This window comes from Rothia sp. HMSC072B03, from assembly GCF_001809565.1.
GTDB lineage: Bacteria > Actinomycetota > Actinomycetes > Actinomycetales > Micrococcaceae > Rothia > Rothia mucilaginosa_A.
The window spans coordinates 101,254-158,243 of the sequence record NZ_KV797969.1; the positions used below are offsets into that span (position 1 = coordinate 101,254).

Here is a 56,990-nt window from a genome sequence, read left to right on the forward strand (position 1 = left end):
GGCCCGTGAACCTCAGTTCACGGGCCGCCACGCTATCTTTGAAGGCTCTAGCGCACGGTCCAGTCCACCGGCTCGGCCCCCTGCTGCACGAGCAGGGAATTCACTGTGGAGAAGGGGCGGGAACCGAAGAAGCCCCGTCGCGCCGAAAGGGGCGAGGGATGCGCCGACTCCACGCTCGGGTACGGCTTCAGCATGGGCGCGCACTTGCGTGCATCCGCACCCCAGAGCAGACCCACGAGCGGCTGATTGCGCGCCACCAGGGCACGGATAGCGCACTCGGTAATCTCTTCCCAGCCCTTGCCGCGGTGCGAACCGGCATCGGACTCGCGCACGGAAAGCACCCTGTTCAGGAGCATGACGCCCTCGTCGGCCCAGCAGGACAGGTCGCCGTGCTCGGCGGGAGCGATGCCCAGGTCGTCCTGCAGCTCCTTGTAGATATTGGTGAGCGAGCGGGGCACGGGCATGCCGCGATGCACCGAGAAGGACAGACCCATGGCGTTGCCGGGGGTGGGGTAGGGGTCCTGCCCGATGATAAGAACCTTAACCTCGCTCATTGGGCGGCGGAAAGCGTTGAAGATATCACCGGACGGCGGGAAGGTTCGGTAGCCGGCGGCGTGCTCGGCGCGCAGGAAATCCCCCATGGCGTGAATCTGCTCTTCGACCGGGGCGAGGGCCGCGGCCCAGTCCTCGCTCATGATGGTGTTCAGGGGCTGGTTCAAGCGTACTCCTCGGGCTGGGGCGGCCCGGCTGGTTTCTCGGTGCCGGGCGCGCGACGTTTGCTTCTCCTCTAGACTGAGGCTCTCCTCTAGACTAAGGGAAGACGAATACTCGCGGTGGCAATGTCGGCCGCGATGGTACGCCGCAGACAGAATGAGGAGGGAATATGTCGGAGCAGGAACACACCGAAGCCGTGCAGTCCGAAACCCCGGAGAACAAAACTCCGGGAAAGACCGAAAGTCCGGCTGAAACCTCGGCCGAGACCCCCGTCCGTGCTGAGACTCAATCGGATGAGCTGAACGACGGGCTGAACCCGCTCGAGCGGCGCATCCTGGCCCTGGAACGCCGAGGATTCAAGCATCAGGGTTCCAAAGAGAAGGCCATTAAAGCCCTCGGATTCACCCCGATTGCCTACTACCAGATGCTGAACGTCATGCTGGACGACGAGCGCGTGCGCGAGGCGGCTCCGCGACTCGTGGATGCACTGCGCGCCCGTCGTGACGCCGACTAGTCAATCCTGGCGTGACGCTTTGCAGTGCGTGCCCGCGTTGGTTCCGCTTGCCCGAGACGGTACTCTAGGTACAGGGAGCGCCGAGTCATCCGCCGCGCTACCTCGAAGAAGCACCGCGCGGACCACCGCGATGAAGTACCCGTGAATTGAGGAGACCATGAGCTATCCCCGCGACGAGTTTGATGAGGTGGACGAGAAGACCGCGCGCCGCGGAACCTACCGCGCGGTCAACGCCGATCCCGCAAAGAGCCCGAAGGGTGCTATTCCGCTGGTTGCCGCCGGCGTGGTCGGCCTGCTGGTGGGTGCCGCCATGTACATTTATGCCCCGCGCACGGCTTCGCCCGAGTACTCGGCGCAGAAGTCCGCGTCGAGCTCTGCTTCGGCCCGTTCCTCGGCATCCGCTACCTCCGCTTCTGCCTCTGCGTCCGCGACGGCCTCGGCCACCCCCTCGAAGACGGGCCTGGTGGACAGCATTTCGGTGGGCGTGTTTAACGCGTCTGCCCCGGCCGGTAGCGCCTCGAGCGCGGCGGCTCTGCTGAGCAACTACACCGTCAATGAGACCGCCAACTACACCGGCGCGGCTCCGGCGACCAGTGTGGTCTACTACGCGGAGGGCTACCAGGCGCAGGCGCAGAGCATCGCCGCGGCCCTGGACATTTCCCAGGTGCGCCAGGCGACCTCCGCCGTGCCGATGGGCAACCACGAGGTGATTGTGGTTCTGGCCTCCGATTACACCGGCTAGGCTCCCGCCTCTGCCGCTTTGTCATGACAAACTTTCACCGACCCCACTCGTGCAATTCCAATCAGGTACCGGGTGGGGTTGATGCTTTAACGTCCCCCGTCGAGAGGGCGTTGAGGCCCCCGACGGCGGGTTGGGTGAGCGCAGATTAAGCACTGGGCGATTAACCCTTCAACCTTGGGCTTAAACGTTTGCCCCCTGCCGGTGCGGGTGCCACAATTGATGTAGCATTTGGGCGCCCTGCATGGCGCGCGTGAGTTACACGCGCCAGGGTCCGGGCCCCAATTTTAGACGTACCGCATCCCAGCGGGATGCAGGAGAAAATCCTATCGTTCAGGAGGACACTTATGGCAAAGCTCATTGCTTTTGACGAAGAGGCACGCCGCGGCCTTGAGCGCGGTTTGAACACCCTCGCCGATGCAGTGAAGGTGACCCTCGGCCCCCGCGGCCGCAACGTTGTGCTGGAGAAGGCGTGGGGCGCCCCCACCATCACCAACGACGGTGTCTCGATCGCGAAGGAAATCGAGCTGGAGGATCCGTACGAGAAGATTGGTGCGGAGCTCGTCAAGGAAGTTGCCAAGAAGACTGACGACATTGCCGGTGACGGTACCACCACCGCTACCGTTCTGGCTCAGGCGCTGGTCCGCGAGGGCCTGCGCAACGTGGCTGCTGGCGCTGACCCGCTGAGCCTCAAGCGCGGCATTGAGAAGGCTGTTGAGGCTGTGACCGAGGCTCTGCTCTCCTCCGCGAAGGAAGTTGAGACCGAGGAAGAGATCGCCGCAACCGCTTCGATTTCCGCTGGCGACGCAGAGATTGGCAAGCTCATTGCTGAGGCTATGGAGAAGGTCGGCAAGGAAGGCGTCATCACCGTTGAGGACTCCAACACTTTCGGCCTGCACCTGGAGCTGACCGAGGGTATGCGCTTCGACAAGGGCTTCCTGTCCGGTTACTTTGTGACCGACCCGGAGCGTCAGGAAGCCGTCCTGGAGGACCCCTACATCCTGGTTGTGAACCAGAAGATTTCGAACGTTAAGGACCTCGTCCCCGTCCTGGAGAAGGTCATGCAGTCCGGCAAGCCGCTGCTGATTATCGCTGAGGACGTTGAGGGTGAGGCTCTGGCTCTGCTGGTGCTGAACAAGATGCGCGGCTCCATCAAGTCCGTGGCCGTGAAGGCTCCGGGCTTCGGTGACCGCCGTAAGGCTCAGATGGCCGATATCGCCATCCTGACCGGTGGCCAGGTCATTACCGAAGAGGTTGGCCTGTCCCTGGACGCAGCAACCCTGGACATGCTCGGTACCGCCCGCAAGGTCGTTGTGACCAAGGACGAGACCACCATCATCGAGGGTGCAGGCGACGCAGCAGCTATCGAGGGTCGCGTGGCTCAGATTCGCGCAGAGATCGCTAACTCTGACTCCGACTACGACCGTGAGAAGCTGCAGGAGCGCCTGGCTAAGCTCGCCGGTGGTGTTGCTGTGCTGAAGGCTGGTGCCGCAACCGAGGTTGAGCTGAAGGAGCGCAAGCACCGCATCGAGGATGCTGTGCGTAACGCTAAGGCTGCTGTTGAGGAGGGTATCGTCCCCGGTGGTGGCGTTGCTCTGATTCAGGCCGGTGTGAAGGTCTTCGACAAGCTGGAGCTGACCGGCGATGAGGCAACCGGCGCGAACATTGTGCGCGTGGCTATTGACGCACCGCTGAAGCAGATCGCTGCTAACGCTGGCCTGGAGCCGGGCGTTGTGGTTGACCGCGTTCGTTCCCTGCCTGCTGGTACCGGTCTGAACGCTGCGACCGGCGAGTACGAGGACCTGATGGCTGCTGGTATTGCTGACCCGGTGAAGGTGACCCGTTCGGCTCTGCAGAACGCTGCGTCTATTGCTGGTCTGTTCCTGACCACTGAGGCTGTTGTTGCGAACAAGCCGGAGCCCGCCGGCGCGGCTGCTCCCGGTGCGGACGCCATGGGAGGAATGATGTAATAACTTTTTGTCCCCGATGGGGCAAAAAGTTATGGAATCCGTGGCACGCGAAGCGTGACACGGTGGCGACCTAGCGCTGGTACTCAAACCGGCGCAGGTACACGCATCCGTATGAGGCGGGGGCGGCTACCCATGATGGGTGGCCACCCCCGCTTTTTCTGTTCCAATTTGGCGGTATCTCAGATAGGCGTTTGCGAGGCGAGGAGGGGGCAAGCGATATGCTGAGAACATGAGCTCTCACACCACGTCTTCCTCTCATCTTTCACAGGCCCCGGACTGCACCAACCGGAGCGTGAAGAGCATCGGCTCGCGGGGATCGATTCTGAGCATCGGGTCGGTGAACTCGTTCTGCAGTATTGGCTCCGTGAACTCGGTGTTTTCGATTGGCTCGGTATTCTCGGTTGGATCCATCGGCTCTGTCTTTTCTGCCGGAGCCGTTGCCTCGTGCCTGGGCTTTCTTGGCGTGCTGTCGGTTTTTTCAGGGCTCTCCGTGCTTTCGGTGGGGTCGTATCGGTCGGTATTGAAAGTAAATCGTCGCCCCGGGACCCCCGGGACTCGGCCATCGGGTCCTTCGCGCTCCTAAGCGCTCGTGTGTGACAGGCCGGCGGCGTGCCGGCTCGTGGAGGCGGTAAAATGGTGCCCCTATGGAATGTGCCTATTTTCGTGAAGACCTCTGCTCCTCCTGCCCCAGCATTGAGACCGCCTACACCGCGCAGGTGCAGGCGAAGCAGGAGCACGCCCGCGCCCTGCTTGCCGCGTACCCGCAGCTGCAGTGGCTGGACCCGGTGACCAGTGCGGAGGCGGGCTTCCGCAACAAGGCGAAGCTCGTGGTGGGTGGTTCGGCGAAGAACCCGACCCTCGGCATTGTGGATTACCGTACGGGCGCATCCACGGATCTTGGCGAATGCCCGCTCTATATGGAGCCGATTCAGGCGGCTATTCCGGTGCTGCGCGAGCTGATTCGGCGCGCAGACCTGACCCCTTATGACATTCCGAATCGTCGCGGTGAGCTGAAGAATATTCTGGTGACGGCTTCGGCGGCGGGTGAGCTGATGGTGCGTTTTGTGTTGCGTTCGAAGAAGCTTCTGGTGCCGATTCGCCGCCAGATGGACTGGCTGCAGGAGCGGCTGCCGAACCTGGCGGTGCTGTCGGTGAACCTGCTGCGTGAGCCGGTGGCGCGCGTTGAGGGGGATGAGGAGATTATCCTTTCGGAGCGTCAGACCCTGCCGATGCAGGTGAACGACCTGACCCTGCATCTGCGCCCGCAGAGCTTCTTCCAGACGAATACGAAGGTCGCTGAGGCGATGTACGCGCAGGGCCGCGAGTGGGTGCGTGAGGTGGCTCCGCGCTCGCTGTGGGACCTGTACTGCGGTGTGGGTGGTTTTGCCCTGCATGCCGCTTCGGTGATGGATGGCGGCTCGGTGACGGGCATTGAGATTAGTGCGGAGGCGGTCGCCTCGGCGCAGCGTACGGTGGCCGAGTATGGGCTGGAGGGCGTGGACTTTTCGGCTCAGGATGCACCGGAGTTTGCGGTGTCTTCGGGCACGGTGCCGCAGATGCTGGTGGTGAACCCGCCGCGTCGCGGTATTGGTGAGAGCTTGTGTGCGTGGATTGAGGGTCCGGGTATTGACCGTGTGGTGTATTCGAGCTGTAACGCGGTGACTTTGGCGAAGGACCTGGCGCGTATGCCCTCGTATGCGCCGGTGCAGGGTCGTGTGCTGGACATGTTCCCTCATACAGACCACTATGAGGTGATGGTGCTACTGCAGAGGCAGTAGTTAGTGGCTTTTAGACGTATGAGCGGTGGCACCTCGGATGGTTGTATCCGAAGCGCCACCGCCTTTTTGTGCCTTCTATCGGGCGTGAAATTCTAGCCCTGCACTACGAATTCTGTGCTGCGAGGATACCCGCCGCATACGCCGCCTGACCCACGTGCTGCGCCGCGTCGTCAATCATGCTGACCAGGCGCACACCGCGAGTCACCGCGGGAGTCCACGAACGGTCAATAATCTCACTCAAATCAGCCTCGCTCAGCGTCGCCGCGTAGTCCGCGAGCGCCTCGCCGGTCGCCACAAGGTACTGCACCAGAAGCGCAGAATCCTCCACCACGATGGAGCGTGCCTGCTCGGCGGTGTGGCCGTAACCCATGGTGTCGCCGAGCTCGCCCAGGTTGAAGCGTTCCCTGAAGCCCTGCGCCTCCCAGACCTGCGGCTGACCGTTCAGGGCGGAAAGCTGCATGTCCATCTGTCGTCCGGCGTGCCAGAGTAGCCACGCAATCGAGTTCGGGTGACCACCAGGATGCGCGTTCAACGCCTCGGGTGAGAGTCCCTTGACGGCTACGGCGGCTTCGATGCCGGGGCGGCTGGCGGCGTCACGCAGAATGTCGTGGGTTTTCATGGAATCCTCCTGAAGATGATGGCTTCTCGCAGGGAGCCGGGTAGTTTCAGTCTACGCCCGCGCGGGCTGAGGGGCGGCTGTGGAAGGAGGGAAGGGCCTTTGTGTTTATGGCGCACGTCGTAGATATAAAACTTGACGGTGTAAGTTTTTGCTGTCATAGTTGTACTTGTACCCGATACGGATACAACTAAGGTACGCGGCACACGACCCAGGAGGGGACATGGACACCAAATTCTCGGTAGCACTACACGTCCTAACGATGATCAGCGAAAGCGAAAAAACGCTCAGCTCCGAAGACCTCGCGCGTAGCGTCGGCACCAACGCCAGCTACATCCGCAAAATCATCACCCTTCTCAAAAAGGCAGACATCCTCAGCTCCCAGCGCGGCAAACCCGGCTACCAGCTCACCCGCCCGGTAGAGAACATTAGCCTCCTCGACATCTACCTCGCCGTCCAGGAAAGCCGCAGCATTAACCTCTTCCACACGCACCACAACGCGAACGAAGAATGCCCGGTCGGCGCCCACATCCTCCAGGCGGTCAACCCCATCTTCGAAGAAACCCAGCGGCACCTGGCTCAAGACCTCGCACAGCAAAGCCTGCGCAACGTCATCACGAACCTCTACACCGCGGCAGGAAAAACCCCTCCCGCATAACCGGCTCAAATACGACACCAGAACTTACCGAATAACACCACACCCGAAAGGACCCCCATGAAGGCAGCACAGATCGTTTCTTATAACAAGAACAACATCGCCCTCACCGTCACCGACGTACCCGCACCCCGCCCCGGCGCACAGCAGGTACTCGTCAAGGTCAGCACCGCAGGCGTCAACCCCCTCGACAACATGATTTCTCGCGGTGAAGTCAAGCTCATCACCCCCTACGCCCTGCCCCAGATCGCAGGCAACGAAATCGTCGGCCGCGTAGAAGCCCTCGGTGAAGGCGTCACCTCCTTCAAGGTCGGCGAGCGCGTCTTCGCCCGTCTGCCGCTGAACAGCATCGGTGCTTTCGCAGAATACGTAGCCGTGGATGCGGCCGCCCTGGCTCGCGTACCCGAATACCTCAGCGACGAAGAAGCGGCGGGCGTTCCCCTGACCGCCCTGACCGTCATGCAGGCATTCGACCTGATGGGAGCCCAGCCCGGCAAGACCATCTTCATCTCCGGTGGTACCGGCGGCGTGGGTGCCATGGCAATTCCCCTGGCAAAGGCAAAGGGCCTGACCGTCATCACTAACGGTAGCGCCTCCGGTAAGGAGCGCGTGTTGGGTCTTGGTGCTGACCGCTTCATCGACTACAAGACCGAAAACTACGCTGAAACCCTCAGCGGTATCGACTATGTGCTCGACACCCTCGGTGGTGACGAGACTGAAAAGCAGATGAGCATCATGGTGCCCGGCGGTCAGCTCGTCTCTCTGCGCGGCATGCCCAACAAGGCATTCGCACAGCGCATGGGCATGCCCTTCTGGAAGCAGCTGCTCTTCGGCGCGGCAGGTCGCACCATGGACCGCAAGGCGCAGAAGTACGGCGTGACTTACCACTTCATCTTCGTCGAATCTAACGGCGCGCAGTTGCAGCAGGTTGCTGACATCTTCGCTGAGCGTCAGATTAAGCCCTCCATCGATGCTGTCTTCCCCTTCGAAGACGTCAACGCCGCCCTGGACAAGGTCGCTAACGGCCGCTCCAACGGCAAGACCGTCATCTCCTTCGCCGCATAAGCGCCTCACTCAACGAAAAGAAGAATCATGTCTTACCTCGAAACTCCCACCCGCTACATCACCGTCAACAACCAGAAGATTGCCTACCGAGAACTCGGCGAAGGTAACTCGGACATCCCCCTGGTCATGCTCGTGCACCTCGCCGCCACCATGGATGACTGGGACCCCAAGCTGCTTGATCTGCTCGCTGAGCGCCAGCACCTGATCGTGATGGACCTGCCCGGCGTGGGTTCCAGCGAAGGCTCTGTTGCGACCACCATCCCCGGTATGGCTCACCAGGCAACAGAAATTATTCAGGCCCTCGGCTACCAGAAGGTCAACCTGCTGGGCCTGTCCATGGGCGGCATGATTGCCCAGGAAGTTGTGCGCGCCTACCCAGCCCTCATCAACCGCCTGGTGCTGGTCGGTACCGGCCCGCGCGGCAGCGCTGGAATCGACGCCGTCACCGGAACCACCTTCGGCTACATGGCGCGTGCAGCCCGCGAGAAGATTAGCCCCAAGCGCTACATCTTCTACACCCACGACGCACAGGGCGGCATTGAGGCGCAGCGCGTGCTGGACCGCATGGATGCCCGCACCGAGGCGCACCGCGGTGCCCCGATGAAGGTTGTCGGCTTCCTGCGTCAGCTGGTGGCTATTCGCCGCTGGGGCAAGCCGCCGCAGGACGATATGGCGTACATTGCCCAGCCCACCTTCATTGCTAATGGTGAAACCGACATGATGGTGCCCAGCGTCAACTCCTACGATATGCACCGCAAGGTTCCCCAGAGCGAGCTGAAGATGTACCACCGTTCCGGTCATGGTGCTCTCTTCCAGTACGCAGATGAGTTCGCTGAGGACCTGCTAAAGTTCCTGGAAAGCTAGAGTCCCGGCCACTGACATGGGCGAATACGGCAAGTAATCCGCCAAAATATCACCCATAAAACCTACTTTGAGGCCCCTGCCGCGCCCCCTGCGGCGGGGGCCTCACCTTATACCCCATCGCCTGAGCCTGCCCCAAAGAAAACCGGCACCCGGAAATAATACGCCCGCACCCTCGTTGAACCCTGCGAAGACATCATCAAAATTCCATAGGAGAATACTATGACCACCCCCGCTTAGCTGCACTTTGATATGGTTGTCATCGGCTTCGGCAAGGGCGCCAAGGCCAACCGGTGCAATGACGCTCACCGTCGCCGCCGTTCTTCCACAACTAACTCAGCGCAACGACCTCCTGGTAGTGCTCGCCCCACGCCCACAGCGCATCGAACAGGGTGCGCATGCTCTGCCCCAGCTCGGTCAGCTTATACTCCACACGTAGCGGCACCTGCTCGTAGACGGTGCGGGTGAGGATTCCGCGAGCCTCAAGCTGGCGTAGATTTTCGGTGAGCACCTTCTGCGAAATATCGCCAAGCGAGCGCTGAAGCTCCTTATACCGCAGGGGCCCGTTGAGCAGATCACGCACAATCAGAGCGCCCCAGCGCGTTGAAATAACCTCCAGAGTGGTTTCGACGGGGCACTGCGGCAGCTTAGCGTTTTGGTAAAGGTACTGGTCCGTCACAATGGTTTCCTTGGGGTAACTGGGGCACGTTAAAGTGCCGTATTGACGGGTGTTTATCGCGTCGGTAGCGTTGAATACGTCCTAAGAATACAACGTTTATCGTGGAGGAAACATGAAAATCGCAGTCATCGGTGCAAACGGTAAAGCCGGTACTCTCGTCGTGCGTGAAGCCACCGAACGCGGGCATGAAGTTACCGCTATCATGCGGTCCGAACAGCCCACCCAGGCGCAGCACACCCTCATTAAGGACGTTTTCGCGCTCACTCGCAACGACCTGTCGGGGTTCGATGCAGTGGTAGACGCCTTCGGCGCGTGGACTCCCGAGAGTCTGCACCTGCACAAGGACCACCTGGTCCATCTTGCAGAGGCACTCAGCGGCACCCAAACTCGTCTGCTCGTTATCGGCAGCGCCGGTAGCCTCTACCCCGACTCGACCACGGATCAGCGGCTTGTAGACTCGCCCGCTATGCCCGAAGAATTCAAACCGCTGGCTACCGCGATGGCGCAGGCGTATGATGCGCTGCGCATCCGTGAGGATGTTGCCTGGACCTACATGAGCCCGGCCCTGGTGTTTAACCCTGATGGTGAGCGCACGGGTGAATACCAGTTGGCAGGCGATGTGCTGACGATGAATGCCGCCGGGCAGAGTGAAATTAGCTATGCGGATTTTGCGGTCGCCGTGCTTGACCTTATTGAGTCGGGGGAGCATCAGCGCGAGCGCGTAAGCGTGGTGTCGCGCTAGCTTACACCCCTGCTGCTGGGTGTAAAAAGAGCCTTTATGTGAATATAGCGTTGGAAATCCCGCTTTATTCACATAAAGGCTCTTTTTTTAGGCTGCCTGGAAAAGGTAGGCACCCCCAGCGCAGCGTCAAGAAAAAATGTGGCGCGCGGGAATAATACTCATTTCTTTCCGTTGAACTCTGTGAAGACATCATCATCTAAAATTCACAGGAGAATATTATGACCACCCCCGCTCAGTTGCACTTTGACATGGTCGTCATTGGCTTCGGCAAGGGCGGCAAGACCCTCGCCGGAGCATACGCCGAGACCGGCAAGAACGTTGCCCTCATCGAGCAGTCCTCAAACATGTACGGCGGCACCTGCATCAACATCGGTTGTGTACCCACCAAGGCGCTCGTACACCGCGCCGACGAGTTCCGCGCCAGCGGCGAGCGCACCATCGAGGAGGCAAACGCCGCCTACGAATCCGCCGTGGTTTTCCGTGACAAGCTGACCGGCATGATGCGCGCCAAGAACCGCGAGATCCTGCTGTCCAACGAGACCGCTAAGCTCATTGACGGTCACGCACGTTTCGTCTCCGACACCGAGGTTGAGGTCACCGCGGGCGAGGACACCCTGCGCGTTACCGCCGACTACTTCATCGTCAACACCGGTGCCGTGTCGGTTATCCCGCCGATTGAGGGTATCCGCGAATCTGAGCGTGTGCTCACCTCCACTGAGTTGCAGAAGCTCACCCCGCGCCCCAAGCGTCTGGGCATTATCGGTGGCGGCCCCATCGGCATTGAGTTTGCCGGTATTTTCTCCTCCTACGGTACCGAGGTGACCATTCTGGACGGTGCACCCGCCCTCTTCGGCCGCTACGACGAGGATGTTGCCCAGGTTGCCCGCGAGATTATCGCAGACCAGGGCATTACCGCTCACACCGGCGTGCGCGTGCAGTCCTTCAAGGACGGCGCTGACTCGGTGACCGTGACCTACCTCGACTCCGAGGGCGCTGCCCAGCAGCTGGAGGTGGACTACGTGATGGTTGCGACCGGCCGCAAGCCCGCCACCGAGGGGCTGGGTCTGGAGAACACCAGCATCGAAACCAACGACCGCGGTGCAATTGTCGTGGATGAGCACCTGCGTAGCACCGTGCCGAACATCTTCGCGCTCGGTGACGTGAACGGCGGCCCGCAGTTCACCTACATCTCCCTGGATGACTACCGCGTGGTGCTCTCCCAGCTGGTGGGTGACGGTTCCCGCTCCACCAAGGACCGCAAGGCAGTGGCTTCGACCATTTACATGAACCCGCCGCTGTCTTCCGTGGGCCTGACCGAGCGTGAGGCAATCGAGGCGGGCCACAAGGTGAAGGTCGCTTCGAAGCCGGTTGCCGCGGTTGCCGCGATGCCGCGTGCGAAGACCCAGGAGAACCCGCGCGGCATCATGAAGTTCGTGATTGACGCGCAGACCGACCAGATTCTGGGTGCCCAGCTGCTGGTAATCGAGTCCATGGAGGTTATTAACCTGGTGGCTCTGGCGATGCGCCACGGCATTACTGCTTCGCAGCTGCGCGATGAGATTTACACTCACCCCTCGATCACTGAGGGTCTGAATGAGGTTCTTGCCGTCGCGGCGCCCGTGAACTAGTTGAACTAGAATCGCGGCTGAATTCGCGGGTTGTATAGCGTTTCTGCTTGTCCGAGTGCTTCCCTGCCCGTTCCGCCCGTTGTGCTGTCAACGGGGGTGCGGGTGGGGAAGCATTTTTGTTAAGGCTCATATATACCTTGTACCTAAGCATGCCCTAAGATGGTTATGAGATAAGCGCAAGCTCACCGGTTGGGTGGTCAGCGCGAAGGGGCTCGGAGGCGAGCCTCACTCGCGGCTACACCCACCGCAGTGCGCCACCTGCGCCACACATACAACCGAAAACCATAGGCACGAACCGGGAGAATCATGGCACTGCCCAAAATCAAGCCCTACACCTACGTCGACCGTGAACACAGCAACCGCGTGAGCTGGCCTGTGGACCCCTCCCGCGCTGTACTGCTCGTGCACGACATGCAGGTACACTTCGTCCAGGCTTTCGAAGGCGCCAACCTGGGGGAGGGCGACGCCAACCCGGACGCCCAGATTAACATCGCCATTAGGAACCTGCGCCGCCTCATTGACGCCGCCCACGCCGCCGGAATCCCGGTCTACTACACCGCGCAGCCGCCGCGCCAGAACCCCGAAGACCGCCGCCTGCTCATCGACTTCTGGGGCGACGGCCTGCAGAACGACGAGTCCGCCCGCGTGCTCGACGAACTGGCACCCACCGACCGCGACACCGTGCTGACCAAGTGGCGCTACTCCGCGTTCGTGCGCAGCCCCTTCGAGGACCTGCTCAAGGAGTCTGGCCGCGACCAGCTCATTATCGGCGGCGTGTACGCGCACATTGGCTGCCTGACCACCGCCCTAGAGGCGTTCATGCGTGATATTCAGCCGTTTATGGTTGCGGATGCGCTCGCCGACTTCTCGGAGGAGGAGCACCGCATAGCGTGCGAGTACGCTTCGGGTCGTTGTGCCCGCGTGCTGAACACCGCCGATGTGCTCGCCGACCTGCAGGCCGCAGAAGGTGCTGAGAAGGCTGAGGGCGCTGAGGAGGCGCGCGCGTGAGCTGGGTAATTGTTACCGGCGCGAACGGCGGTATTGGTGAGGCAACCGTCCACCAGCTCATCAAGAACGGTTATTCGGTGTTTGCGGCTGACCTTGCAGAGCAGCCCATTGCCTCCTTCGGCACCTACGGGGACGCAATCTTCCGCTACCGCGCCGTAGACGTGACCAGCGAAGAGTCCGTCACCGCCCTCGCCAACGCTGTAGCGGCACTCGACGAACCCATCACCGGTGCGGTGCTCGCCGCGGGCATCGCCCACAGTCAGCCGCTACTGGAAACCAGCTTCGACACCTGGAAGCGCCTGCACGCGGTCAACTCCGACGGCGTGTTCCTGTGCCTGCGCGAATTCGCGCGCATCATGATTGACCAGCAGGAGTCCGACCCGACTAACAGCCGCTCCCTGGTGACGGTCGCCTCCAACGCGGCGCGTGTGCCCCGCGCGGAGTTTGGTGCCTACGGTGCATCGAAGGCGTCGGCGGCACGCGTGAGTTCCAGCTTCGGTCTGCAGCTTGCCGCGCACGGTATTCGCGTGAACTCGGTCTGCCCCGGTACCACTCGAACCCCCATGGTGACCGACGCCTGGGAGGGTGAGGACCGCTCCGCCCTGCCGGTTGCCGGTAACCCGGAAACGTTCCGCCTGGGCATTCCGCTGCGCCGTATTGCCGACCCGGCGGATATTGCGGCGGTCAACGCTTTCCTCATTTCTGAGGCGGCACGCCACATCACCATGCAGGAGATTGTTGCCGACGGCGGTGCGACCCTCTAACGGCACCCCGCGTCCGGCGTTTAGATGCCCGGCGCGAACCCACACACCACTGATAGAAGTACGATGACGAACCTTCCCGACTTTATCTTTGCCACCGGCACCCGCGTTCTGCGCGCATCCGGTGCGATGACCCCTGTAACCTTCGATAATGCCCTGGACGAGGCGAAACGTGCCGGTAGCGCCGTCGTGGGTCTGATTCCTTTTGACCCCGATATGCCCGCCTACCTCTTCGTGCCTGAACGCCTGGAGGAGCAGCAGGTGCCGGTCCCCGAGCAGACCGTGGCGCTTGCCGAACCGGTATCGGTCACCGGCCGGCAGAACGACCGATTCCGTGCCGCCGTTGCGACCGCCGTGGAGCGCATGAAGGCGGGCGAGCTGAGCAAGATTGTGCTTTCGCGTGTGCTCACCGCCCGCTACGCACCCGGCGCCCTCAACCTGGAGGCGCTGTACAACAACCTGCGCGCCCAGCAGCGTTCCGCGTTTAACTTTGCGGTGCGCCTGCCCGACGGTGAGCGCGGCATGAACGGAAGCTACCTGATGGGTGCCTCCCCGGAGCTGGTGTTCCGCACCGAGGGCCGCGCCTTCAAGACTCACCCGCTTGCCGGTAGCGCCCCGCGCATTGCCGAGCCCGGTAGCGCCGAGGACGAGGCGATTCGTGACCGCCTGTTCGCCTCGCCGAAGGACCGCCACGAGCACGCCTACGTCATCAACGATATTGCCGAGCGCCTGGCCCCCATCGCCGAGGAGCTGAACGTACCGCAGGTGCCCTCGCTGCTGCAGACCCCGCAGCTTTGGCACCTGGCGACCCCCATCGACGGTGTGCTGAAGGAGGGTTTGACCTGCCTGGACGGTGCCCGCGCGATCCACCCGACTCCCGCGATTTGCGGTGCCCCCACTGAGAAGGCGCTGGAGCTGATTCGCCAGCTGGAGTCTTTCGAGCGCCGCTACTTTGGTGGCCTGGTCGGCTACATGGACGCCGAGGGTAACGGCGAGTGGGCGCTGGTGCTGCGCTGCGCCCAGGTCAGCCCGGACGAGGCGGTGCTGTACGCGGGTGCGGGTATTGTGGCTGAGTCCGACCCGGAGCTGGAGCACACGGAGACCGGCACGAAGCTCGGTAGCTTTGGCCGCGCCCTGGGCGTGGATACCCTGGGCGAAGATACCCCTTAGGCTCTGCCACGAACTCCTTGACGAGGCAGAATACAAAGACAGAATAGTACGACTGAATAAAACGACGGAACGCGCTCGTTGGCATGGCGGGCGCGTTCCGTCGTTTTATCAGGTGTTAGGGGATTGAGCGCGACTAATCGGTGAGCAGGCGCTTGAGCTCCAGGGGAGTAGCCACCGCCAGAAGCTGAGCCTCAACCTGCGCGGGCTCACCTTGGGCTGGCTCACTATGGGCAGGGTTCTCCACGGCCAGGGCGATGAGCATCTTCTGGGCGTGCTCGGGGTTCTCCGCGTCGGGCAGTGCCACGGGTACCCACTGCAGGCTAAAGCTTCGCTCGGCAACCTCGCCGTCCTGATCGTCACCCTGATTACCGACATGGGGCGCGCTAAAGGTCGCTTGGGCGGTCAAGCTGTCCTGAGTCAGTACGCGCAGGGCGGTCGGCTCGGGAGCGTTGCTGCCCAGAAGGTCCCCCGGGACCTCCTCGTTCATGGCAAGTTCGAGCGCGTCCAACAGCTCCTCGGTGAGCTGCACCCGAACCAGGGAGGGCACCACGCTCAGGCCGTGGCCGGTCGCCTTGAGCACCGCCTCCTTAGCGGTCCACAGCGCCACCGAGAGCAGGTGCAGTACGGGTGCGGGGCGTTCCTGCGCCACCCGCTCGTAGAACGTGCGTTCTTCATCGGAGAGCGCCAGACGCGCAAAACCGGAGAACAGGCGCGCATCCAGGGTCTCAACATCCACGCCGAGCACCGCCGAGGAGTTACGGCTAAAAGCACCCACGACCAACGGGTTTACCTGCGACATATTGAAGTTCACGCCCGCAATACGCGGCTTGCCGTGCTTCTTGCCGCTGGTGCACAGGGTGCAGGAACGATCCACCTCAATCTCAGAAGCGGCGCTCGACGGCACATCCAGACGAGCCGCCGCCATGGCGCGCATGAGTGCCTGAGTGCTCAGGTAGCTGACCGCCGCCGTGGAGGTCGGCAACTGCGCCGCATGCTGCTGCTCAGCAAGCCCCAGGTAGCTCAACCAGCTAAAACGCAGGGAACCGTACATCGTGCGGGTGGGAAGAGCGAAAATCTGCACGCGCTCGCTCGGGCGGGCGGTAGGGCGTTCCGGGCGCTGTGCGCTGGGTGTTTCGGGGGCAGAATAGCTCATAGGTTTAGTGTACCCGCCCGGCATTACGGCAATGGGCGCGTCCGAGGCTGCTTGAGGTTGTCCACAGCGGCGACCGTGCGCTACGCACCCTCGCCGCCGGTGCGGTAAAGTCATCACAGATATCATTACGGACTGCCGCCTGCACGCTAGAGGGGTGGCAGCTTAGAAAGAAGGTACCGTGAACAGCACGCAAGAGATCATTGCCGCCGCAGACGGCTCGGCGCTGGGCAACCCCGGACCGGCGGGCTGGGCATGGTATATCGACGACGACCACTGGGCGAGCGGCGGCTGGGCGCACGGCACCAACAACATGGGTGAGCTCAAGGCTGTCCTGGACCTGTTCGAGGCGACCGCATCCCGCCCGGAGGCGAAGCTGCGCGTGTACTGCGATAGCCAGTACGTCATTAACTCGTTGACCAAGTGGATGCCCGGCTGGAAGAAGAAGGGCTGGAAGAAATCTGACGGCAAGCCCGTGCTCAACCGCGACCTTCTGGAGGCGCTGGATCGGGCGCTGACCGGCCGCGACTACGAGTTTATTTGGGTGAAGGGCCATGCGGGTCACGAGCTCAACGAGAAGGCGGACTCCCTGGCGAATGGTGCTGCGCGCGCCTATCAGGAGGGCCGCGAACCCGCGTACGGCCCCGGCTTCGGCGCATCTGCCGCTGCTCGTGAAGGCGCCCCTGCCCAGGGCGAGGCGGCCTCTGAGGCCCCCGCAACCCCGGCTCCTGAGGGCGAGCCCGCTTCCTCCGCTGATGCCCACCTGCCCGTGGAGGATTTCACCGCCGCCGAGATTGAGAATGCCCAGCGCGGTGTGGAGAGTCTGCGCCTGTCCGGTCTGCTGCGCCCCGCCTCGGCCGTGGATGCGCCCGACCCGGAGACGGTCCGCACCCGCAAGGAGCAGCTGGCCCTCGCCGCAGAGCGTGCCGCCGAGCGTGATGCGCAGGCCCTGGCTCGCCAGCAGGAGACCGCCGGCCAGGTTGCTGCCGCGCAGGCTGCGGAGGAGGACGACCTGGCCGGTCTGGAAGAGTTTGCCGGCCTCGACCCGAACGATGTGGATCCCGCCGAGCTGCTGGGTGAGGGCGCAGAGCTCCCGGAGCCCGCAGAAGCCCCTGCACCTGCGGAAACCCTCGCCGCCGCGCGGGTCGCATCGCAGGCCGCAGCGCCCACTGTTACCAAGCTGACTGTTACCAAGCCCGCTATTCCCGCACCTGCTGAGCCCTCCGTGTCTTCTGTGCCTTCCGTGCGGCAGGCTTCCGCGGCACCGCGTCCCGAGGATGCCGCCGCCGCCGAACAGCTGCTGGAAAGCCGCGGCGCCGTTATGGACCCGGCTCAGTTGGACGCCCTGCTCCACGAGCGTCTGGTGTGGGTGACCGCTACCGGCAAGTCGGTTTCGCGTTCCTCGGTGTTGCAGTATCGAGAGCGCGCCTTCACTCAGCAGGGTGCGCCGGCCAAGCAGGGGGTTCAGCAGATTGACGACTCGAGCGTTCTGGTCATGGCGGCGGTTGCCACCGCGCGCGGCCGCGTGAGCCGTTCGAGTATCTGGCATTACGACGCCGAGCGCGGCCTGTGGCGTCTGCGTTTCCGTCAGGAGACCCCCGCTTCGTAGCGCCCATGCGCTCCCGGTAGCTCCCGGTGGGTTCGCCGCCCGCGGCCCGGGAAGAACCGCTGAGAAGAACCGGGAAAGAGAACGTGAGAAACCCGCCGCCCCTCGAATAGTGAGGTGCGGCGGGTTTTCCGTTGGTACGTCACGCGCATGGGGCCCATCCAGTGGTGGCGGGGCGTACCGGGTGCGGGCTGTCTAGCCCACGTTTAGCCCACGAACATCGAGGCGTTGGCCTGCTCAGTGTCGGCATAGTTGACGCCCGCACGGGAGAGCGCCTCGTTGATCTGGGTGATGGATTCTTCGACCTGGCGCTGGGTAGCGTGCCAGTGATCCAGCACGCCCTGGAAGTTGGCCGATGCCGAACCCGTCCAAGAGCTCTGCAGGTCATGCAGGGAAGCGGTCATGCCGTTGACATCCGCGGTGATGGATGCGACGTAGGACTTGGCCTGGGCGCTCTTGGCCGCGATGACCTCAGAATCGACGTTGAACTGTGCCATGGGTTTCTCCTTTGAGAGTGGTGGGCGGCGGGTTGCCGCCGGGAGGGTTTGCCCCGGGCTATGAACTATCCCGAGTGCATGGCACCACTATATTCTTTCAAAATGCATTAAACTACCTAAAAATGCCTCAATGAGAGAATCTGTGGATAAACCCTCCCGATTGCTTCCAACGCACCGAAAATTTCGAACGGGGCCTTCAGAATTCGGCTGAATATTGCGTTGCGCCCTTTGCGCAGCGTCCATCCGGCGGTGCGTCCACACCCGGTCGTGCCTGCCGGAGCGATTGAACCCTCCGGACACGAAGAAGCCCCCGAGCGTAAGGCTCGGGGGCTTCTTTGGGGCTTCTTCTGGGTTTCGGTACGCCGCTGGCTGCCGGAGACACGTAACCCGCTAGTTCAGCAGCTGCTCATCCGAGATGGGCGGCGGGTAGTAGGGTAGCGAGATGACGAAGGTCGCGCCGCCACCGGGGGTCTCTTCAATGTGGATTCGGCCGTCGTGCTGTTCGATGATGGCGGCCACGATGGACAGGCCCAGACCGGTGCCGCCGGTCTCGCGGGAACGCGAGGTGTCGGTGCGGTAGAAACGCTCAAAGACGCGCTCGCGATCCTCGCCGTGAATACCGGGGCCGTGGTCGCGCACCTCAAGGGTGGCCAGCGGGAATCCCGCAACCTCCTCGCGCACGCCCACCGCAATCTCCAGGGGCGTGCCGTCGGGGGTGTAACGCATCGCGTTGGTCAGCAGGTTCGCCACGACCTGACGCATGCGCGATTCATCGCCGAGCACCGGCGCGGAGGTGGGGGCAACATCGTCGCTGAGGCCCACGAGTGAAACCTCGCGGTCGGGGGCCGTAGCGTAGGCGTCGTTGCTGGCGTCCACCGCCAGGTTGAACAGGTCGAAGGGTGCCAGCTTGGACTCTCTGCGCTCGTCGATGCGGGCCAGCGTCAGCAGGTCCTCGACGAGCTGGCCCATGCGCTTGGACTCCGACTCGATGCGGCTCATGGCGGTGCCGATCGCCTCCTCGGTGGGAAGCGCGCCCTGGCGGTAGAGCTCTGAATAACCGCGGATACTCACCAGCGGGGTGCGTAGCTCGTGGGAGGCGTCGCCCACGAAGCGCCGCATCTTCGCCTCGCTCTTCTCTCGGGCCTTAAAGAGCGCCTCAATCTGGGCGAGCATGGTGTTCAGCGAGATGGCGAGGTTACCGATCTCGTTGTTCGGGTTGTAGTCCTCGATACGCTGGGAGAGGTCGCCGGCGGCAATCTTGGCGGCGGTCTGCTCAACGCGCGCGAGCGGCTCGAAGGTGCGCGTCACAATCACCCACGTCATGGCGATGGCGGAAGCCAGGGTGGCGAGTCCAAACGCGAAGGTGAGCACGCCGACCAGGGCGACCACCTGGTTGGTCTGCTTGAGCGGCATCGCGATGATGAGGGAACTCGCCTCGGTCAATCCCGAGGAGTCGTTCGCCTCAATTGGCACGGCAAGTAGGCGCCAGTCGGCGGAACCGCTGGAGGAGCCAACGGTCACGCCCTCCTCGTTCTGCTTGCGCACCTTCTCAGCGGTCCAACCGTTCAGGGTGGGTTCGCCGGCCTGCTCGTCGTGCTCGGAGCTGAGCGAGTACAGCACCTTGCCGTCCTTATCGAGCAGGTAGACACGGTAGGTGCTGAGCGACCCCTCCTGCTTGCCGGAAGGTCGCACGGTAGCCAGCTGCACCAGGGCCGGTGCGCTGGTTTTCATCTCTTCATCCAGCTGGTGCACCATTTGGGCGCGCAGGGCTGAGATGGCCACGAGGCTGGTGACGGCAATCGCCAGGGCGATGAGCATGGAGGTCACCAGCACCAGCTGCGTGCGTAGGGAAAGCGAGAGGGGGATGCGATCGAGGGGTTTGAGCGCCACGTTAGCCTCGAGAACCGCGAATCATGTAGCCCACACCGCGCTTGGTGTGGATGAGCGGCTCGTGGTTTTCGCGGTTGTTGTCAATCTTGCGGCGCAGGTACGAGATGTAGGACTCGACGATGGAGGAGTCGCCGTTGAAGTCGTACTCCCACACGTGGTCGAGAATCTGCGCCTTGGACAGCACACGGTTGGCGTTGAGCATCAGGTAGTGCAGCAGGTTGAACTCGGTGGGGGAGAGGTCAATCTCTTCCTCGCCGAGGAATACTTCGTGGGTATCCACATTCAGGCTCAGGTCGTCGACGCGCAGAACGGCATCGTCCTCGTCCTGGACGGCGCGGCTGCGGCGCAGGATGGCGCGGATGCGGGCGATCACCTCGTCCAGTGAGAAGGGCTTCGTCACGTAGTCGTCGCCGCCGGCACCCAGGCCGGTGACCTTGTCCTCGGTGGCGTCCTTCGCGGTGAGGAAGAGGACGGGGACGGTGCTTCCGAGCTCGCGCAGGCGGCGGGTCACCTCGAAGCCGTCCATGCCGGGCATCATGACGTCGAGGACAATCAGATCGGGAGATTCGGTGTTGGCCTTCTCGAGGGCGTCGCGGCCGTTGCCGGCGGTGACGACCTCAAAACCGGCGAAGCGCAGGGAAGTGGCGAGTAATTCAAGGATATTGAATTCGTCATCAACGACGAGGAGCTTGGCTTCAGCAGACATACTCTTTATCTTTCGTTCTGAAGGGCAGGAAGGTGATTTGTCGGTGAGTAGAGAAATGCAGTGTGTGCAACGGTGTGTGGTTAGGCTTTAGAGCGCCGCAGAACTGCCAGGCCGAGCGCAACCATCAGCGCGATGAATGCGACGGGCAGAAGCACGAGCGGAATCTGGCTCATGACGGCGGGCGGGGTGGCCCCGGCCCACTTCATAAGGAGCATGACGATTCCGCTGAGCAGGCAGAGGAGGGCGAGAATACCGCCTCCCGCGCCCAGCCAACGAATGGCACGGGCGTAGGGCAGAGGCGCGGACGCCCGGTCTGAACTGCTGTGCTGGGTCTCTACGGAGGTGTTACTCATAAAATTAACCGTATCAGCTTGTGCCCAGCTCTCTGCTAGCAAAGCCCCAGAATCGGGGGTTTGGGCCCCAAATTCACAGCGTTTGTGAAGCTTAGAGGGCCTCCCGAGGTGTTCGTGTACGCGAGATGCTTTAATAGGGGTATGTCTGAACAGGTGAATGAACTGCTCCCCGAAACCGTGCCCGCCCCCGATACTCCCGCAGATGGCGCTCTGCCCGCTGCCGCCCCGGAGGAGGCCGAGACCTCGGTGGATGGTGCTGTACCTGAGAAAGTAGAGACCGCGCAGAAGATTGCGGATGAGGCCGCCGAGGAGAAGACCGAAAAGGTCGTCGAGGCCACCGTGGAGGCAGCCCTCACCGAGGCCGCCGAGGAAGCCGAATCTTCCCGGACCCCCACTGATACTTCTAACGACCCTTTCTCCGCGCCGGCTGAGGACCCGGGCGAACCCTCCCTGGGCGTTCCGCACAAGGCCCGTCGCACCTCCAAGGTGGATGAGATCCTAGCGGCGGCTAAGGATGTAGCGCTGCAGGGCGTCCGCGAGATTACCCCCGACCACAATATTGGTCTGGTGCACCATGTGCGCCCCGAGGAGGAGCGCCTGAGCACCCACCTCTTCGAGTGCACGATGCCCGGGTACCGCGGCTGGTTCTGGTTTGCGACCCTCTCCCGCGCCCCGCGCTCGAAGGTCGCTACGATTTGTGAGGTGGGCCTGCTGCCCGGTGACGATGCGCTCATCGCCCCGGATTGGGTGCCGTGGGCTGACCGCGTGCGTCCCGAGGACCTGGAGCAGGATTCTTCGTCCGATTCTTCGGAGGCACCCGCCGAGAAGAAAGCTGAGGAAAAGGCCGAGGGCTCTGAGGCCGCCACCGCAGCCTCCGAGGAGAGCGCGGAGAGTGCAGAAGAGGGTACCGAGACTGCACCTGCCGAGGCCGCTGAGGTTTCTCTGGATTCCGACCGGGACTCCGAGGGGTCTGAGGGCAGCGTCTCCGAGTAGAGCCACCGCCATAGAGATTTAAGGAGCCCCGCGGGGTGCCCGGCTGTTCGCGCTGGGCAACTCGCGGGGCTCTCTCGTGGCAAAAACCGCCCAAAGGGTACATAATGGTTTATTGAGTAAACTAACGACTTAGGCAGGGCTACCTACGCACTGTCGCGCTGATGGCTGGAGAGATAATGACTGACCTTATCGACACCACAGAGATGTACTTGCGCACTATTCTCGAACTGGAGGAAGAGGGCATCGTCCCCATGCGCGCGCGCATCGCCGAGCGTCTGGAGCACTCCGGCCCGACCGTTTCCCAGACTGTGGCCCGCATGGAGAAGCACGGACTGCTCACCGTTGAGCCTGACCGCCACCTGGAGCTGACCGACGAGGGCCGCCAGAAGGCCGTCGAGGTGATGCGCAAGCACCGCCTGGCTGAGCGTCTGCTTTCCGATATTATTGGCCTGGACCTCGAGTATGTGCACGAAGAGGCCTGCCGCTGGGAGCACGTCATGAGCGATAAGGTCGAGAAGCGCATCCTGCAGATGCTGAACGAGCCGAAGTTCTCCCCCTACGGCAACGCCATTCCCGGTCTGGAAGAGCTGGGCATTGAGAGCGAGAAGAACGACGAGCGCACCGTGCCGATGTCTCTGGCCGCTCGCGATTCGGGCCCCGAGGACCGTTTCACGATTTCCCGTTTCCCCGAGTCCATTCAGACTGACGTTGAACTGCTGAAGCTTCTGGCGGATGCGGGCATCGTCTACGGCGCCTCGGTATCGGTTGTGGCCGGCCAGAATGATGACGTGATTGTTCACGCCGACGGCGAGGACGATACCCTGTCCCTGGATATGGACGTGGCAAACGCAATCGTCGTGAAGCGCGCCAGCGCCCTGTAGACGTAGTTAAACAACTGTGGAGGCGGCGCCTTCCCCGAGCGGGGGAGGCGCCGCCTCCTCTGTTTACGGTTTCCGTAGCGCTCTGTACCGCCCGCGGGCTCGCGTGCGCGTGCTTATACTCCTCTATCCGTGGCTTTGGCAACTGCAGAAGAGTGCATTTTTCGTGTTTTTCGGTCGTGTGGGAGGCCTCGGAGGAGGCGGAATGCTGTTTTCTGGGAGATCAGTTTAAGAGACGAGGTTTATTTTTAAGAGTTTTGAATCCTGTTCTTAAGGGGCAGTGGCGCCCTTAAAAAGAATGTGCATCCTTATGAAATACCTGGTCAAAGCCATTAAACGGTTGCTAGGAGTCGCATTGATTGGAGCTTGGGTGCTTGCGCTATCAAGTATTCACCCAGGGGTGAAACGCCGAAATTTAAGCCCGAGAGAGGTGACAACTGGGAGTTTTCTGTGTATTCTCGTTTCTGTGCCCAAATCCTCAACGTAAGAGGGCACCGTCGAAGCGGTTCCGCTGAGTTCTGCCAACGCTTCGATGAACGTCTACCCAGAATGGCAGAAGCGGGGGACCCAATCCCCAAGCTGGGATACGGCTTCTCACTCGAGAAGCCTCGGGGCTAAGTCACTTCGGTGGCCGAGCGAATCCATGCTCGAGCCCGACAGCTCACCTCGTCAGGCAATGGAGGAAACAATGGCTAAGAAGATCGTACGTACCGCAGGTGCAACCCTCGCAGCAGGCGCAGTTCTGCTCGGTTCGACCGTTCCCGCGAACGCATTCGCACAGATCCCCGCTGCAGCTGATCTGTCCTACGACTACACCAACTACGAGTTCGACTACACCAGCTACACCACCCCCGCAACCACCTACGTTGCACCCCAGGCTCAGGCACAGCAGACCTACGTTGCTCCCGCAGCAGCTCCGGCACCCGCAGCTGAGACCACCTACGTAGCACCCCAGGCTGAGACTCAGCAGGCTTACGTTGCTCCCGTAGCAACCCAGGAGCAGGCTGCTCCCGCTGCTTCCTCCAACACCGGTAATGCTTCCCGCGACGCAATCGTCGCAACCGCAATGAGCGGTCTGGGCGGCTCCTACGTTTGGGGCGGCAAGAGCTACGGTGCATGGGACTGCTCCGGCTTCACCTCGTGGGTTTTCGCTCAGCACGGCATCAAGCTGACCGCTTTCACCTACGCAATGAAGAACGAGCTGCGCCCCACCTCTAACCCCCAGCCCGGCGACATCGTCTTCCAGAACGGCTACAGCCACGTTGGTATCTACCTGGGCGATGGCAAGATGATCTCCGCTCTGAACCCCACCAACGGTACCCTGGTGCACCCCACCTCCTGGATGTCCGTTGATGGCTACTACACCGCTCTCTAAGCCTTAGTGCATAAGAGCTGGGTCTAGCCCAACATACTTCGAAAAGGCGCCTACCCCGCACGGGGTGGGCGCCTTTTGCGTGCCCATTCAGCGCGCAGAATACCGCCGAGTGTGCACGTGCACACTCGGCGGTACGTGTTGAGGCCGCTTCTCTACGGTGCGAGAGCCTGCAGGAGCTTCTGCGGAGCCTGGTCCCACTCGGTGAGCTCCGCACGTAGATTGACCCGTGCGGGCTCCTCCCAAAGTTCGCGGGCTCGCTCGGAGAGGAAGATGCGCTCACGCTCCAGGACGGAGTGCAGGAAGGTTGTGCGGCCGGTGCGGAACGCCTCATCATCGAAGTGGGAGTACTCGCTACGTACCCCGCGCAGGTAGCGACGGTAGCGCGCCGGTTCGGCCGCCAGGATGGCCATGTCGGCGTCAAGGAAGAACTCAATATCTGCCGGATTGTAGCCCGCCGGTAGTTCGGTGGATTCGGGCAGCTCGTGGGCTGCCGTGGCGCGAACCAGAAGGCGCACCAGCTGTAGCTCCTCTTCGCTCAGCAGACCAGCGACGACCAGCGGCTCCAGGGAGGCGCCCGCCAGCTGTTCGCTGCGGCGCTCATCCTCACCCGGCGCGCCCTCGTACACGGCATCGTGGAACCACGCCGCCAGAACCAGCGGCAGGGGAGTAGAACCCTGCGTGCGGTGTGCGTAGAGACGGTCCAGATCGGTGAGCATCTGCGAAAGGTGCCCGCTGTGGTGGTAGGCGCGGTGCGGCTGCTCCCACGCCTGCAACAGGCGCTCGCCCAACTCAGCCACCTGCGTTACGAGCCGGGCCCGCGACTCGGCGGACGCATCCGCACGCTCGAGACGGGGCGCAAACGCCGCCTCCCAGGCGCGAAGCAGGCGCGGGCGAATCTTTTCCGGGCGTTCCTTCAGCGGGATGCGCAGGCCGCTGGCAATGAGCGTGCGAGTCAGCTGTGCGCCGCTAAGCTCAATCGCGCCCGCCTGCACCAGCTCGTCGTAGCGGTGCGCCGGTACATCGTAGTGGTCGCGGTCGAAGGCACGCTCGCTAATGCCCGTCGCCGCAGCGAACTCGTGCAGTTCCGCCAGGGATGCATCGGAGATGAGGTGCGAGAAGACGGTGCCGTGCGCGGGCCAGACGGGCGGGTCAATGTAGATGCTCATTCGTACATTGTAGGAGCGGTTCTGCCGCCGGGTGCGGGTGTCTTCGGGTGGTGAACACAGGGTGGAAGCGAATCGCGCAGGCCGCAGAGGTTACTGAACACCGTGCCGACCTGCGACGCGCGGTGCTTTATACTGGATAGGTACGCCCTCGTAGCTCAGGGGATAGAGCACTTCTCTCCTAAAGAAGGTGTCGGACGTTCGAATCGTCTCGGGGGCACACATATGACAGAACCGCCCGTCGCTTGCATTAGCAGGCGCGGGCGGTTTCTCTGTTTCTGCACGTAACGAGTACTCAAGAAAACACGTTATAGCTGAGACAGGTCAATCTTGCCCATCTGCAGGATCTTCTCGCGAGAGGCCTTATCTGCCATCAGCTCAGCAATATTGTGCGGGACAACCTGCCAAGAAATACCCCAACGATCTACACACCAGCCGCAACGCTCCGCCTCAGGTATAGCCGAGAGCTGCTCCCAATAGTAATTAATCTCCTCCTGAGTACGGCACGAAAGAACTACCGAAACCCCCGGCGTGAATGTGAAATCGTGGAAAGTACCGGAATCAGCAGCCGCCATCCAGGTGCCATGCAGGTTGAAGTCGGTAAACATGACCGCATCTGCCTCTAAGGGGCTACCTTCCGGATAGTGGTACAGGGTACCGCGGCGGGCATCATCAAACATGGAAATCCAGCCGTTGGTGGCTTCCTCTGCATTGCCGTGATTCGTGCCGCCAAACATGAAAGAAGGCACGACGAAGGGGCGCGGGTCCCCTGCAGGATTGGTAAGCATCAGCTGCCAGGTCATACCAAAACGATCACGCACCCAGGCGTAGCGTGGGGAGAAAGGATACTCACCCAGTTCCATCAGCACACCGCCGGTACTTAGCTCTTCGTAGAGTTCATCGAGGTATGCTCGCGCTTGCGCCTCACCACCGAAGAGGAGCGGGTCAAAGTTTAGGATGCAACTGATGGACTGGTTCGGGACGTACCGGTCATCACCGTTAATGAGTGAGAGCTGGAAGCCATGGATGCTTAGAGCCGTCGTAAGTCCGGGCACCTGTTCAACGATAGAAGCATCGCGAAAAACTCTGGTATAGAACTGTGCGGCTTCATCGGTTGAGCCATTGCACCATAGGGCTATTGAGAGGCTCGGAGATAAGGGCTGGGTCATGCGGTCATCCTAGCATGACTATTCTGTGCCACCGGGGTGCCGTTGCCGATTTAGGTTGTGAGGCTGATTGACCGAACGGGTGGGAGCGGGGGAGTAAATGCGGTAGCATGGAATATCGAACGTGTATTCTAGGCAGCGAGGTAGACGATGAGCGATAAGCCCGAACAGCAGAAGCAGTCCTTCACCGAACAGGACGGCCTGTTCGCCGCCGAACTCGTCACCCCCGCAGCACCGGCGGACCCCGCGCCAATTGACCCTGCACCGGCGGACGAGCCGCCCTTCGACCCCTACTACGACGTACCCCCTGTCGAAAACGACTACTACGCGCCTCCCATGGACGCCGCAGTGATGGATGCTCCGGTAATGGAGGCACCCGCACAGGACGTACCCGCCGCCCTGCCCACCGGTATGCCCGCCTACGGTACCCCTGCTACCAGCGCTCCCGAACCCGGCGCGCCCGCAGCCTTCGCCGCCGACCCGCTCGGCGACTTTATGCCGCCCGCCTACCGCGTCGGCGGTTACGGCGAGGACTTCGACCCCGCCGATCCCTACGGCGAACGCACCTACAGCCTGAGCACCGTAGACCCCGCCTCCCTCACCGCCGGGCTCAACGACCGCCAGGAAGAGGCCGTACTGCACTCCGGTTCACCCCTGCTCATTGTCGCGGGCGCGGGCTCGGGCAAGACTCGCGTGCTGACCCACCGCATCGCCTACCTGCTCGCAACGCACCGCGCGACCCCCGGCCAGATTCTCGCCATTACCTTCACCAACAAGGCCGCAGCCGAGATGCGTGAACGTATCGAGGCGCTGGTTGGCCCGCGCGCCAAGCACATGTGGATTTCGACCTTTCACAGCTTCTGCGTGCGCGTGCTGCGCCGTGAGGCCGCCGCCCTGGGTTTGAAGTCCACCTTCACCATTTACGATTCGACCGACTCGCAGCGCCTGCTGAGCCTCATCATTAAAGAGCTCAACCTGGACACCAAGAAGTTCACCGCCAAGGCCGTGGGCAACCGTATCTCCGCGCTGAAGAACGAGCTGGTCAGCGCCGAGGCGTACGCATCCCGAGTGGCGAGCGATAACCCGTACGAGAAGACCATCTCGCAGATTTACACCGTCTACACGCAGCGTCTGCGCGCCGCCAACTCCCTCGACTTTGACGATCTGATTGGCCGCACCGTCTTCTTGCTCAAGAAGTTCCCCGAAATCGCGAACTACTACCGCCGCAAGTTCCGCCACATCCTCGTGGACGAGTACCAGGACACCAACCACGCCCAGTACCAGCTCGTGCGCGAGTTGGTCGGCGCCCACGCGAAGGCACCGGCTGACCGCGGCCCCTACCCGGACGCCGTGCCCCCTGCCGAGCTGACCGTGGTGGGTGACTCCGACCAGTCTATCTACGCCTTCCGCGGCGCGGACATCCGTAATATTACGGACTTTGAGAAGGACTACCCGAACGCCCACACGATCCTGCTGGAACAGAACTACCGTTCCACGCAGAACATTCTCTCCGCGGCGAACGCGGTCATCGAACGCAACCCCGACCGTCGCCCCAAGAAGCTGTGGACCGCCTCCGGCGCGGGCGCGAAAATCATCGGTTACGTGGCTGAATCCGAGCACGCCGAGGCACGCTTCATCACCCGTGAAATTGACCGCTTGGCGGACGAGCACGGCGTGCAGCCCGGTGACGTTGCCATCTTCTACCGCACCAACGCGCAGTCCCGAACCCTCGAGGACATGCTCATGCGCGCCGGCCTGCCCTACCGCGTGGTCGGTGGTACCCGCTTCTACGAGCGTAAGGAAATCAAGGATGCGCTCGCCTACCTGCGTGCCCTGAGCAACCCCGATGACGACGTGAACGTGCGCCGCATCCTGAACGAGCCCAAGCGCGGTATCGGGGCCAAGTCCGAGTCCGTGGTGGCCGATTACGCGACCGCACACCGCATCTCCTTCTTTGCTGCCGCCCGCCAGGCCGCCGATGTCCCGGGTCTGGGCGCCGCCGCGGTCAAGAAGTACGCCGAGTTCGTGCGCCTCATGGATGACCTGGCGCAGATTGCCCGCACCGAACCCGCCGCAACCTGCCTGGAAGCGGTCCTGGAGCAGACCGGCTACCTGGCGGCTCTGCGCGCCTCCAAGGACATTCAGGACGAATCGCGCGTGGAGAACCTCTCCGAGCTGCTTGACGCCATGGTCGAGTTCGAGACCGAGAACCTCGGCGCCGACCTGGAGCAGTTCCTCGAGCACGTGGCGCTGGTTGCCGACGCCGACTCGATTCCAAACCGCCCCGCCAGCGCGGAGGGTGAGAGCGCCTCCGCCGCACAGATTGCCGCCGAGGCGGCCGAGGCGAAGGCCCAGGGTATGGTCACCCTCATGACCCTGCACACCGCCAAGGGTCTGGAGTTCCCCGTGGTGTTCCTGACCGGTATGGAGCACGGCCTGTTCCCGCACCAGCGCGCCCTGACCGACGAGAAGGAAATGAGCGAGGAACGCCGCCTGGCGTACGTGGGTCTGACCCGCGCCATGGAGCGCCTGTACCTGACCCGCTCGGAGACCCGCACCATGTGGGGTAAGAGCCAGTTCAACCCGCCCTCGCCCTTCCTGGAGGAGATCCCGGAGGAGCTCATCGAGTGGAAGCGCACCGCGGGCTTCTCGGGCTTCGGCGCCTCGGGCATGGGGGCATACGGCGCTCGCGGCGGTGGCTCCTATGGCGGCAGCTCCTACGGTGGTGGCTACTCGGGTGGTTCCCGTTCCAGCTATGGTTCCGGAGGCTACTCGGGTGGTTCCCGTTCCGGTAGCTACTCGGGCGGGTACAGTTCCGGTGGCTCGCGCGGCTCATACGATCCCTACGAGTCCCGCCCCGCACACCGCTCCGAGCCGTCCACCGCGGATATTAATGGCTCGGCGAGCTACGGGCTGGCGGCGGCTACCGCCTCCTCTAAGGTGACGAACCGTTCCCGCGTGCACCAGAGTAAGGAAATCCCGACCCTGGCGGTTGGCGATACCGTGCGCCACACCAAGTTCGGCGAGGGTCGCGTGCTCGCAGTTGAGGGTAGCGGCGATAAGACCGTGGCGAAGGTGCGCTTCGGTTCGGAAGAGAAGCGCCTGCTGTTGCGTTACGCGCCGCTGGAGAAGGTCTCCTAACGCTGCCCGGTGATAAACGTGGAGGGGCGGGCATCCGATGATGTCCGCCCCTGCCTTGCGCGTGCTTTAGGTGCATGGCTCCTAAACCTTTTCCCGGCATGCGATACGCGGTGATATCCACCCCGCAATATCTGTGACCTGAGTCGCTAAAATCCCGTATTTCGGGCTCCGTGAGTGCGAGCTCATGCCGAATCCGATAGAGTAGAAACGAGAGAAATTCCCCGCGTCAATGATGCGCGTGCGCCGGGTGCGAGAGACCCCTATCGCACCGTAGCGGGCACATGGGGAATACTCCTCTAATGACCAGGCCGAGCGTACACCGCGCTCGGCACCACTTCGAAGAAGAAGGACACCTGTGGACCTTTTCGAATACCAGGCGCGCGAGCTCTTCGCCAAGCACGGCGTTCCCGTGCTCAAGGGCATTGTTGCGACCACCCCTGAAGAAGCAAAGGCAGCAGCTGAGGAAATTGGCGGCCTGACCGTCATCAAGGCTCAGGTTAAGACCGGCGGCCGCGGTAAGGCCGGCGGCGTGAAGCTCGCAAAGTCCCCCGAAGAGGCTTACGAGCACGCTAAGGCAATTCTCGGCATGGACATCAAGGGCCACACCGTTCACCGCGTGCTGGTCGCCGACGGCGCAGACATCGCTGAAGAGTACTACTTCTCCCTCCTGCTGGACCGTGCAAACCGCTCCTACCTGGCAATGTGCTCGGTTGAAGGCGGTATGGAAATTGAGCAGCTGGCAGCTGAGCGTCCCGAGGCGCTGGCCAAGGTTGAGGTTGACCCGCTGGTCGGCCTGGACCAGGCTAAGGCCGAGGAGATTGTGAAGGCAGCAGGCTTCTCCGCAGAACTGCAGGAGAAGGTTGTTCCCGTCCTCGTCAAGCTGGGTGAGGTCTTCAGCAAGGAAGACGCAACCCTGGTTGAGGTTAACCCCCTCGTTCTGACCCCCGAGGGCACCATCCTGGCCCTGGACGGCAAGGTCTCCCTGGACGACAACGCAGAATTCCGCCAGCCCGAGCACGAGGCTCTCGTGGACAAGTCCGCTGAGAACCCGCTGGAAGCTAAGGCAAAGCAGTTCGACCTGAACTACGTGAAGCTGGACGGCGAGGTCGGCATCGTTGGTAACGGTGCAGGTCTGGTTATGTCCACCCTGGACGTCGTTGCATACGCTGGTGAGAACCACGGCAACGTCAAGCCCGCAAACTTCCTTGATATTGGTGGCGGCGCGTCCGCTGAGGTTATGGCTGCCGGCCTGGAAATCATTCTGGGCGACGAGCAGGTCAAGAGCGTTTTCGTGAACGTCTTCGGCGGCATCACCGCATGTGACGCAGTGGCAGACGGCATTGTGAAGGCTCTGGAGATTCTGGGCGACGCAGCAACCAAGCCCCTGGTTGTGCGCCTGGACGGCAACAACGTTGCTGAGGGTCGCCGCATCCTCTCCGAGGCGAACCACCCGCTGGTTGTTCTGGCTGAGACCATGGACTCCGGCGCTGACAAGGCAGCAGAGCTCGCTCACAAGGCGTAATCGCCAGCAAAGGATTTCAAGGAAGTAATATGTCTATCTTTGTGAACAAGGACTCCAAGGTCATCGTTCAGGGCATCACCGGTGGCGAGGGTACCAAGCACACCGCACGCATGCTCGCAGCAGGCACCAACATTGTGGGCGGCGTGAACGCTCGCAAGGCTGGCACCACCGTCACCCACAAGGCAAAGGACGGCTCCGACATCGAGCTGACCGTGTTCGGTACCGTGGCTGAGGCCATGGAGAAGACCGGCGCGAACGTCTCCATCGTCTTCGTTCCCCCGGCCTTCACCAAGGCAGCAGTTCTCGAGGCTATCGAGGCTAAGATCGGCCTCGTCGTCGTCATCACCGAGGGCGTTCCGGTTCAGGACTCCGCAGAGTTCTGGGCAGCTGCTAAGGCATCCGTGGACGAGAACGGTAAGCAGATCACCCGCATCATCGGCCCCAACTGCCCCGGCATCATCTCCCCCGAGGAGTGCCTGGTCGGTATTATCCCGGCGAACATCACCGGCAAGGGCAAGATTGGTCTGGTTTCCAAGTCCGGTACCCTGACCTACCAGCTGATGTACGAGCTCTCCGACATTGGTTTCACCACCGCTATCGGTATTGGTGGCGACCCCATCATCGGCACCACCCACATCGACGCTCTGGAAGCTTTCGAAGCTGACCCCGAGACCGAAGCAATCGTCATGATTGGTGAGATCGGTGGTGACGCTGAGGAGCGTGCCGCTGAGTACATCAAGGCAAACGTGACCAAGCCCGTCGTTGGTTACATTGCGGGCTTCACCGCTCCCGAGGGTAAGACCATGGGCCACGCGGGCGCTATTGTCTCCGGTTCCTCCGGTACCGCTCAGGCGAAGAAGGAAGCTCTGGAAGCAGCAGGCGTGAAGGTCGGTAAGACCCCCTCCGAGGCTGCAAACCTGATGCGCGAAATCTTCGCAGCGAAGTAAACAGCATAGTATTGCGGCAGATGCCGGTAGTCCATGAGGCTACCGGCATCTGTGCTTTAACCGGGAGCTCAACCGGGACAGCGCGTTGGAAAATACTGGAGGCGCTGGGGGAGTGTGCCGGGGAAAAGAGGAGGGGTAGAGCCGCTCCAGCTGTCGAACAGTGCTGGGATTTGAGGGTGCTTTTGAGGTGTTTGAACCAGGGCGGTAGAACTTGCGACAGAAAGTAAGATTGTGCACATCCGCCCTAATTAAGGTGCAGATATGACCTCGACCTTTGTATACTGGAGTGCATTGAGCCTAGTCAGAATCATTCTGAGTGGCTCCAAGAAACACCACCACTCACAGGAGATCACCACACTCATGACCCAGCCCATCTCTCGCCGCACTATCGCCAAGGCAGGCGTCTGGTCCGCACCCGTCGTCGCGGCCTCCGTAGCCGTTCCCGCATACGCGGCATCCAAGGAAACCCCCGGCGTTCAGTACGGTGTGTACGTCAGCGTACAGAACAACGGCGGCTACGTCGGCTACGCGTCCTCCAACAACACCGGCACCATCAACCCGGCGACCCCCGAGGCGCACTTCACCGCCACCACCAACCCCGACTCCGACATCAACTGGGACGACGCAACCTCCAAGCCCAAGTACACCACCTACGTCAACGGCGAAGGTAAGTTCACCCCCGTCACCAACTCCCAGACCGGCGCTAACGGCGCATACATGTCCTCCAGCGGCTTCTGGTGGTCCGTACCGACCAAGGACACCGCAACCGGCACCGGCTACATCCCCGGCGGCAGCGTCACCCTCGCAGCGGGTGCGACCTTCGTGACCGAGGTTGAGTACACCGTCTCCGCCAGCGCCCAGTCGTTGACCAAGCTCGGCAAGATCAACGGCCAGTCCTGGAGCCCCTCTAGCCGCCAGCTGACCGGTAAGACCACCGAGCTGGTCGCGTCAGCAGGCCAGGCGAAGTACCTGTCCGTCGCGCAGACTGCCGGCACCTGGACCGCAGAGGTTCCGACCATCACCCAGAACTCTGACGGCACCTACACCTTCAAGGGTCGTATCGTCTACACCACCAGTAAGGCGTACACCACGAAGCAGTCCGGCACCAAGTACTACAGCCAGACCAACTTCATGCCGGCGCAGCTGCGCTTCCCGGCGAACGACGGCTGGGTTTCGTACAAGCAGACCTCCAGCGTGCAGGTCGCAAACCTGACCTACTCGAGCAACGGCGCGAGCGGTTCGGAGAGCGTTTCCGGTCAGGCCACCACCGCGGAGATTCACCCGTAATCGGGCTAACCCGTAAGAGCTTCGGGTAAAGGCGTAAAGAAACCCCCGACGGGTGAGTTCAACTCACTCGTCGGGGGTTTCTGTATGCTCAGAATGCGGCACTCACGGGGGAGTGTAGAGCATACCTGAGCGGCTATATACACTTGTCTAAAGCTTATGTAGAGGATGAGGTTAGCCGACCGTCGTACCGAACGCCAAACCCAGCAGATAGGTCACGAACGCCGCACCGTAACCAATCAGAATCTGGCGAATACCGCGCTTGAGCGGGGACGCACCCGAGAGCAGGCCCACCACGCCGCCGGTGAGGCCCAGCGCCGCACCCACGAACAGCAGGGACAAGATCATCGCGCCCACACCCGATATGCCAAAGATATAGGGCAGGATCGGGATCAGCGCGCCCGAGGCGAAGAACGAGAAAGACGCCGCGGCGGCACCAATATCGGTGCCCAGAGCCACGTTCTCCTCGCGCTCATCATCGTCATGATGCGACAGGGACGGATCGCAATCGCAGTCCAGGTAGCCGAAACGCTCCAGGGCACGGTGATGCGCAGCCTCCGGGTCCATGCCGCGGGCGCGGTAGATGAGCTCCAGCTCGTTCGAATCCAAATCCAAATCGTGTGCAACACGCAGGGTAACCTGGGTCGGCTGGGACGCATCCAGCAGCTCACGCTGGGAACGCACCGAGACGAACTCGCCCGCGGCCATCGACAGCGCACCGGCCAGCAGGCCCGCAACACCCGAGAGTAGAACCATCGAGCTGGATGCGCCCGAGGCGGTAATACCCATAATCAGGGCCAGGTTTGAGACCAAGCCGTCGTTGGCGCCAAAGACCGCCGCACGGAAGTTGCCCGAGAGCTTCTCGCGGCCGCTGGTTGCCAGGGCGCGAATGATCTCCTCGTGGATGGCTTCGTCGGCCGCCATCTCCTCGGTTGCGTCGGGGTCCTCGGCGTAGGGGGAGCGGGACTCGGCACGTTGAGCCATCGCCAGAATAAACACGGAACCGAAATTCTTCGCCAGGAACTGCAGAAGCAGGGACTGCAGGGAGGGGCGCACGCGCACATCCGCGTGCTCACCGAGCATATCGCGCCAGTGCTGCTGGTGACGCTTTTCTGCCTCCGCCACCTGCAGCAGAATTTCGCGGTCGGTACCCTCGGCACGCTTCGCCAGGTAGCGATAGATGCGCGCCTCCGACTCCTCGTCGGCCAGGTAACGGCGCCAACGCTTAATCTGCGCCGGGGTCGGGTCGGTAACTGCCCGGTGGCGTGCCGGCTCGTTCTGGAGCATCTCGGTTTCAGCGCCGTGCTCGTAGGGTGCGTGCGTACTCATAAATCCCTTCCGCGGATGCGGTGCGTGCGGGGTGTCTGGCCCCGCGCGCGCTGATAATGCGTTCAAATCTGTGTTGGCCAGTGAACCACTGTAAAGCACTTGGAATCGGAAATCTAGGACGGCTCCACCGGGTGTTGAAGTTCGCCCCAACGTACTTTTGGGAGCCCCCGCGTCGAGGAATCTTTCCTGATCGGAGTGCCGGAACGATGCGGTTGGTAGGCTACGGGGAAGAGGGTAGATAGCGCGACGCGGGTGTGCAAACGGGCGGGCGTCCCCACGCAGTGTGTGGGAACGCCCGCCCGAAGGTAAGCATCTATTCCGGCTATGGGCCGGGAGCGCTCAGCCGGCCGGTAGCGGCCGGGATGAATTTAGCGATTATCGCCAGCTTTACTCGGAGATCTCGCCTGCGCTGTTCTCGAGGAATGCGCGGATGAACCACTGGAACTTCTCCAGCTCGGCGGTCTGGCCAATCAGCAGGTCCTCGGTGATGGGGTCGGCCTCGCCCGCGAAGGCCAGAGCCTTGCGGTGAGCCTCAATCACGCGGGTGTACACGTCGTTCAGGGCGCGCAGGTGGTCGGCAACGCGTGCGCGGCCAACGGGGTAATCCTCGACGGGGCGCTGTGCAACCAGCGCGCCAGCCAGGCCGTTGGGGGTTGCGCCCAGGGTTGCCATACGCTCTGCGATAGCGTCGACGAACTCGCGAACGGTGTCGACCTGGGGGTCAATCATTTCGTGAACTGCGATGAAGCCGGGGCCGGTCACGTTCCAGTGGGCGTGCTTCAGAATCAGGTGCAGATCGTTCAGGTCGTGCAGACGAGCCTGAAGGACGTCGGAGAGTTCCTTGCCGGTCTCGAGGGTCAGGCCGGGAGCGGTGTACTTTGCGAATGCCATATGCGTTCTCCTTTGAGATGTCGCGTCGTGCTATTACAGTTCGTTTCGGCCCGCGGAGGTTACCGTCGCCCGAGTCGAAGCGTCACTATCGAGTTAACCATCCTGGGAACCCAATGTCAATCTTTATTATGAGTAATTCGTAATAAATCGTCACATGATGGGGTGTAGTGGAATCCTACTGGTTCACTAGCGCGCGAACCGCCTCCAGGTTCAGCTCCTCGTGGCTCATGCGTGCGGTGCCCAGTTCTGCCGGAACGTCCAGCTCGCCCGGCACCACGATTACGCGCATACCCGCCGCGGTTGCACTGCGCACACCCGAGGGGGAATCCTCGATTGCCACGCACTGAGTCGGGTCAACGCCCAGGCGCTCGGCTGCCAAAAGGTAGGGTTGCGGATTGGGCTTGGGGTGGGTGGTCTCGTCGTTGCCAATAACGACCGAGAATGTGCCCTCGGGTGCGGCATCGGCGGTGCGGCGCGCAATGGAGGTGGTGGCGTTCGTGACGATAGCTGCGGGGATGTGTGCGTCGCGCACCTCGCGCAGGAAGGGTTCGATGCCCGGCAGGAATTCAACCTCTCGGTGGGAAAGAGCCTCGCGCACCTTGCCCACGAGCAAATCGTTAATCTGCTTGTCGGGCAGGTCGACGCCGCGCTCGCGTAGGCGATCCAAGGTGAACTTCATTGACAGGCCCAGGCAGTCGAGGGTGTCCTGCTCGGTCCAGGTGCCACCAAATTCTGCGGTGAGAGCAACCTTTGCGGCAGCCCATACGGGTTCGGTGTCGACGAGGGTTCCGTCGTGGTCGAAGAGAATGGCGGCGGGGAAGGTGTTCGTAGTCGTCATGTCATTAAGCCTACCGGTTTATTTCTGGGGTGAGCGTAGGACGGCGTCCCCAATCGTCACCAAAAAATCTGTGCCCGCGTTCTGGGGGTTCTTGGCGATAGTGAGCAGTGCATCGGCAACGTCTTTACGGGCAATCGTGGGGATGCCCGGAGTTCGCTCGACGCTCGTCATGTCAAATACCTTCACCCCGCCCTTACCGGGCTTGTCGGTCAGCCTGCCCGGATGCGCACGCGAAATATACGGCTGATATTCGGTGACCAGGGCGTCCGCCTTAACCTTGTCGGTAAAAATGCCGCGCATGATGACCTTGCAGACCAGGCGCATGGGCAGGGATGCGGTCCGTACCGTATCGCCCACACCGTAGGCACTCATCAGAACGCAGTGCTTTACGCCTGCGCCCGTGACCGCCTCCATGATGAGGGGCAGACGCTCCTGCATGAACGTGGAGGAGAGAAATTCTCGCACCGTGGCTTTCTGCCCCAGGATGCTGACCATGACGTCCTGCCCTGCGGAGGCTGCGGTGAGCCGCTCGGTATCGTTGAGGTCGCCGGGAGTAATCGTGAGGTTCGGGTGGGTTCCCAAAAGTGTTAGCGCCTTATCGGGATTGCGTACGTAGGCGGTGACCGAGTGCCCCTCCTCGAGGGCTTTGTGGATGAAGAGGCGGCCGGTGCGGCCGGTTGCGCCGAGAACCAGTATTTTCATGTGGGGTCCCCAATCTTTAGCTGTTATGGGAACCTATAAGCGCCCAATCCGGTCAGTATAGCAATGCGGCTTCGACTGGGGGTTTTGGTGGGGGCTTTGACAGAGAGTTTTGGTGGGGGCTTTTGCTTGGGGGTCAGGGGTATGGGGCGGGGTGAAAAATACGAAAAAATTTTTTGCAAGAGGGTTGCGAAACATAGTTGAGCGGAGTAGACTCAAGTTATGTAATGCAGGGACACATAGGATAAACCCCTCGAAATACGAAAGGACACCATGGATATTAAGTTCACGACCAAGAGTCAAGAAGTTATCTCCGCCGCTAACACCAATGCGCAAACGGCGGGTAACCCCACTATTGAAACCGCGCACATCCTCAAGGCCCTCATGGACCAGCGCGAAGGCATCGCAGTCTCCGTGCTCAAGGCAGCAGGCCTGGATGTAGACGCCATCTCCGAGGCTGCTTCCGCAGAAATCAAGAAGCTGCCCAAGGCATCTGGCTCCTCCGTGCAGAACGCCTCCTTTAGCCGTTCCGCACTTTCCGCCCTGCAGGCTGCGCAGACCCGCGCACAGGGCTTCGGGGACACCTACGTCTCCACCGAAATGATTCTGCTGGGCATCGCCAGCGGAACCGATAGCACCGCTGAAGCAATGCACAAGCTCGGCGCTACCGCAGACCTCATCGCACAGACCATCCCCAACGTCCGAGGAGACCGCACCGTGGATACCCCCGACCCCGAAGGCACCTTCCAGGCGCTCGAAAAGTACGGCACCGACCTGACCGCCATTGCCCGCGCCGGCAAGCTCGACCCGGTCATCGGCCGTGATTCCGAGATTCGCCGCGTCGTGCAGGTGCTCTCCCGCCGCACCAAGAACAACCCCGTGCTGATTGGTGAGCCCGGCGTCGGTAAGACCGCCGTGGTCGAGGGCCTGGCACAGCGCATGGTTTCCGGCGACGTGCCCGAATCCCTGCGCGGCAAGACCCTCATCAGCCTGGACCTGGGCTCCATGGTCGCAGGCGCAAAGTACCGCGGTGAATTCGAGGAGCGCCTGAAGGCAGTCCTCGAGGAAATCAAGAAGTCCGAAGGCCAGATTGTGACCTTCATCGACGAGATTCACACCGTCGTCGGCGCTGGCGCATCCGAAGGCTCCATGGACGCGGGCAACATGCTCAAGCCCATGCTTGCCCGTGGCGAGTTGCGCCTGATCGGTGCGACCACCCTGGATGAGTACCGCGAGAACATCGAGAAGGACCCCGCACTGGAGCGCCGCTTCCAGCAGGTGTACGTGGGCGAGCCCAGCGTAGATGACACCATCGGTATTCTGCGCGGCCTGAAGGAGCGTTACGAGGCACACCACAAGGTGCAGATTGCTGACTCCGCACTGGTTGCCGCAGCAACCCTGTCCAACCGCTACATTCCCTCCCGTCAGCTGCCGGACAAGGCAATTGACCTGATTGATGAGGCAGCATCCCGCCTGCGCATGGAAATTGACTCCGCACCGGAGGAAATTGACCAGCTGCGCCGCGCCGTGGACCGCCTCACCATGGAGGAGCTGGCCCTGGCCGACGAGACCGATCCCGCATCGGTCGAGCGTCTGGAGGCCCTGCGCAAGGATATGGCGGACAAGAAGGAAGAGCTCGACGCCCTCAACGCTCGTTGGGAGGCTGAGAAGGCTAGCCTGAACCGCGTGGGTGACATCAAGACCCAGATTGACGAGCTGCGTTCCCGCGCAGAGGTTGCACAGCGCGAGGGTAACCTCGCCGAGGCATCTCGCCTGCTGTACGGTGAGATTCCCGCAAAGCAGGCTGAGCTGGAAGAAGCACAGCGTGCCGAGGACACCGCCAAGAGCGAGTCCATGGTCTCCGAAGAGGTTACCGCAGACGATATCGCCGAGGTGATTTCCTCCTGGACCGGCATTCCCGCAGGCCGCATGATGCAGGGTGAATCCGAGAAGCTGCTCGAAATGGAGAAGCGCATCGGTGCCCGCCTCATCGGTCAGGAAGCCGCAGTGGTCGCTGTCTCTGATGCTGTGCGCCGCGCCCGCGCCGGTATTTCCGACCCGAACCGCCCGATTGGTTCCTTCCTGTTCCTGGGCCCGACCGGTGTCGGTAAGACCGAGCTGGCTAAGGCACTGGCCGAGTTCCAGTTCGATGACGAGCGTGCCCTGGTGCGTATCGACATGAGCGAGTACTCCGAGAAGCACACCGTGTCCCGCCTTGTCGGTGCCCCTCCCGGATACGTCGGCCACGAAGAGGGCGGTCAGCTGACCGAGGCCGTGCGCCGTCGCCCCTACTCGGTGGTCCTGCTCGACGAGGTTGAGAAGGCACACCCCGAGGTCTTCGACATCCTGCTGCAGGTGCTCGATGACGGCCGCCTGACCGACGGCCAGGGCCGCACCGTGGACTTCCGCAACGTCATCCTGATTCTGACCTCGAACCTCGGTTCGCAGTACCTGGTCAACCAGGACCTGCCCTTCGACGAGCGCTCTGAGAAGGCTCTGGAGGTTGTGCATCAGGCATTCCGCCCCGAGTTCCTCAACCGACTGGACGACATCATCATGTTCCAGCCCCTGTCGGCTGAGAACCTGGGTCAGATTGTGGGCCTGCAGATCAAGAGCATGGCTAAGCGCCTGGAGGACCGCCGCCTCACCCTGAACGTGACCGAGGCAGCCCTCGAGTGGCTGGGCAAGACCGGCTACGACCCGGCATTCGGTGCCCGCCCGCTGCGCCGCCTGGTTCAGCGCGAGATTGGTGACCGCCTGGCTCGCGGCATCCTCTCCGGCGCTATCCACGACGGCGACACCGTGACCGTGGATGTGAACCCGGACGTTGCCAGCGACGGCCTGGTCGTGACCTCCGAGCGCGAGCAGAAGGCTGAGGACTAAGCTCAACCGGTTAGCCGGACGGAGCCGATTGGCTCAGCGGGCTTAGCCCGTGGCTGACTCCGCGAGTTCGAAACCGCAAGAAATAGGCTGTGGGGTACCCTCGAAAGGGGGTGCCCCACAGCCGTTTAACGTACTAAATCACAGAGCATGGGAGAAGAATGGACCGCTGGACTGACCACCAGAACTTCGCCGCCGCCGGTGAGCAGCGCGAAGAAATCGCCTCCGTGCACAGGGCCGCGATTCGCTCTATCCAGCGGGTCGTGGCGGATACCGCCGAACCCCACGAGGAGGGGTACGCCGCCGAGGGCATTGCTCGCCTACTCAAGGCGGGTAAGGTTCTCGTGCTCACCGGCGCGGGCGTGAGCACCGAGTCCGGCATCCCCGACTACCGCGGCCCGGGCGGATCCCTGCACGACCACCGTCCCATGACCTACCAGGAATTCCGTTACGATGATGCCGCCCGTCAGCGCTACTGGGCGCGCTCCTACGTGGGTTGGCGCCGCATGCGCCGCGCCCAGCCGAACCGTGCCCACTACGCGCTCGTTGAGCTCGAGCAGCTGGGCGCTATCAATGGCGTCATCACGCAGAACGTGGACGGCCTGCACGCCCGCGCCGGAAGTCGCAATCTGTTGGCCCTGCATGGCGATCTGTCCCGTATCGTCTGCCTGGACTGCGGTCAGGATGAGGGCCGCGAGAGCCTGGATGCGCGCCTGGATGCCGCGAACCCTGGCTACCTGGACCGCCTGGAAAGCCGTGACCTGCGCGTAAACCCCGATGGTGACGTGGAGCTGGACCAGCAGTACATCCAAGATTTTCGGATGGTGCCCTGCCTGGGGTGTGGCTCGACCCGTCTCAAGCCGGATGTGGTGTACTTTGGCGAGTCCGTGCCGGCCGAGCGCAAGGCGCGCAAGGACGCCATGCTTGCCGAGTGCTCGGCGCTGCTGGTGGTGGGTTCCTCGGTGGCGGTGATGAGCAGCTACAAGATTGTGCTGGAGGCCCTGCGTGCCGGCAAACCGGTTGCCGTCATTAACGGTGGTCCGGGCCGTGCGGATACGAAGGCCACCTTCCTGTGGCGCACCGGGGTGGGGGAGGCCCTGGAGCTCATGCTTGATGCGATTGACAGCTAGGCTCTCGATGGTCCGGCCGCTGCGACCACCCGCCCGCGGTTGTGTTGCAATTCATTGCAAATACACCCTTGACTGGTGAAAATACCTTGGAACCCGGGGCTAGAATGAGGGAATGGACATTCGAAACACTATCACTCGCTTCGGTGCCACGGCCCTCATCGGTTGCGGTTTGGTTGTGACCGCCATCCCCGCCACCTTCGCTCAGAATGACGGCGAGACCGTCACTCACGAATACCAGGACCGTGCCGCCTCCCACATCTCCGAGGTCTGGTACAAGGGTGAAACCCTCGAGATCTCCGGCGAGGGCTTCCTGACCCAGGACCGCGCCTCCGGCTCGACCATCGCCATTAAGCTCAACAAGGGCGCCATTAAGATCGACGGTAAGGACTACCTCGAGGTAACCGCCAACGATAAGGGCGAATTTACCGTCTCGATCCCCTGGCAGAGCGACCTGGAGGATCGCGTCTCCGTTGACGTCTACCTGCTCTCCGGTTCCCTGAAGGACAATGACACCGCTCGCGGCGGCAAGGCAGCCACCGTGAAGATTGAGGCTCGTTCCGTGGCCCCCGAGAGCCCCAGCGCCTCGGCAAGTGTTTCGGCAAGCGCCGAGCCCTCTGCATCCGCCAGCGCTACCGCCGAGCCGAAGAAGGAATCCAAGGCTGATTCTTCTGCCAGCCCCTCGGCATCGGCTACCGCAGCTGACGAGACCGTCGCCTCGGTGGATGCCGAGGTGAAGAACCGTGCCGATGAGAAAGCCTCCGCTTCCGCCTCGGTGAGCCCGAGCGCCACCGCATCGGCTTCTGCGTCTACCGTTGTTTCTCCCTCTGCCTCCGCTGAGGTAAAGAACGAGAAGAAGGCCGACCAGAAGGTATCGACCGCTAAGAACGACCAGAAGGCCGAGCAGAAGGACGGTTCCCAGCAGGCTCCCGCCGCGCAGGATCAGCTGGGTGGCTCCTCGAGCGTCCAGGCCCCCGCAACCGAGCAGCCTTCGCCCGAGAGCACCCGCTTCGCTAACTGCTCCGAGGTCGCCGCCGCGGGCCTGGCCCCCATTCCTTCGAGCCACCCGGACTTCCGTAAGCAGTTCGACGCCGATAATAACGGCCTCGGCTGCGAGGTTGTCGACAGCGGCTCCTCCTCGAACGGTGGTTCCTCCTCGAGTGGCAGCTCCTCCTCGCAGGACAATCTCGGCTCCAGCGGATCGGGCGCCCAGGACCGTCTCGGCTCTTCCTCGTCGAGCGCCTCTCTCTCGAGTCGCGCGCAGCGTTCCTCGCTGGCTAATACCGGCGCCTCGAACGTGTTCACCGTGGCCGGCCTGGGAATGGTGGCCGTTGGCTTGGGTGTTGCGGGCGTGACCTCTGTGCTCCGTCGCAAGAACTCCTAAGTTTAGAGTTTAGGAATCCGGTGCTCCGGGCATCGGATGCGTTGTTCCAGGATTCCCCTCGCTCGCCTCGCGGGCGTGGGGGATTCTGCGTTTAACGGGGTCCCGAGCGGTAGGGCGTTGAGTGGGTTTACGGACGGAAAACCGTCTAAACTAACGCCCGGATTCCAAGGCGCCGGTAGCGTTCGAATTCTTTGAATATGCGATTGATTCTTCAACTCGCCCCTCAAGAATTCTTCAAGAAGGGCCCATTAAGTGAGTCAGCTCATGTTAAATCGGCATCATGCACCCCGATATTGTCAGGTTCGGTCGTTAGAATGGGGGGCATGAGCATTCGAAACAACATCGCACGCATCGGTGCCACCGCCCTGATTAGCTGTGGCCTGGTTGCTACTACCGTCCCCGCTACCTTCGCTGACGAAGCTGCACAGGAGATTTCCTTTACTTACGCAGATTCCGCACGCCTCATCACCCCCGACACCTGGGTTGAGGGTCAGGGCCTGACCATCGTGGGTGAGGGTTTCAAGACCGCTGACGGCGCTTCCGGCTCCGTGCTGGCCCTGAAGCTGAACAAGGGCGCAGTGAAGATTAACGGCCAGGACTACCTGGAGATTCACGCCGACGAAGCCGGTAACTTCAACGTCACCGTTCCCTGGCAGGCAGAACTGCACGGCAGTGTTTCCGTTGACATTTACCTGCTGTCCGGCTCCCTGAAGGACGGCGACGTGCCCCGCGGCGGCAAGGCTGCGACCGTGACCATTAAGGCCGCTAACGAGTCGCTGCCTACCCCGGCTCCGAGCGAGTCCACCGAGCCCACCCCGGCTCCCTCCGAGGACCCGACCCCCGCTCCCTCCGAAGACTCGACCCCGGCTCCGACCACCGAGGCTCCCAAGCCTGCTGAAGAGACCTCCGCACCCGCAGTTGAGGACGCTAAGGAAACCAAGCCCGCTGAGGACCAGAAGCCTGCCGAGCAGAAGTCCGAGGACCAGAAGTCTGACGAGCAGAAGTCTGAGGACCAGGCCGCTCCCGAGGGCGACCACGCTGAGGGCGATTCCGCAGCTCCCAAGAGCTCCAAGGATTCCGATAACCTCGTGCTGGGTTCCTCCGACAACGACAACCTGGGCTCCGGCTCGAACGACAACCTGGGCTCCGGTTCTTCCAACGCATCCTCCAAGAGCTCTGCATCCCTGGCTAAGACCGGTGCATCCGGTGCGATGACCGCTGCTGGCCTGGGTCTGATTGCTCTGGGTGCCGGTGGTGCAACCATCGTGGCAACCCGCATGCGCAAGAAGGCATAAGTACATACTGAATTCTAGGGTTACTCCCTAGAAACCCGAGTGGGGCTCCCTCTGATGTAGAGGGGGCCCCATTTGTTGTATCCGGGCGCGGCTGACCGCCTCACTGCGCCCCGGTAATTGAAAAAACCTTAAAGGTAAAACGCTCTGACCAGTCATTTAATCGGTGTTCGCGAAGACATAAGTGAGAATTACAGAGCGCACAGGCGTGACACAGCTTCGGACGGGATTCTAGAAACCAAGCAGAACACGTAGGTACTCAAGCCGGAGCCGAGAACAGACGGCTCGGGAAGCTGGAAACCTACCCCACGACCTGGAGCACCCCATGACAATCCTGACCATGGCGATTGCAGACGCCCTCGCGATCGCAATCCTGTGCACCCTTTACCTGGTGCGTCACCGCAACCGCGAAATGATGATTTCCTACGCGGTCATCAACGCCGGTATCTTCACCGTCTCGGTGGCCCTGGTCTCGGCGGGTTCAAACGCCTCGGCCATGGGCATGGGCCTCTTCGGCGTTCTGTCGATTATTCGACTGCGCTCCACCGCCCTGAGCCAGCGAGAAGTCGGCTACTACTTCGTAGCCCTCTCGGTCGGTATGATCGCCGGTATCAACATCAGCCCCGCGTACATCGCCTTCATCCTGATGGCGGCCCTGGTGGCTCTCATCGCAATCCTGGATGCGCGTAGCGCCCCCGCGGTCAAGGGACAGACCCAGACCGTCACCGCCGATCGCGCGATTAGCGATGAGGAAGAGCTCAAGGCTTACCTGGGCGCCCGCCTGGGCTACGCCATCACCTCGGTCAAGGTGACCGAGCTGGACCTGGTGAACGACCTGACCCGAGCTACCATCACCTACCAGCCCAAGGAGACCACCGAGGGCGGCACCCCCGCAGCGGCGGAGGCAGCAGTACCGCAGGTAACCGCAACCCGCCAGCCCGCGGCAACTCAGCCGGTAGCGCCCACCGCCGAGGCGTACGCCACGCTGGATACCCGGATGATGCCGCTCCAGCGGACTCCCGTCGCTAAGTAAGCCCGGTAGGCACCACCCCAAAATCTAAAATCCACGACAGACGCACTACTCCCGCCGCCTTCGACGAATCGAGGCGGAACCCCAGAAGGACGAAGACCCATGACTAACGCAGCCGCAAACATCATCCCCGCAGAGTGGAAGAGCATCAGCCTCGAAGCCATGAACGAGAAGGCAGCCATGCAGACCCGTGTGGACCGCAAGTACATCGTCGATGCGGAAACCGCCGCGAAGGTACTCTCCACGCTTGACGCAGACGCCTCCGTCATGGACATCAAGGGCCAGCGCGACTTCGCCTACGACTCGGTCTACTTCGACACCCCGCAGATGCAGAGCTACCACTCGGCAGCCTACAGCCGCGACGATACCTTCAAAATCCGTACCCGTAGCTACCTGGACTCGAAGCTGACCTTCCTGGAGGTCAAGACCGACGGCGAGCAGGACATGACCGTCAAGAAGCGCATCCCGTACACCTTCGAGAAGCGCGATACGCTCACCGCGGAAGGTCGTGAGTACATCACCGCGGCACTCGGTGACATCCTCGCGGGCCCCGTGCACAAGCTGGACGCGGTCCTGACCACCGGGTACCGCCGTACCACGGTCTTCCTGCCGCAGAGCGAGAAGAACCCGGTCGCCTCCCGCATGACGGTGGACACCAACCTGACCTGGACCCCCATGTCCGAGAACATCCTCATGGCGGGCGTGAACTACCGTAACTTCCACGGCAACCTGGTCGGCACCACCTACGGCCTGCCGAACACGGTCATCATCGAAACCAAGTCGGGTGTGGAGCCCTCCGTAGCGGATCAGCACCTCTGGGATGCGGGCATCACCCCCTCAAAGATTTCCAAGTTTGCAACCGGCATGGCGGCGCTGAACCCGCAGCTGGCAAGCAACAAGTGGAAAGAGACCCTGGAGAACTGGATGCACCTGGAACCGGTCAACGGCACCCGTCCCGACGTGGATACGCTGACCGAGGAAGACTACCGCAAGCTTCTGACCGAATGTTACGCGGCCGCTTAGGGCCGTCACCCCGGATGCGCGGGTAGGGTAGCAGGCTCTACCCGCGCGGATGGAACCGGATCCTGACCAGACATAGTCCTGACCGGGCGCAGGCACCAACAGGATTCGCTAAGAGTACGCCTGACCCCCAAAGATTTACCCGAAAACCGCAGCGGCACTACATAGTGCTTGTGAATCACGAAGAGGAATACCGTGAAAAAGAGCAATATGATCAAGAGTGCAACCTCCATTACCCTCCTGGCGGCCCTGGCCCTGACCGGCTGCTCGGCAACCTCGGCATCGAACACCAGCGCGACGAGCGCCATCAGCACCTCCACCTCGAGTGATTCCGACACCAAGTCGAAGACCGCCGATTCCTTCTCCACCGACGTGAAGAACGGCGCGAAGCTCGCCGAGGACACCCACTACTCCGCGAAGGATCTGACCTGGGATTCCTCCAGCGAGGTCACCATCGATCTTTCTAATCCGACCGCGACCGACGGCGTGACCGTCAGCGATGGCGTCATCACCATCACCAAGGCGGGCAACTACAAGCTCACCGGCACCTATAGCGGCCAGGTCAAGGTTGAGGCAGCCGACAGTGACATGGTCCGCCTGATCCTGGATAACGCGACTATCACCAACTCCACCGGCGCGGCCATCAACGTGGTTGAGGCTGATGAGGTCGTTATCTACACCGCCTCGGGTAGCACGAACACCGTCTCTGACGGCTCCTCCTACTCCGATACCGCCAGCGGCAGCCCCGACGCAGCCATCTACTCCAAGAGTGACCTGACCCTTGCCGGCGAGGGCACCCTGAAGGTTGAGGGCAACTACGAAGAGGGTATCCACACCACGGACGGCCTGGTCATCGCCTCCGGCACCCTGGAGGTGACCGCCGCGAACACCGGCATCAAGGGTAAGGATTACGTCGATATCCTGGACGGCACCGTAACCGTGACCGCAACCAAGGACGGCATTAAGGCAACCAATGACACCGACGGCAACCGCGGCTGGGTACGCCTGAGCGGCGGTACCGTGAACATCTCCGCCGGTGACGACGGCTTCAAGGCCGAGCGCGTGCTGGAGATTTCGGGCGGTACCCTGAACATTACCCAGTCGAACGAGGGTATCGAGGCGCAGTACATCAACATCCTGGACGGTACCGTGAACGTGACCAGTTCCGATGACGGCATCAACGCCTCGTACAGCACCACCAGCACTAGCTCGACCGGTACCGAGTCGGCTTCGACCTCCACCACGCAGACTGCCCAGACCAACCAGACTGCCCAGAGCAACCAGACCGCGCAGAGCAACCAGACCGCGCAGAATACCCAGAGCGGCCAGTCGGCACAGGGTAATGCAGCGCAGGGCGGTCAGGGCGGTCAGCCCCCGGCAGGTGGCCAGGCGCCCTCCGGTAACATGGGTCAGCCCCCGGCAGGTGGCGGCGGCATGGGCGGTGGCCACGGCACCTTCGAGGTTGTCGACGCGACCATCAACATTGCCGGTGGTACTGTCACCGTGAACGCAAACGGCGACGGCATCGACTCCAACGGTACGGCAACCCTCTCGGGCGGCACCCTGGTCGTGAACGGCCCGTTCACGGGCGGTAACACCTCGCTGGATACCAACGGCGACCTGCTGCTCAACGGTACGACCGTGGTTGCGGGTAACTCCGGCGACATGTTCGAGGCGCCCGCATCCTCCTCCACCAGCGGCTACGTGAAGCTGACAAACCTGTCGAATGTCAGCAGCGGCACGACCATTCAGGTGGCCGATTCCTCGGGTAAGGTGGTGGCCAACTACAAGGTGACCAACTCCAACACCGCACTGATCCTGGTTTCCAGTGCCAATATCACCAAGGGCCAGAGCTACACGGTGTACACCACGACCGATAGCGTGGATGCCTCCAGCACTTCCGTGGCCTCGAACGCCACCTCGCTGGGTAGTTTCACCGCAAGCTAGGGCCCGGAACTTGGGAATCCCATAGACCCCGCGCCGGAGGTCATGACCGGTGCGGCTGATTCTCTCGATGCCGGTCTTGTGAGTGAGCCGCTCGAGAGACGCGAACCCCGCTTCGAAGCTGAGTATGCCTTCGATGCGGGGTTCCGTGCGTGGAGAGCCGAGAGCGAGAAAAATAAAACGGATGTTCTGGTGCATAGGGGTGCTCCGCTCCGTAAAATACGTGTTGCAGAGCGCGACATTGAACGTCAAAACAGGGTACTCTATAGTGTAGTAAAGACTGTAGAACGATCCGAGGGAGGGCGTGCCCCGCGCGCCCGTAGCTTCGGACAGGATGAAAGAGGGGGTCACGCCATGGGGCGCGGCCGTCAGAAGGCTAAAGCAACAAGGCAGGCTCGGGAGATGAAGTACTTCAGCCCCGAGACCGACTACAGCGCTCTCGAGCGTGAGCTCAGCAGCGCGAAGAATACCAAGTCCTCCGATTCGTCCCGCCGCCGCTATGACGACGAGGACGACTACTCGGCATACGCTGAAAAGTACGCTTCCTACGAGGATGAGGCATAGGGATACGCGGAATGATTCGGTAGGTATCGACCGAGCGTATTCTACAGATGATGAACCGGCTTGAGGCCCCGCACGGGGTGCTCAGCCGGTTTTTTCGTGCCCTCAAGACCCCAAGCCGAGAGGGCGAGCCCCGGGAGGAGCGCGGATAAGAGGACGCGTAACCGAGAAAAACACGAAGGAGACCGCTCAGCCGGAGGCCTCGAAAGACGGAACACCCCTGCATAAAATAATTTCGGCTGAATAAGCATACATAGCTGAGGCACAGCTTAGTCATGCCTGGCGCTGAGAGTACACGGGCAATCTAGAGTCATGAATAACGAACAGAACATGACTCAGAACAGCAACCAGACCACCCAGGCCGCGGCAGAACAAACCGCCGCAGAGCAAGCCGCAGTAGAACAGAAGCTCGCCAAGAAGAAGCTCACCCGCCGTATCTTTATCGGAGGCGGCCTCGGCGCGCTCGCCGTTGTTGGCGGCGGCGCGGGCTGGGCCTACAACCGCTACCTGGCAGAGCACACCGAGATCGAAGATACCACCGCCTACGAGGCGGCCGCGGCCCAGGCGAACGCCTCGGCATCCGGCTCCGCCACCGCAAGCCCTAGCGAACTGACCGGGGTGAAAATCGATGGCCAGAGCCTCACCGCTAACGAAGGCTCGATTACCATCACCTCCACCACCACCGGTAGCGGCTCCGACGCGGTTGTTTCCTTCGTCGCGGACATCAAGCTCGATAACGCGACCCTGCTGCGTAGCGCCTTTGCGAACAACAAGTTCGGCCAGAACATCATTGGTACCCCCTCGAATATCGCCTCGGAGCACAACGGTATCTGGGCCATTAACGGCGACTACTACGGCTTCCGTACCACCGGCATCGTGATCCGAAACGGTGTTGTCTACCGTGACTCCGGTGCACGTGAAGGCCTCGCCTTCTACCGCGACGGCTCCGTCAAGCTCTACGACGAAACCGCAACCAACGCCCAGACCCTCGTCAACGAGGGTGTGTGGAACACCCTCTCCTTCGGCCCGGCCCTGGTGAAGGATTCCGCCATCGTGGATGGCATCGACAGCGTTGAGGTGGACACCAACTTCGGTAACCACTCGATTCAGGGTAACCAGCCTCGAACCGGTGTGGGTGTGCTCGGCGCCAACCACCTGGTCTTCATCGTGGTCGATGGCCGTTCCACCAACTATTCGCGCGGCGTAACCATGACCGAGTTCGCGCAGATGTTCAAGGACCTGGGCTGCGTCAGCGCCTACAACCTGGACGGTGGTGGCTCCTCCGCCATGGTCTTCAACAACCAGCTGGTCAACCGCCCCCAGGGTGGCACGAAGGAGCGTGGAACCAGCGACATTCTCTACATTGCCGGGAGCGCATCATGATTATTCTAATTCCCGCATATAAGCCTGACCAGTCTCTTGTCCGTCTTGTGCACGCTCTAAAGGCGCAAGACGCGAGCGCAGAGATTCTCGTTATCGACGATGGATCCGGTAGCACCTATGCGCCAATTTTTGCCGAGCTGCACCTGGATGGGGCCATCGTTCGGACCCACCCCGTCAACCGAGGCAAGGGCGCGGCCCTGCGTACCGGCATCGCCTGGGCGAAAGCAAACCGCCCCGGTGAGGTCATCGTCACCGCCGATGCGGACGGCCAGCACCTCCCTCGGGACATCTTCCGTGTGGGTGTGCGCACCGAAACCGCCGCGGCGGCAGGGCAGCGGACCATCATCCTCGGCGTGCGTACCAAGCCCGACCCGAACGCCGGCGAAGAAGGCACGAAGGTGCCGCTGCGCTCCAAAATTGGCAACAGCGCAACCGTAGGCTTCTTCGCCCTGGCGACCGGCGCCCGCGTGGCAGACACCCAGACCGGTCTGCGCGGCTTCACCCCGCAGATCCTGGACTGGCTGCTGCAGATTCCCGGCGATAAGTACGAGTACGAGTTCTCCATGCTGCTGCGCGCAACCCGCGCAGACGTGGAGTTGGTGCAGGTACCCATCGTGAAGGTCTACGAGCCGGGCAACCCGACCAGCCACTTTAGGCCTCTGCAGGACTCGGCGCTGATTTACGCACCGCTGCTTGCCTTCCTGGCGTCCTCGTTTGTGACCGGCTTCCTGGTGGATGCTATCGCCCTCTTCGTCCTGGTGGGCTTGGGCGTTCCGCTGCTGGCAGCCGTGATTGGTGCCCGCGTCATCTCGGCGCTGACGAACTTCACCGTCAACCGAATGCTCATGCACGACGGAGGCGCACGCCCCTCGGCATCCTCCTCGCTGGTACGTTACACCGTGCTGGCGGTGGGTATCCTCGCAGCCAACGCGGCTCTGATGGAAACCCTGACCGGCCTGGGCGTATCCCTGCTGGTCGCCAAAATCCTGACCGAGCTCATCCTGATTCCGGTGAGCTTTGCGGTTCAGCGCCGCTGGGTTTTTCTACCCACCCAGCGTCAGGAAAACCCGCGAGAAAAGACAACGGCAACCAACGCACCCTCGGGTCTGCGTGCGGTCAGCTACGAGTCCGCTCGCGTGGAGGCAACCGGTATCCGTACCGGTGTGCGCGCCTCCCAGGTACGCCCCTAGCTCGTCTACCCTAGCGTCCAGCTCGCTAGGGGCGTACCCCAAGATTTCTCCCACCTGTCAGTCGTGAGGGTGGGTGGGAGAAGCAAGCTGCAGCACCAAATGCGGCAGCGTTCTGTTCACGCAAAGCCCCCACCGGGACGTACCCGGCGGGGGCTTTGTGATTGTCATTCTTTGAGGTTTCCCACGGCTAACGCCGCCGGAAGACTGAGGGGTGAGAGCTCACCGAATTACTGACCGGGAATCAGGCCGTGCGGGGTGATTAGGAACGGCGGGTTGTGATTCGTGGTCGGGTTGGTCACGTAACCGGTGCGAGCCGCACGGGTCGGGTACTTCGGTGCACGCTTGGGCTTGGGGTGCGCCGGGGTGACGTTCTTGCCCTGCAGGACCTCAAGAGCGCTCGCGGCGTTCGCGATACCCGCGCCGCATGCATTCACATCGCAGGTCAGCGGCTTTGCGCTCTGCTTGAGAACCTGCTTTGCACGATCGGCGGTCAGCGAGGGATCCACGGACTTCATCAGGGCGATGATGCCGGCCACCTGGGGAGCCGCCATGGAGGTGCCATCGTACTCGGTGTAGCCGGCACCGGTGGATACGGTGGTGCCGAGGTCCACGGTAGACATGATGCCGTCGCCGGGGGCGCTCACATCAACGATCTTGCCGTAGTTGGAGAAATCGCTGCGCTGGCCCTTCTGATTCGTGGAGCCAACCACAATCGAACCGCCGCAGTTTGCGGGGGCAATCTTGGAGGTGTCCTGATCGTCGTTACCGGCGGCAACCACCAGAATGGCACCACGCTTATTCACCTCGGCAATGGCCTTGGAGTAGGTCGCGGGGCAGGTACCCTCGCCACCGAGGGAGAGGTTGATGATCTGGGCGGGGTGGGTGTTGGCGGGCACGCCTTCAACGGTGCCGCCCGCGGCCCACACCATGGCATCCGCGATATCGGAGTCATAGCCGCCGCACATGCCCAGGGCGCGCAGGGGCAGAATCTTGGCGTTGGGAGCCACGCCCGCGATGCCGCGCTTGTTGTTCATGATTGCGGCGATGGAACCGGCCACATGGGTGCCGTGCCAGTTGGACTCGGAGGCCTCAGAGCCAGCGGCGCAGACGCCGGCTTCTTCCCAGTTACCCTGGTCGGTGGGGTCGGCGTCGCGGCCGTTGCCGTCACGGGCGATGGAGGGCTCGGTGATGAAGTCGTAGCCGGGCAGAACGTTCGCGTCGAGGTCCGGGTGCTTGACGATGCCGGAGTCAATCACAGCAACGGTCACGCCGGAGCCCTGGGTGGTGGCCCAGGCCTCGGGAGCGGAGATGCCCTTAGCGTCGTGTAGGTTCCACTGCTGGGGGTACAGGGTGTCATTCGGGGTGACGGCCGCCTGGTTCTTCGAAGCGCTTGCGGCCTTGGCCAGGGTGCTGGTGGCCTGGCGGCGCGCGCTGGAGCGGCGCATCAGGTCGGGCTCGACGGAGGCGACGGAGGCGTTGGAGCTCAGCGCCGCCATGTACTTCTCCGCCTGCTCTGCGGTGAGCTTGGAAGAAGTGGTCACCACGGTTGCCTTCTGGGAGGTGGTGCGCACGTAGTTGGTTTTGACATTGAGCAGGTCGTCGATCTTCTGCACGTCGGCGGTGATGCCGGAGTAGAGAGAATCGCTCCAGGTGGCAACATGGGTGCCCGCGGGGCTTGCCCAGTTGATGCCGCCGGCGTTCAACGCGTCATCGGTGTAGGTGATGACGAAGCGGTTGAAACCTGCCTTCTGCTGATCGGAGCTGAGGGAGGAGATGGTCGTGTGTGCTGCGGCGCGAGCTGCGTTGCTGGTCTGGGCGGGAGCCGCGAAGGTTGCGGGTGCGCCCAGGGAGGCCACGAGTGCTGCGGCGGTTCCCATGCTCAGTGCGACGCGTGCGATGCGGCGCGAGGAGGGATGAGTGGTAAAAGACATCGGGGTCCTTTGCATATGTGAGTGCCGGAAGCGGCAGTTGGTGAGGATGACCCACTCACATAAATGCACTTTTCGGAAAACATTTATATTTCTTTGTGCGCCGCGTTGGCAGTGCGGTAACGGAAAGAAAAATGCACATTACTGCATTAATGTGCAATGTTTTCTAAGCCCCTGGAGGAGTTTATTTCGGAAGTGGTTTATGCGGTGAGATATTGCTATCCTAGCACCTTTCCCTCATGGCAAAGCTCCAAAAACCGGGAATGTGGCACAGCTAATGTATTTTTTTGATTTTGGGATAAAAATAAAGAATTGCCTAGTCAAGACAATATTGAGAGATTAAAGTAAAGATTTAGATATTCCTCAGCCCGGCATAAATAGTTGCATAGCAGAATTGATATTTTAGGAATAAAGTATCGCATTATCGCAAGCACCATTCCGCCGGGTAGTGCATGAACACCACCTGATGGGTCGTGGCATGAGGGGACCGAGAGCACCGAGAGCGCGGGGCGTTAGGTTGGGAACGGCAAAGGCGGGGCTCGGTGAAGGCCCCTCACCGAGCCCCGCCTGACGCACAACCGGGCTTGCGGGATGAAGCGCTTAAAGTGCTCGTCCAGAAGGTAGAGCCTGCCCGATGTGGGGGGGCTTAGCTCACCAGGGTGAGTTCACCGGCCTCACGGGGCTTCTGCACGGGGGAAGTCACCGTGTAGTCCCCATCCTGCTGGGAGTCCCCGTCGTCGCTCAGGTCGTTCGCATCCTGCGACTGGGTGCCGGATTCCTCGGAGGAATCCGCGTCGGCCGAGACGGCATCGGGGTTGATGGCCTCTGCGTTATCGTTGGTCATCGTAGCCGGCTCTTCGGCGCTATCCGGGGCCTGTCCGCCCTGAACCTCAACGGAGGTATCCTGCGCATCAATATCGGACAGGGCCGTGCGGTGGGCGGAGGTAATTACCCTGGAGGTGTAAATGGTGCGCGGGCGGCTAAAGGACATCTTGCCCTGCGCGTCCAGGTTGCCTACGTACTGAGCAATCTTACGGCTACTGATGATACCGCGTCCGCAGTAGCCCTTGTCGCACTTAATCGGGTTGGCCGCGGCGTTGAAAGCGGAGCTGTAGACCTTCTGGCGGCTGACGTTTGCGCCGTTCACAAACTGCTGAGCCAGGATACCGGACACGTGCGGTGCCGCCATGGAGGTGCCGCTCCTGTAGACGTAGTTGTACTTGCCGTTGGGGCGGTTGATGCTGTCAATACCCAGAGAGAGGATATCGGTACCCGGGGCAGAGACGGTAACGGTCTTGCCGTAGTTCGAGTCCGATGCGCGGGTGCCATTCTTGGTGCTGTTACCCACCGCGATGACGCCCTTGCAATTGGCCGGAGCAAACTGCGAGGCATCAATCCCGGCGTTGCCGGCGGCTGCGACCACGATAGCGCCCTTAGAGAGCGCGAAATTAATGGCCTTCTGGTAGGCGTTGGGGCATGCTCGAACGCCGCCCAGGGACAGGTTGATAATCTGTGCGGGATGCTTATTATCGGGAACGCCGTTGATGTGACCGCCCGCCGCCCACATGATGGCGTCGGCGATGTCCGAGGTCTGACCACCGCATCGACCGAGCACGCGAATCGGCTGGATGGCGGCCAAGTCAGAGACACCCGCAATACCCTGGCGGTTCTGGCCGCGTGCGGCAATTATGCCGGCAACGTGCGTGCCGTGCCAGGTTGAAATCTGCGCGTCCTGCATGTCGCCGCAGAGGTTGAAGGGAGCCTGATCGCCCTCGTCAGTGGGGTCGGCATCGCGGCCATTGCCGTCGCGGCCGCTCACCGGATTGCTAATGAAGTCGTAACCCGGCACTAGAGAGTGGATGAGCTCGGGGTGGCGGGTGTAACCGGTATCAATCACCGCAACGGTCGTCTTCAGGCCGCGATACAGGCGCGCGTTGCCGGTGTTGCCGATGCCGACGGTGGGGTTGGTGAGGTTCCACTGCTTGGAATACAGGGGGTCGTTGAAGACGAAGGTGCTTTCGACCGCCGGGTAGTTGACGTAGTCGGGCTCCACGGAGGCTACGTTGGGGTTGGAAGCCAAGCGGTCCATGAACTCCTGGGCCTGCTGCTTGTCCAGCTTCTTGGAGGTCTGGACAATTGCGTCGTTGGAGGTGGTGGTGCGGACAACCCCACCGCTGGTTTCGAGGGAAGCCGCGGAGGAGTCGATGGTCTGTTGGATGCCGCTGTCCAGGTCACCGGGGGTTACTCCTCCGGCCACCTCGGCATCTCCGCTACGCTCCTCGGCTCGCTGCTTTGCATCGTCGGTGTAGGTAACGATGAACTGGTCAAACTTCTGCTGGGGAAGGGAACCGGGAGCAACACTTCGCGGAGCACCCTGGGGCGATCCCGCGCTGGTGGGAACGCTAAAGGGGGAAGCGGGAGTGGTAGCTTCGGTCTGGTCGGCCTGAGTGGCATCCTCGTGGGGCGCCTGCGCAAGGGCTGCAGGAAGGTTGCCGCCGAAGATGAGGGAGCCTGTGGCCAGTAGGGCGAGGCCTGCGCGGAAGGGTTTCATGACGGTGGGATGGTTGGCTCTGTGTGACGCTGTGGAGTGGCCAGCTGAGGGCACGGGCCAGTGGAGCTTCATGAGAAATCTCCTGATGAGTTGAGAGTACGCGGATAGTGTGGTGTGTACCGGAGCCGTCCTGCGTTTTTCGTCTACGGCTAGGTATTGCTAAGCGACGTAAACCGAGGAACGCAGGAAAAGATTTTCCGTCGATACGCTAAGAAGCATGGAATCGCGCATATCTTTTGGATGGCGTATAAAGGTACCTCATTAAGCTATCACCTAAAGAAGAGATTGAGGTATATCTCTACTATATTTTTTATATCAAGATGTGAATTTTTCCTTGTGGAATGGAATAGCCTGCCCGCGGCTGAAGGAATTCTGAGCTTAAGGTTGAAAGTTAAGCGCTCAATAGGTGGGTGGTGCAGAGTCCCGATTCGAACCCGGGCGCTTATTAGCACTATAGTGTAAGCACTTTAATGCAGAGAAAATGTTCTTGTCATTAAAATAAAGAGAATTAGAAGAACGTGAATTAAAACTAAGAGTGCCTCGAAAATAAGGGGGGGGATTTCCAGGGGAAGCCAAAATGGTGGAATGCCCAAAGTACAGGAGACCCAAAGTACAGGAGGGTCCGGTACGCAGAGGGCCGGGGTGGTCCCACACGAGTGGAGCCACCCCGGCCCTTTGGTACGGTCTCATGACCGCTCAAGTACGTTAGGAGGCGTAAGAGCCCAGCAGGCGAACCGCGCCGCCATCCACGCCCTTAGCGCCCTGAATGTAGTCGGCGCTATTGGGCTCGGGGTCACCAGCAGCCACAACATCGCCCATAATCCAGGCGGGGATACCGCGGTCGTTCAGGCGCTTGGTAGCTGCCTCAGCCACGGAGGGGTCAACGATGGCGATCATGCCCACGCCCAGGTTCAGGGTGCGTTCCAGATCGGCCAGCGGTACGTTACCCAGCGAACCAATCAGGGAGAAGATGGCGGGAATCTGCCAGGTGGAGCGGTCCACGCGACCCTCCAGGCCCTGAGGCAGAACGCGAGCCAGGTTAGCAGCCAGGCCGCCACCGGTCACGTGAGAGAAGCCACGCACACCACTGCCGGTGGTGCCGTCCTCGCCGTTGACGGGGAAGGCAGCCGCCAGATCCAGGCAGTCCGCCGCGTACACACGGGTGGGTTCGAGCAGTTCCTCACCGATGGTGCGGCCCAGCTCGTCCACCTGGCGCTCCAGGCCCCAGCCGGCTACGTTCAGGACCTTGCGGACCAGGGAGTAGCCGTTGGAGTGAATACCGGAGGAGGCCATGGCAATCAGCACGTCACCCTCGCGCACGCGGTCCGGGCCGAGCAGCTCGTCCGCTTCAACCAGACCGGTTGCGGCACCG

Annotated in this window: 47 protein-coding genes, 1 tRNA gene and 1 riboswitch (1 of these 49 running past the window's edge); of the genes, 31 read left to right on the forward strand and 17 right to left on the reverse strand. The window is 62.0% G+C overall.

Translation table 11 applies throughout. From position 1 onward, the window contains the following. Positions 1-47: 47 nt before the first annotated feature. Positions 48-719 carry a uracil-DNA glycosylase gene (locus HMPREF2630_RS03825; protein ID WP_065423968.1) on the reverse strand — a complete coding sequence of 224 codons (672 nt, stop codon included), beginning with the start codon at positions 717-719 and terminating at the stop codon, positions 48-50. Positions 720-883: 164 nt separating this feature from the next. Here HMPREF2630_RS03825 and HMPREF2630_RS03830 point away from each other — a divergent pair, with 164 nt between their 5' ends. The 4 genes from HMPREF2630_RS03830 (at position 884) to rlmC (ending at position 5,715) form a co-directional block, all read left to right on the forward strand. Next, entirely contained in the window at positions 884-1,228 is a 345-nt protein-coding gene (locus HMPREF2630_RS03830) for a DUF3263 domain-containing protein (RefSeq protein ID WP_070483463.1), read from the forward strand. 157 nt (positions 1,229-1,385) lie between these two features. Further along, positions 1,386-1,970, forward strand: coding sequence for a LytR C-terminal domain-containing protein (locus tag HMPREF2630_RS03835; RefSeq protein WP_049331512.1), 585 nt, complete (start codon positions 1,386-1,388; stop codon positions 1,968-1,970). Between the two features lie 344 nt (positions 1,971-2,314). Then, the gene (gene groL / locus HMPREF2630_RS03840; protein ID WP_070483466.1) at positions 2,315-3,937 is read left to right on the forward strand and encodes a chaperonin GroEL; all 1,623 of its coding nucleotides are present in this window, start codon (positions 2,315-2,317) and stop codon (positions 3,935-3,937) included. A gap of 644 nt (positions 3,938-4,581) precedes the next feature. Next, the gene (gene rlmC, locus HMPREF2630_RS03845; protein WP_070483468.1) at positions 4,582-5,715 is read left to right on the forward strand and encodes a 23S rRNA (uracil(747)-C(5))-methyltransferase RlmC; all 1,134 of its coding nucleotides are present in this window, start codon (positions 4,582-4,584) and stop codon (positions 5,713-5,715) included. Positions 5,716-5,818: 103 nt separating this feature from the next. On the opposite strand, the gene HMPREF2630_RS03850 is transcribed toward rlmC, so the two are convergent. Beyond that, positions 5,819-6,334 (reverse strand): mycothiol transferase, encoded by a 516-nt coding sequence (locus HMPREF2630_RS03850; protein WP_070483470.1) that lies wholly within the window; start codon positions 6,332-6,334, stop codon positions 5,819-5,821. Between the two features lie 220 nt (positions 6,335-6,554). On the opposite strand from HMPREF2630_RS03850, the gene HMPREF2630_RS03855 reads away from it, so the two are divergent. Genes HMPREF2630_RS03855 through HMPREF2630_RS03865 form a run of 3 tightly spaced genes read left to right on the forward strand, consistent with a single transcriptional unit; the run spans position 6,555 to position 8,915 of the window. Beyond that, the gene (locus tag HMPREF2630_RS03855) at positions 6,555-6,989 is read left to right on the forward strand and encodes an Rrf2 family transcriptional regulator (RefSeq protein ID WP_070483472.1); all 435 of its coding nucleotides are present in this window, start codon (positions 6,555-6,557) and stop codon (positions 6,987-6,989) included. Between the two features lie 57 nt (positions 6,990-7,046). After that, positions 7,047-8,051 carry an NADP-dependent oxidoreductase gene (locus HMPREF2630_RS03860; RefSeq protein ID WP_070483473.1) on the forward strand — a complete coding sequence of 335 codons (1,005 nt, stop codon included), beginning with the start codon at positions 7,047-7,049 and terminating at the stop codon, positions 8,049-8,051. Positions 8,052-8,078: 27 nt separating this feature from the next. Further along, positions 8,079-8,915, forward strand: coding sequence for an alpha/beta fold hydrolase (locus HMPREF2630_RS03865; RefSeq protein WP_070483475.1), 837 nt, complete (start codon positions 8,079-8,081; stop codon positions 8,913-8,915). 328 nt (positions 8,916-9,243) lie between these two features. Here HMPREF2630_RS03865 and HMPREF2630_RS03875 read toward each other — a convergent pair whose 3' ends face one another. Further along, complete coding sequence (locus HMPREF2630_RS03875; RefSeq protein WP_070483478.1) at positions 9,244-9,591, reverse strand: winged helix-turn-helix transcriptional regulator; 348 nt, start codon at positions 9,589-9,591, stop codon at positions 9,244-9,246. A gap of 112 nt (positions 9,592-9,703) precedes the next feature. Here HMPREF2630_RS03875 and HMPREF2630_RS03880 point away from each other — a divergent pair, with 112 nt between their 5' ends. The 5 genes from HMPREF2630_RS03880 (at position 9,704) to HMPREF2630_RS03900 (ending at position 14,900) form a co-directional block, all read left to right on the forward strand. Continuing rightward, on the forward strand, positions 9,704-10,333 hold the full coding sequence (locus tag HMPREF2630_RS03880) for an NAD(P)-dependent oxidoreductase (protein WP_070483480.1): 630 nt from the start codon (positions 9,704-9,706) through the stop codon (positions 10,331-10,333). Positions 10,334-10,551: 218 nt separating this feature from the next. After that, positions 10,552-11,961, forward strand: a complete 1,410-nt coding sequence (locus HMPREF2630_RS03885; protein ID WP_070483482.1) for an FAD-dependent oxidoreductase — start codon at positions 10,552-10,554, stop codon at positions 11,959-11,961. Between the two features lie 306 nt (positions 11,962-12,267). Then, positions 12,268-12,969 carry an isochorismatase family protein gene (locus HMPREF2630_RS03890; protein ID WP_070483484.1) on the forward strand — a complete coding sequence of 234 codons (702 nt, stop codon included), beginning with the start codon at positions 12,268-12,270 and terminating at the stop codon, positions 12,967-12,969. Continuing rightward, positions 12,966-13,733 carry an SDR family oxidoreductase gene (locus tag HMPREF2630_RS03895; protein ID WP_070483486.1) on the forward strand — a complete coding sequence of 256 codons (768 nt, stop codon included), beginning with the start codon at positions 12,966-12,968 and terminating at the stop codon, positions 13,731-13,733. The genes HMPREF2630_RS03890 and HMPREF2630_RS03895 overlap by 4 nt, the downstream gene beginning before the upstream one ends. Positions 13,734-13,796: 63 nt before the next feature. Further along, complete coding sequence (locus HMPREF2630_RS03900; protein WP_070483488.1) at positions 13,797-14,900, forward strand: isochorismate synthase; 1,104 nt, start codon at positions 13,797-13,799, stop codon at positions 14,898-14,900. A 133-nt stretch (positions 14,901-15,033) separates the two neighbouring features. Here the strand turns inward: HMPREF2630_RS03900 and HMPREF2630_RS03905 are convergent, their stop codons facing one another. Further along, positions 15,034-16,053, reverse strand: coding sequence for a 4'-phosphopantetheinyl transferase family protein (locus HMPREF2630_RS03905; protein ID WP_070483489.1), 1,020 nt, complete (start codon positions 16,051-16,053; stop codon positions 15,034-15,036). Positions 16,054-16,231: 178 nt separating this feature from the next. Between HMPREF2630_RS03905 and HMPREF2630_RS03910 the strand changes: the two genes are divergently transcribed. Beyond that, the gene (locus tag HMPREF2630_RS03910; protein WP_070483491.1) at positions 16,232-17,659 is read left to right on the forward strand and encodes a ribonuclease HI family protein; all 1,428 of its coding nucleotides are present in this window, start codon (positions 16,232-16,234) and stop codon (positions 17,657-17,659) included. A gap of 203 nt (positions 17,660-17,862) precedes the next feature. Here the strand turns inward: HMPREF2630_RS03910 and HMPREF2630_RS03915 are convergent, their stop codons facing one another. The 4 genes from HMPREF2630_RS03915 to HMPREF2630_RS03930 form a co-directional block, all read right to left on the reverse strand. Next, positions 17,863-18,153, reverse strand: a complete 291-nt coding sequence (locus HMPREF2630_RS03915) for a WXG100 family type VII secretion target (protein WP_049331538.1) — start codon at positions 18,151-18,153, stop codon at positions 17,863-17,865. Positions 18,154-18,543: 390 nt separating this feature from the next. Next, complete coding sequence (locus tag HMPREF2630_RS03920) at positions 18,544-20,043, reverse strand: sensor histidine kinase (RefSeq protein ID WP_070483493.1); 1,500 nt, start codon at positions 20,041-20,043, stop codon at positions 18,544-18,546. A 1-nt stretch (position 20,044) separates the two neighbouring features. Continuing rightward, positions 20,045-20,749 carry a response regulator transcription factor gene (locus HMPREF2630_RS03925; RefSeq protein ID WP_049331542.1) on the reverse strand — a complete coding sequence of 235 codons (705 nt, stop codon included), beginning with the start codon at positions 20,747-20,749 and terminating at the stop codon, positions 20,045-20,047. Between the two features lie 80 nt (positions 20,750-20,829). Then, positions 20,830-21,102 (reverse strand): hypothetical protein, encoded by a 273-nt coding sequence (locus HMPREF2630_RS03930; RefSeq protein WP_049331544.1) that lies wholly within the window; start codon positions 21,100-21,102, stop codon positions 20,830-20,832. A 141-nt stretch (positions 21,103-21,243) separates the two neighbouring features. Here HMPREF2630_RS03930 and HMPREF2630_RS03935 point away from each other — a divergent pair, with 141 nt between their 5' ends. The 3 genes from HMPREF2630_RS03935 (at position 21,244) to HMPREF2630_RS03945 (ending at position 24,348) form a co-directional block, all read left to right on the forward strand. Continuing rightward, positions 21,244-22,095, forward strand: coding sequence for a DUF3027 domain-containing protein (locus HMPREF2630_RS03935; protein WP_070483495.1), 852 nt, complete (start codon positions 21,244-21,246; stop codon positions 22,093-22,095). A gap of 176 nt (positions 22,096-22,271) precedes the next feature. Beyond that, entirely contained in the window at positions 22,272-22,976 is a 705-nt protein-coding gene (locus HMPREF2630_RS03940; protein ID WP_049331549.1) for an iron-dependent transcriptional repressor DtxR, read from the forward strand. 525 nt (positions 22,977-23,501) lie between these two features. Further along, positions 23,502-23,662, forward strand: a riboswitch (cyclic di-AMP (ydaO/yuaA leader). Then, on the forward strand, positions 23,662-24,348 hold the full coding sequence (locus tag HMPREF2630_RS03945; RefSeq protein WP_049331550.1) for a C40 family peptidase: 687 nt from the start codon (positions 23,662-23,664) through the stop codon (positions 24,346-24,348). It overlaps the preceding riboswitch by 1 nt. Positions 24,349-24,500: 152 nt before the next feature. Here the strand turns inward: HMPREF2630_RS03945 and HMPREF2630_RS03950 are convergent, their stop codons facing one another. Then, positions 24,501-25,514, reverse strand: coding sequence for a DUF4031 domain-containing protein (locus HMPREF2630_RS03950; RefSeq protein ID WP_070483497.1), 1,014 nt, complete (start codon positions 25,512-25,514; stop codon positions 24,501-24,503). Positions 25,515-25,658: 144 nt separating this feature from the next. Between HMPREF2630_RS03950 and HMPREF2630_RS03955 the strand changes: the two genes are divergently transcribed. Continuing rightward, positions 25,659-25,731: transfer RNA gene (locus tag HMPREF2630_RS03955), tRNA-Arg, on the forward strand. An 88-nt stretch (positions 25,732-25,819) separates the two neighbouring features. Here HMPREF2630_RS03955 and HMPREF2630_RS03960 read toward each other — a convergent pair. Then, on the reverse strand, positions 25,820-26,680 hold the full coding sequence (locus HMPREF2630_RS03960; RefSeq protein ID WP_070483498.1) for a VOC family protein: 861 nt from the start codon (positions 26,678-26,680) through the stop codon (positions 25,820-25,822). A 147-nt stretch (positions 26,681-26,827) separates the two neighbouring features. Here HMPREF2630_RS03960 and HMPREF2630_RS03965 point away from each other — a divergent pair, with 147 nt between their 5' ends. The 4 genes from HMPREF2630_RS03965 (at position 26,828) to HMPREF2630_RS03980 (ending at position 33,574) form a co-directional block, all read left to right on the forward strand. After that, positions 26,828-29,818: a UvrD-helicase domain-containing protein gene (locus tag HMPREF2630_RS03965; protein WP_070483500.1), complete on the forward strand. Its 2,991-nt coding sequence runs from the start codon at positions 26,828-26,830 to the stop codon at positions 29,816-29,818. A 355-nt stretch (positions 29,819-30,173) separates the two neighbouring features. Further along, the gene (gene sucC / locus HMPREF2630_RS03970; protein ID WP_049331559.1) at positions 30,174-31,340 is read left to right on the forward strand and encodes an ADP-forming succinate--CoA ligase subunit beta; all 1,167 of its coding nucleotides are present in this window, start codon (positions 30,174-30,176) and stop codon (positions 31,338-31,340) included. A 29-nt stretch (positions 31,341-31,369) separates the two neighbouring features. Further along, positions 31,370-32,287 (forward strand): succinate--CoA ligase subunit alpha, encoded by a 918-nt coding sequence (gene sucD, locus HMPREF2630_RS03975; protein ID WP_049331561.1) that lies wholly within the window; start codon positions 31,370-31,372, stop codon positions 32,285-32,287. Between the two features lie 360 nt (positions 32,288-32,647). Continuing rightward, a complete protein-coding gene (locus HMPREF2630_RS03980; RefSeq protein WP_049343163.1) occupies positions 32,648-33,574 on the forward strand; it encodes a hypothetical protein in 927 nt (308 codons plus the stop codon). Positions 33,575-33,745: 171 nt separating this feature from the next. Here the strand turns inward: HMPREF2630_RS03980 and HMPREF2630_RS03985 are convergent, their stop codons facing one another. The 4 genes from HMPREF2630_RS03985 to HMPREF2630_RS04000 all read right to left on the reverse strand — a co-directional run bounded on the left by HMPREF2630_RS03985 (position 33,746) and on the right by HMPREF2630_RS04000 (position 37,331). Beyond that, positions 33,746-34,900: a VIT1/CCC1 transporter family protein gene (locus tag HMPREF2630_RS03985; protein WP_049343164.1), complete on the reverse strand. Its 1,155-nt coding sequence runs from the start codon at positions 34,898-34,900 to the stop codon at positions 33,746-33,748. Positions 34,901-35,287: 387 nt separating this feature from the next. Then, entirely contained in the window at positions 35,288-35,791 is a 504-nt protein-coding gene (gene dps, locus HMPREF2630_RS03990) for a DNA starvation/stationary phase protection protein Dps (RefSeq protein WP_049331568.1), read from the reverse strand. Between the two features lie 175 nt (positions 35,792-35,966). After that, the gene (locus HMPREF2630_RS03995; RefSeq protein WP_070483502.1) at positions 35,967-36,629 is read right to left on the reverse strand and encodes an HAD family hydrolase; all 663 of its coding nucleotides are present in this window, start codon (positions 36,627-36,629) and stop codon (positions 35,967-35,969) included. Positions 36,630-36,647: 18 nt separating this feature from the next. After that, entirely contained in the window at positions 36,648-37,331 is a 684-nt protein-coding gene (locus HMPREF2630_RS04000) for an NAD(P)-dependent oxidoreductase (protein WP_070483504.1), read from the reverse strand. A 270-nt stretch (positions 37,332-37,601) separates the two neighbouring features. Between HMPREF2630_RS04000 and clpB the strand changes: the two genes are divergently transcribed. From clpB to HMPREF2630_RS04050, 10 genes are all read left to right on the forward strand, one after another. Further along, a complete protein-coding gene (gene clpB / locus HMPREF2630_RS04005) occupies positions 37,602-40,211 on the forward strand; it encodes an ATP-dependent chaperone ClpB (RefSeq protein ID WP_070483506.1) in 2,610 nt (869 codons plus the stop codon). Positions 40,212-40,369: 158 nt separating this feature from the next. Then, positions 40,370-41,338 (forward strand): Sir2 family NAD-dependent protein deacetylase, encoded by a 969-nt coding sequence (locus HMPREF2630_RS04010; RefSeq protein WP_070483507.1) that lies wholly within the window; start codon positions 40,370-40,372, stop codon positions 41,336-41,338. A gap of 112 nt (positions 41,339-41,450) precedes the next feature. Then, complete coding sequence (locus tag HMPREF2630_RS04015; RefSeq protein WP_070483509.1) at positions 41,451-42,719, forward strand: excalibur calcium-binding domain-containing protein; 1,269 nt, start codon at positions 41,451-41,453, stop codon at positions 42,717-42,719. Between the two features lie 323 nt (positions 42,720-43,042). Then, positions 43,043-44,014, forward strand: coding sequence for a calcium-binding protein (locus tag HMPREF2630_RS04020; protein ID WP_070483511.1), 972 nt, complete (start codon positions 43,043-43,045; stop codon positions 44,012-44,014). A 322-nt stretch (positions 44,015-44,336) separates the two neighbouring features. Beyond that, positions 44,337-45,044, forward strand: a complete 708-nt coding sequence (locus HMPREF2630_RS04025; RefSeq protein ID WP_070483513.1) for a DUF4956 domain-containing protein — start codon at positions 44,337-44,339, stop codon at positions 45,042-45,044. Positions 45,045-45,143: 99 nt separating this feature from the next. Next, a complete protein-coding gene (locus HMPREF2630_RS04030; protein WP_070483515.1) occupies positions 45,144-46,064 on the forward strand; it encodes a polyphosphate polymerase domain-containing protein in 921 nt (306 codons plus the stop codon). A gap of 207 nt (positions 46,065-46,271) precedes the next feature. Beyond that, positions 46,272-48,008, forward strand: coding sequence for a carbohydrate-binding domain-containing protein (locus tag HMPREF2630_RS04035; protein WP_246822752.1), 1,737 nt, complete (start codon positions 46,272-46,274; stop codon positions 48,006-48,008). A gap of 351 nt (positions 48,009-48,359) precedes the next feature. Then, positions 48,360-48,569: a DUF3073 domain-containing protein gene (locus tag HMPREF2630_RS04040; RefSeq protein WP_049331591.1), complete on the forward strand. Its 210-nt coding sequence runs from the start codon at positions 48,360-48,362 to the stop codon at positions 48,567-48,569. Between the two features lie 309 nt (positions 48,570-48,878). Beyond that, a complete protein-coding gene (locus tag HMPREF2630_RS04045) occupies positions 48,879-49,949 on the forward strand; it encodes a phosphodiester glycosidase family protein (RefSeq protein WP_049331593.1) in 1,071 nt (356 codons plus the stop codon). Further along, positions 49,946-51,139 (forward strand): bifunctional glycosyltransferase family 2/GtrA family protein, encoded by a 1,194-nt coding sequence (locus HMPREF2630_RS04050; RefSeq protein WP_049331597.1) that lies wholly within the window; start codon positions 49,946-49,948, stop codon positions 51,137-51,139. The genes HMPREF2630_RS04045 and HMPREF2630_RS04050 overlap by 4 nt, the downstream gene beginning before the upstream one ends. A gap of 227 nt (positions 51,140-51,366) precedes the next feature. On the opposite strand, the gene HMPREF2630_RS04055 is transcribed toward HMPREF2630_RS04050, so the two are convergent. The 3 genes from HMPREF2630_RS04055 to purM all read right to left on the reverse strand — a co-directional run. Further along, positions 51,367-53,070 carry a S8 family peptidase gene (locus tag HMPREF2630_RS04055; protein ID WP_049331600.1) on the reverse strand — a complete coding sequence of 568 codons (1,704 nt, stop codon included), beginning with the start codon at positions 53,068-53,070 and terminating at the stop codon, positions 51,367-51,369. 643 nt (positions 53,071-53,713) lie between these two features. After that, positions 53,714-55,618, reverse strand: a complete 1,905-nt coding sequence (locus HMPREF2630_RS04060; protein ID WP_070483519.1) for a S8 family serine peptidase — start codon at positions 55,616-55,618, stop codon at positions 53,714-53,716. A 705-nt stretch (positions 55,619-56,323) separates the two neighbouring features. Then, positions 56,324-56,990 carry the 3' portion of a phosphoribosylformylglycinamidine cyclo-ligase gene (gene purM, locus HMPREF2630_RS04065; protein ID WP_070483521.1) on the reverse strand. The gene runs 479 nt beyond the window's last position, so only the last 667 of its 1,146 coding nucleotides appear in the window; its start codon lies off the right edge, out of view; its stop codon occupies positions 56,324-56,326.

What these genes read in the sequence shown, in the direction of transcription:
- HMPREF2630_RS03830 (WP_070483463.1), top strand. Translation starts at nt 884, where the DNA reads ATGTCGGAGCAGGAACACACCGAAGCCGTGCAGTCCGAAACCCCGGAG.
- HMPREF2630_RS03835 (WP_049331512.1), top strand. Translation starts at nt 1,386, where the DNA reads ATGAGCTATCCCCGCGACGAGTTTGATGAGGTGGACGAGAAGACCGCG.
- groL (WP_070483466.1), top strand. Translation starts at nt 2,315, where the DNA reads ATGGCAAAGCTCATTGCTTTTGACGAAGAGGCACGCCGCGGCCTTGAG.
- rlmC (WP_070483468.1), top strand. Translation starts at nt 4,582, where the DNA reads ATGGAATGTGCCTATTTTCGTGAAGACCTCTGCTCCTCCTGCCCCAGC.
- HMPREF2630_RS03850 (WP_070483470.1), bottom strand. Translation starts at nt 6,334, where the DNA reads ATGAAAACCCACGACATTCTGCGTGACGCCGCCAGCCGCCCCGGCATC.
- HMPREF2630_RS03855 (WP_070483472.1), top strand. Translation starts at nt 6,555, where the DNA reads ATGGACACCAAATTCTCGGTAGCACTACACGTCCTAACGATGATCAGC.
- HMPREF2630_RS03860 (WP_070483473.1), top strand. Translation starts at nt 7,047, where the DNA reads ATGAAGGCAGCACAGATCGTTTCTTATAACAAGAACAACATCGCCCTC.
- HMPREF2630_RS03865 (WP_070483475.1), top strand. Translation starts at nt 8,079, where the DNA reads ATGTCTTACCTCGAAACTCCCACCCGCTACATCACCGTCAACAACCAG.
- HMPREF2630_RS03880 (WP_070483480.1), top strand. Translation starts at nt 9,704, where the DNA reads ATGAAAATCGCAGTCATCGGTGCAAACGGTAAAGCCGGTACTCTCGTC.
- HMPREF2630_RS03885 (WP_070483482.1), top strand. Translation starts at nt 10,552, where the DNA reads ATGACCACCCCCGCTCAGTTGCACTTTGACATGGTCGTCATTGGCTTC.
- HMPREF2630_RS03890 (WP_070483484.1), top strand. Translation starts at nt 12,268, where the DNA reads ATGGCACTGCCCAAAATCAAGCCCTACACCTACGTCGACCGTGAACAC.
- HMPREF2630_RS03900 (WP_070483488.1), top strand. Translation starts at nt 13,797, where the DNA reads ATGACGAACCTTCCCGACTTTATCTTTGCCACCGGCACCCGCGTTCTG.
- HMPREF2630_RS03905 (WP_070483489.1), bottom strand. Translation starts at nt 16,053, where the DNA reads ATGAGCTATTCTGCCCCCGAAACACCCAGCGCACAGCGCCCGGAACGC.
- HMPREF2630_RS03915 (WP_049331538.1), bottom strand. Translation starts at nt 18,153, where the DNA reads ATGGCACAGTTCAACGTCGATTCTGAGGTCATCGCGGCCAAGAGCGCC.
- HMPREF2630_RS03925 (WP_049331542.1), bottom strand. Translation starts at nt 20,749, where the DNA reads ATGTCTGCTGAAGCCAAGCTCCTCGTCGTTGATGACGAATTCAATATC.
- HMPREF2630_RS03930 (WP_049331544.1), bottom strand. Translation starts at nt 21,102, where the DNA reads ATGAGTAACACCTCCGTAGAGACCCAGCACAGCAGTTCAGACCGGGCG.
- HMPREF2630_RS03935 (WP_070483495.1), top strand. Translation starts at nt 21,244, where the DNA reads ATGTCTGAACAGGTGAATGAACTGCTCCCCGAAACCGTGCCCGCCCCC.
- HMPREF2630_RS03940 (WP_049331549.1), top strand. Translation starts at nt 22,272, where the DNA reads ATGACTGACCTTATCGACACCACAGAGATGTACTTGCGCACTATTCTC.
- HMPREF2630_RS03945 (WP_049331550.1), top strand. Translation starts at nt 23,662, where the DNA reads ATGGCTAAGAAGATCGTACGTACCGCAGGTGCAACCCTCGCAGCAGGC.
- HMPREF2630_RS03950 (WP_070483497.1), bottom strand. Translation starts at nt 25,514, where the DNA reads ATGAGCATCTACATTGACCCGCCCGTCTGGCCCGCGCACGGCACCGTC.
- HMPREF2630_RS03960 (WP_070483498.1), bottom strand. Translation starts at nt 26,680, where the DNA reads ATGACCCAGCCCTTATCTCCGAGCCTCTCAATAGCCCTATGGTGCAAT.
- HMPREF2630_RS03965 (WP_070483500.1), top strand. Translation starts at nt 26,828, where the DNA reads ATGAGCGATAAGCCCGAACAGCAGAAGCAGTCCTTCACCGAACAGGAC.
- sucD (WP_049331561.1), top strand. Translation starts at nt 31,370, where the DNA reads ATGTCTATCTTTGTGAACAAGGACTCCAAGGTCATCGTTCAGGGCATC.
- HMPREF2630_RS03980 (WP_049343163.1), top strand. Translation starts at nt 32,648, where the DNA reads ATGACCCAGCCCATCTCTCGCCGCACTATCGCCAAGGCAGGCGTCTGG.
- HMPREF2630_RS03985 (WP_049343164.1), bottom strand. Translation starts at nt 34,900, where the DNA reads ATGAGTACGCACGCACCCTACGAGCACGGCGCTGAAACCGAGATGCTC.
- dps (WP_049331568.1), bottom strand. Translation starts at nt 35,791, where the DNA reads ATGGCATTCGCAAAGTACACCGCTCCCGGCCTGACCCTCGAGACCGGC.
- HMPREF2630_RS03995 (WP_070483502.1), bottom strand. Translation starts at nt 36,629, where the DNA reads ATGACGACTACGAACACCTTCCCCGCCGCCATTCTCTTCGACCACGAC.
- HMPREF2630_RS04000 (WP_070483504.1), bottom strand. Translation starts at nt 37,331, where the DNA reads ATGAAAATACTGGTTCTCGGCGCAACCGGCCGCACCGGCCGCCTCTTC.
- clpB (WP_070483506.1), top strand. Translation starts at nt 37,602, where the DNA reads ATGGATATTAAGTTCACGACCAAGAGTCAAGAAGTTATCTCCGCCGCT.
- HMPREF2630_RS04010 (WP_070483507.1), top strand. Translation starts at nt 40,370, where the DNA reads ATGGACCGCTGGACTGACCACCAGAACTTCGCCGCCGCCGGTGAGCAG.
- HMPREF2630_RS04015 (WP_070483509.1), top strand. Translation starts at nt 41,451, where the DNA reads ATGGACATTCGAAACACTATCACTCGCTTCGGTGCCACGGCCCTCATC.
- HMPREF2630_RS04020 (WP_070483511.1), top strand. Translation starts at nt 43,043, where the DNA reads ATGAGCATTCGAAACAACATCGCACGCATCGGTGCCACCGCCCTGATT.
- HMPREF2630_RS04025 (WP_070483513.1), top strand. Translation starts at nt 44,337, where the DNA reads ATGACAATCCTGACCATGGCGATTGCAGACGCCCTCGCGATCGCAATC.
- HMPREF2630_RS04030 (WP_070483515.1), top strand. Translation starts at nt 45,144, where the DNA reads ATGACTAACGCAGCCGCAAACATCATCCCCGCAGAGTGGAAGAGCATC.
- HMPREF2630_RS04035 (WP_246822752.1), top strand. Translation starts at nt 46,272, where the DNA reads ATGATCAAGAGTGCAACCTCCATTACCCTCCTGGCGGCCCTGGCCCTG.
- HMPREF2630_RS04040 (WP_049331591.1), top strand. Translation starts at nt 48,360, where the DNA reads ATGGGGCGCGGCCGTCAGAAGGCTAAAGCAACAAGGCAGGCTCGGGAG.
- HMPREF2630_RS04045 (WP_049331593.1), top strand. Translation starts at nt 48,879, where the DNA reads ATGAATAACGAACAGAACATGACTCAGAACAGCAACCAGACCACCCAG.
- HMPREF2630_RS04050 (WP_049331597.1), top strand. Translation starts at nt 49,946, where the DNA reads ATGATTATTCTAATTCCCGCATATAAGCCTGACCAGTCTCTTGTCCGT.
- HMPREF2630_RS04055 (WP_049331600.1), bottom strand. Translation starts at nt 53,070, where the DNA reads ATGTCTTTTACCACTCATCCCTCCTCGCGCCGCATCGCACGCGTCGCA.
- HMPREF2630_RS04060 (WP_070483519.1), bottom strand. Translation starts at nt 55,618, where the DNA reads ATGAAACCCTTCCGCGCAGGCCTCGCCCTACTGGCCACAGGCTCCCTC.